The organism is Streptomyces sp. NPDC051136, assembly GCF_044455745.1.
Lineage (GTDB): Bacteria > Actinomycetota > Actinomycetes > Streptomycetales > Streptomycetaceae > Streptomyces.
Window position 1 is genome coordinate 1 of sequence record NZ_JBITFE010000006.1, and the last position, 56,774, is coordinate 56,774.

Annotated in this window: 50 protein-coding genes (1 of these 50 running past the window's edge); 27 read left to right on the plus strand and 23 right to left on the minus strand. The window is 71.8% G+C overall.

The genetic code is table 11. The features are described from left to right. From treS to glgB, 3 genes are all read left to right on the plus strand, one after another. Positions 1–1,345 (plus strand): maltose alpha-D-glucosyltransferase (gene treS / locus ACIBCJ_RS17935; protein WP_365979907.1); only part of this gene is annotated, 1,345 nt, incomplete at its 5' end. 96 nt (positions 1,346–1,441) lie between these two features. Then, complete coding sequence (locus ACIBCJ_RS17940; RefSeq protein ID WP_362512521.1) at positions 1,442–2,836, plus strand: maltokinase; 1,395 nt, start codon at positions 1,442–1,444, stop codon at positions 2,834–2,836. 40 nt (positions 2,837–2,876) lie between these two features. Further along, positions 2,877–5,441, plus strand: coding sequence for a 1,4-alpha-glucan branching enzyme (glgB, locus tag ACIBCJ_RS17945; protein WP_365979908.1), 2,565 nt, complete (start codon positions 2,877–2,879; stop codon positions 5,439–5,441). Positions 5,442–5,444: 3 nt separating this feature from the next. On the opposite strand, the gene ACIBCJ_RS17950 is transcribed toward glgB, so the two are convergent. From ACIBCJ_RS17950 to ACIBCJ_RS17965, 4 genes are all read right to left on the minus strand, one after another. Beyond that, positions 5,445–7,712, minus strand: a complete 2,268-nt coding sequence (locus ACIBCJ_RS17950; RefSeq protein WP_362102978.1) for an ATP-dependent DNA helicase — start codon at positions 7,710–7,712, stop codon at positions 5,445–5,447. Between the two features lie 157 nt (positions 7,713–7,869). Next, on the minus strand, positions 7,870–8,184 hold the full coding sequence (locus ACIBCJ_RS17955) for a thioredoxin (RefSeq protein WP_365980089.1): 315 nt from the start codon (positions 8,182–8,184) through the stop codon (positions 7,870–7,872). Positions 8,185–8,195: 11 nt separating this feature from the next. Next, positions 8,196–8,594, minus strand: a complete 399-nt coding sequence (locus ACIBCJ_RS17960) for a MerR family transcriptional regulator (protein ID WP_362512515.1) — start codon at positions 8,592–8,594, stop codon at positions 8,196–8,198. Positions 8,595–8,771: 177 nt separating this feature from the next. Beyond that, a complete protein-coding gene (locus tag ACIBCJ_RS17965; protein ID WP_362102974.1) occupies positions 8,772–10,166 on the minus strand; it encodes a cation:dicarboxylate symporter family transporter in 1,395 nt (464 codons plus the stop codon). Between the two features lie 154 nt (positions 10,167–10,320). On the opposite strand from ACIBCJ_RS17965, the gene ACIBCJ_RS17970 reads away from it, so the two are divergent. Further along, positions 10,321–11,991: a sensor histidine kinase gene (locus ACIBCJ_RS17970; protein ID WP_365979909.1), complete on the plus strand. Its 1,671-nt coding sequence runs from the start codon at positions 10,321–10,323 to the stop codon at positions 11,989–11,991. Next, entirely contained in the window at positions 11,988–12,680 is a 693-nt protein-coding gene (locus ACIBCJ_RS17975; protein ID WP_365979910.1) for a response regulator, read from the plus strand. The genes ACIBCJ_RS17970 and ACIBCJ_RS17975 overlap by 4 nt, the downstream gene beginning before the upstream one ends. A gap of 16 nt (positions 12,681–12,696) precedes the next feature. On the opposite strand, the gene ACIBCJ_RS17980 is transcribed toward ACIBCJ_RS17975, so the two are convergent. After that, positions 12,697–13,236 carry a hypothetical protein gene (locus ACIBCJ_RS17980; RefSeq protein ID WP_362512512.1) on the minus strand — a complete coding sequence of 180 codons (540 nt, stop codon included), beginning with the start codon at positions 13,234–13,236 and terminating at the stop codon, positions 12,697–12,699. A gap of 167 nt (positions 13,237–13,403) precedes the next feature. Between ACIBCJ_RS17980 and ACIBCJ_RS17985 the strand changes: the two genes are divergently transcribed. From ACIBCJ_RS17985 to ACIBCJ_RS18000, 4 genes are all read left to right on the plus strand, one after another. After that, the gene (locus ACIBCJ_RS17985; protein ID WP_399282733.1) at positions 13,404–14,780 is read left to right on the plus strand and encodes an extracellular solute-binding protein; all 1,377 of its coding nucleotides are present in this window, start codon (positions 13,404–13,406) and stop codon (positions 14,778–14,780) included. Next, positions 14,777–15,721 carry a sugar ABC transporter permease gene (locus ACIBCJ_RS17990; protein WP_365979911.1) on the plus strand — a complete coding sequence of 315 codons (945 nt, stop codon included), beginning with the start codon at positions 14,777–14,779 and terminating at the stop codon, positions 15,719–15,721. The genes ACIBCJ_RS17985 and ACIBCJ_RS17990 overlap by 4 nt, the downstream gene beginning before the upstream one ends. 1 nt (position 15,722) lies before the next feature. Further along, positions 15,723–16,604 carry a carbohydrate ABC transporter permease gene (locus tag ACIBCJ_RS17995; protein WP_365979912.1) on the plus strand — a complete coding sequence of 294 codons (882 nt, stop codon included), beginning with the start codon at positions 15,723–15,725 and terminating at the stop codon, positions 16,602–16,604. A 104-nt stretch (positions 16,605–16,708) separates the two neighbouring features. Beyond that, a complete protein-coding gene (locus tag ACIBCJ_RS18000; protein WP_362102960.1) occupies positions 16,709–17,422 on the plus strand; it encodes an XRE family transcriptional regulator in 714 nt (237 codons plus the stop codon). A gap of 73 nt (positions 17,423–17,495) precedes the next feature. Here ACIBCJ_RS18000 and ACIBCJ_RS18005 read toward each other — a convergent pair whose 3' ends face one another. Further along, positions 17,496–18,521: an ATP-dependent 6-phosphofructokinase gene (locus ACIBCJ_RS18005; RefSeq protein ID WP_030187401.1), complete on the minus strand. Its 1,026-nt coding sequence runs from the start codon at positions 18,519–18,521 to the stop codon at positions 17,496–17,498. Positions 18,522–18,752: 231 nt separating this feature from the next. On the opposite strand from ACIBCJ_RS18005, the gene pta reads away from it, so the two are divergent. The 3 genes from pta (at position 18,753) to pyk (ending at position 23,568) form a co-directional block, all read left to right on the plus strand. Further along, positions 18,753–20,846, plus strand: a complete 2,094-nt coding sequence (pta, locus tag ACIBCJ_RS18010) for a phosphate acetyltransferase (RefSeq protein WP_362102958.1) — start codon at positions 18,753–18,755, stop codon at positions 20,844–20,846. Then, positions 20,843–22,063, plus strand: coding sequence for an acetate kinase (locus ACIBCJ_RS18015; protein ID WP_365979913.1), 1,221 nt, complete (start codon positions 20,843–20,845; stop codon positions 22,061–22,063). The genes pta and ACIBCJ_RS18015 overlap by 4 nt, the downstream gene beginning before the upstream one ends. Before the next feature lie 74 nt (positions 22,064–22,137). After that, on the plus strand, positions 22,138–23,568 hold the full coding sequence (pyk, locus tag ACIBCJ_RS18020; protein ID WP_362102954.1) for a pyruvate kinase: 1,431 nt from the start codon (positions 22,138–22,140) through the stop codon (positions 23,566–23,568). A gap of 102 nt (positions 23,569–23,670) precedes the next feature. Here pyk and ACIBCJ_RS18025 read toward each other — a convergent pair whose 3' ends face one another. The 4 genes from ACIBCJ_RS18025 to ACIBCJ_RS18040 form a co-directional block, all read right to left on the minus strand. Continuing rightward, positions 23,671–25,065 (minus strand): hypothetical protein, encoded by a 1,395-nt coding sequence (locus ACIBCJ_RS18025; RefSeq protein WP_365979914.1) that lies wholly within the window; start codon positions 25,063–25,065, stop codon positions 23,671–23,673. Next, complete coding sequence (locus ACIBCJ_RS18030) at positions 25,055–25,708, minus strand: DUF6114 domain-containing protein (RefSeq protein ID WP_362102950.1); 654 nt, start codon at positions 25,706–25,708, stop codon at positions 25,055–25,057. Before ACIBCJ_RS18030 ends, ACIBCJ_RS18025 begins: the two co-directional genes overlap by 11 nt. A 117-nt stretch (positions 25,709–25,825) precedes the next feature. Beyond that, positions 25,826–26,458, minus strand: coding sequence for a DUF6230 family protein (locus ACIBCJ_RS18035; RefSeq protein WP_362102947.1), 633 nt, complete (start codon positions 26,456–26,458; stop codon positions 25,826–25,828). A 651-nt stretch (positions 26,459–27,109) separates the two neighbouring features. Beyond that, positions 27,110–28,087 carry a tetratricopeptide repeat protein gene (locus tag ACIBCJ_RS18040; protein ID WP_365979915.1) on the minus strand — a complete coding sequence of 326 codons (978 nt, stop codon included), beginning with the start codon at positions 28,085–28,087 and terminating at the stop codon, positions 27,110–27,112. A gap of 252 nt (positions 28,088–28,339) precedes the next feature. Between ACIBCJ_RS18040 and ACIBCJ_RS18045 the strand changes: the two genes are divergently transcribed. Further along, the gene (locus ACIBCJ_RS18045) at positions 28,340–28,981 is read left to right on the plus strand and encodes a TetR/AcrR family transcriptional regulator (RefSeq protein ID WP_365979916.1); all 642 of its coding nucleotides are present in this window, start codon (positions 28,340–28,342) and stop codon (positions 28,979–28,981) included. A 137-nt stretch (positions 28,982–29,118) separates the two neighbouring features. On the opposite strand, the gene ACIBCJ_RS18050 is transcribed toward ACIBCJ_RS18045, so the two are convergent. From ACIBCJ_RS18050 to ACIBCJ_RS18070, 5 genes are all read right to left on the minus strand, one after another. After that, complete coding sequence (locus ACIBCJ_RS18050) at positions 29,119–30,819, minus strand: methylmalonyl-CoA mutase family protein (protein ID WP_362505401.1); 1,701 nt, start codon at positions 30,817–30,819, stop codon at positions 29,119–29,121. A gap of 93 nt (positions 30,820–30,912) precedes the next feature. Then, positions 30,913–31,254, minus strand: a complete 342-nt coding sequence (locus tag ACIBCJ_RS18055) for a DUF3817 domain-containing protein (RefSeq protein ID WP_362102939.1) — start codon at positions 31,252–31,254, stop codon at positions 30,913–30,915. Between the two features lie 87 nt (positions 31,255–31,341). Further along, positions 31,342–31,851: a MarR family transcriptional regulator gene (locus tag ACIBCJ_RS18060; RefSeq protein WP_362102937.1), complete on the minus strand. Its 510-nt coding sequence runs from the start codon at positions 31,849–31,851 to the stop codon at positions 31,342–31,344. A gap of 77 nt (positions 31,852–31,928) precedes the next feature. Then, entirely contained in the window at positions 31,929–32,222 is a 294-nt protein-coding gene (locus ACIBCJ_RS18065; protein WP_362102935.1) for an MTH1187 family thiamine-binding protein, read from the minus strand. After that, the gene (locus ACIBCJ_RS18070) at positions 32,219–32,563 is read right to left on the minus strand and encodes a DUF3817 domain-containing protein (protein ID WP_362102933.1); all 345 of its coding nucleotides are present in this window, start codon (positions 32,561–32,563) and stop codon (positions 32,219–32,221) included. The genes ACIBCJ_RS18065 and ACIBCJ_RS18070 overlap by 4 nt, the downstream gene beginning before the upstream one ends. Positions 32,564–32,747: 184 nt before the next feature. Here ACIBCJ_RS18070 and ACIBCJ_RS18075 point away from each other — a divergent pair, with 184 nt between their 5' ends. The 4 genes from ACIBCJ_RS18075 to ACIBCJ_RS18090 all read left to right on the plus strand — a co-directional run bounded on the left by ACIBCJ_RS18075 (position 32,748) and on the right by ACIBCJ_RS18090 (position 35,383). Beyond that, complete coding sequence (locus tag ACIBCJ_RS18075) at positions 32,748–33,380, plus strand: AIM24 family protein (protein WP_362102931.1); 633 nt, start codon at positions 32,748–32,750, stop codon at positions 33,378–33,380. A gap of 1 nt (position 33,381) precedes the next feature. Further along, entirely contained in the window at positions 33,382–34,032 is a 651-nt protein-coding gene (locus ACIBCJ_RS18080; RefSeq protein WP_133887482.1) for an AIM24 family protein, read from the plus strand. Continuing rightward, the gene (locus ACIBCJ_RS18085; protein WP_362102929.1) at positions 34,029–34,805 is read left to right on the plus strand and encodes an AIM24 family protein; all 777 of its coding nucleotides are present in this window, start codon (positions 34,029–34,031) and stop codon (positions 34,803–34,805) included. The genes ACIBCJ_RS18080 and ACIBCJ_RS18085 overlap by 4 nt, the downstream gene beginning before the upstream one ends. 101 nt (positions 34,806–34,906) lie before the next feature. Further along, complete coding sequence (locus ACIBCJ_RS18090; protein WP_133887418.1) at positions 34,907–35,383, plus strand: MarR family winged helix-turn-helix transcriptional regulator; 477 nt, start codon at positions 34,907–34,909, stop codon at positions 35,381–35,383. A gap of 49 nt (positions 35,384–35,432) precedes the next feature. Here ACIBCJ_RS18090 and ACIBCJ_RS18095 read toward each other — a convergent pair whose 3' ends face one another. Further along, the gene (locus ACIBCJ_RS18095) at positions 35,433–36,842 is read right to left on the minus strand and encodes an ATP-binding protein (protein WP_365979917.1); all 1,410 of its coding nucleotides are present in this window, start codon (positions 36,840–36,842) and stop codon (positions 35,433–35,435) included. Continuing rightward, entirely contained in the window at positions 36,839–37,504 is a 666-nt protein-coding gene (locus tag ACIBCJ_RS18100; RefSeq protein ID WP_362102923.1) for a response regulator transcription factor, read from the minus strand. The genes ACIBCJ_RS18095 and ACIBCJ_RS18100 overlap by 4 nt, the downstream gene beginning before the upstream one ends. A gap of 123 nt (positions 37,505–37,627) precedes the next feature. Between ACIBCJ_RS18100 and ACIBCJ_RS18105 the strand changes: the two genes are divergently transcribed. Next, a complete protein-coding gene (locus ACIBCJ_RS18105) occupies positions 37,628–38,311 on the plus strand; it encodes a PepSY domain-containing protein (RefSeq protein WP_365979918.1) in 684 nt (227 codons plus the stop codon). Here ACIBCJ_RS18105 and ACIBCJ_RS18110 read toward each other — a convergent pair. From ACIBCJ_RS18110 to ACIBCJ_RS18120, 3 genes are all read right to left on the minus strand, one after another. After that, entirely contained in the window at positions 38,245–39,537 is a 1,293-nt protein-coding gene (locus ACIBCJ_RS18110) for an MFS transporter (RefSeq protein WP_365979919.1), read from the minus strand. The two genes, ACIBCJ_RS18105 and ACIBCJ_RS18110, sit on opposite strands and share 67 nt — an antisense overlap. 371 nt (positions 39,538–39,908) lie before the next feature. Continuing rightward, positions 39,909–40,865: a methylmalonyl Co-A mutase-associated GTPase MeaB gene (gene meaB / locus ACIBCJ_RS18115; protein WP_362505385.1), complete on the minus strand. Its 957-nt coding sequence runs from the start codon at positions 40,863–40,865 to the stop codon at positions 39,909–39,911. A gap of 60 nt (positions 40,866–40,925) precedes the next feature. Continuing rightward, the gene (locus ACIBCJ_RS18120) at positions 40,926–42,158 is read right to left on the minus strand and encodes an acetyl-CoA C-acetyltransferase (RefSeq protein ID WP_362102915.1); all 1,233 of its coding nucleotides are present in this window, start codon (positions 42,156–42,158) and stop codon (positions 40,926–40,928) included. A gap of 149 nt (positions 42,159–42,307) precedes the next feature. Between ACIBCJ_RS18120 and mce the strand changes: the two genes are divergently transcribed. The 7 genes from mce (at position 42,308) to ACIBCJ_RS18155 (ending at position 52,295) form a co-directional block, all read left to right on the plus strand. Beyond that, entirely contained in the window at positions 42,308–42,748 is a 441-nt protein-coding gene (gene mce, locus ACIBCJ_RS18125; RefSeq protein ID WP_102932132.1) for a methylmalonyl-CoA epimerase, read from the plus strand. A gap of 234 nt (positions 42,749–42,982) precedes the next feature. Beyond that, positions 42,983–46,963, plus strand: coding sequence for a polarized growth protein Scy (gene scy / locus ACIBCJ_RS18130; RefSeq protein WP_365979920.1), 3,981 nt, complete (start codon positions 42,983–42,985; stop codon positions 46,961–46,963). 207 nt (positions 46,964–47,170) lie between these two features. Then, a complete protein-coding gene (locus tag ACIBCJ_RS18135) occupies positions 47,171–48,103 on the plus strand; it encodes a cellulose-binding protein (protein ID WP_133887409.1) in 933 nt (310 codons plus the stop codon). A 124-nt stretch (positions 48,104–48,227) separates the two neighbouring features. Further along, positions 48,228–49,220, plus strand: coding sequence for an ABC transporter ATP-binding protein (locus tag ACIBCJ_RS18140; protein WP_166661808.1), 993 nt, complete (start codon positions 48,228–48,230; stop codon positions 49,218–49,220). Between the two features lie 2 nt (positions 49,221–49,222). Next, complete coding sequence (locus ACIBCJ_RS18145) at positions 49,223–49,993, plus strand: ABC transporter permease (protein WP_365979921.1); 771 nt, start codon at positions 49,223–49,225, stop codon at positions 49,991–49,993. 164 nt (positions 49,994–50,157) lie between these two features. Then, positions 50,158–51,429, plus strand: coding sequence for an ABC transporter ATP-binding protein (locus tag ACIBCJ_RS18150; protein ID WP_365979922.1), 1,272 nt, complete (start codon positions 50,158–50,160; stop codon positions 51,427–51,429). Then, a complete protein-coding gene (locus tag ACIBCJ_RS18155) occupies positions 51,426–52,295 on the plus strand; it encodes an ABC transporter permease subunit (RefSeq protein ID WP_362102906.1) in 870 nt (289 codons plus the stop codon). Before ACIBCJ_RS18150 ends, ACIBCJ_RS18155 begins: the two co-directional genes overlap by 4 nt. Positions 52,296–52,328: 33 nt before the next feature. On the opposite strand, the gene ACIBCJ_RS18160 is transcribed toward ACIBCJ_RS18155, so the two are convergent. Next, complete coding sequence (locus ACIBCJ_RS18160; protein WP_133887405.1) at positions 52,329–52,658, minus strand: ATP/GTP-binding protein; 330 nt, start codon at positions 52,656–52,658, stop codon at positions 52,329–52,331. A 254-nt stretch (positions 52,659–52,912) separates the two neighbouring features. Between ACIBCJ_RS18160 and ACIBCJ_RS18165 the strand changes: the two genes are divergently transcribed. Next, entirely contained in the window at positions 52,913–53,941 is a 1,029-nt protein-coding gene (locus tag ACIBCJ_RS18165; protein ID WP_362102904.1) for an LLM class flavin-dependent oxidoreductase, read from the plus strand. Positions 53,942–54,023: 82 nt separating this feature from the next. Here ACIBCJ_RS18165 and ACIBCJ_RS18170 read toward each other — a convergent pair whose 3' ends face one another. Beyond that, positions 54,024–54,416 carry an SCO5389 family protein gene (locus tag ACIBCJ_RS18170; RefSeq protein WP_362102902.1) on the minus strand — a complete coding sequence of 131 codons (393 nt, stop codon included), beginning with the start codon at positions 54,414–54,416 and terminating at the stop codon, positions 54,024–54,026. 290 nt (positions 54,417–54,706) lie between these two features. Between ACIBCJ_RS18170 and nucS the strand changes: the two genes are divergently transcribed. Further along, positions 54,707–55,378 (plus strand): endonuclease NucS, encoded by a 672-nt coding sequence (gene nucS, locus ACIBCJ_RS18175; protein WP_059301477.1) that lies wholly within the window; start codon positions 54,707–54,709, stop codon positions 55,376–55,378. A gap of 88 nt (positions 55,379–55,466) precedes the next feature. On the opposite strand, the gene ACIBCJ_RS18180 is transcribed toward nucS, so the two are convergent. Beyond that, a protein-coding gene (locus tag ACIBCJ_RS18180; RefSeq protein ID WP_365979923.1) for an ATP-binding protein crosses the window boundary here: on the minus strand, positions 55,467–56,774 show its 3' end. 1,332 nt of this gene lie beyond the right edge of the window; only the last 1,308 of its 2,640 coding nucleotides appear in the window; its start codon lies beyond the right edge, outside the window; its stop codon occupies positions 55,467–55,469.

Genomic DNA, 56,774 nt, shown 5'->3' on the forward strand with positions numbered 1-56,774 from the left:
GAACCACACCAGCGACCAGCACCCGTGGTTCCAGGAGTCCCGCAAGAACCCGGACGGCCCCTACGGCGACTACTACGTCTGGGCCGACGACGACAAGCAGTTCCAGGACGCGCGGATCATCTTCGTCGACACCGAGGCGTCCAACTGGACCTACGACCCGGTGCGCAAGCAGTACTTCTGGCACCGCTTCTTCTCCCACCAGCCGGACCTCAACTACGAGAACCCGGCCGTGCAGGAGGAGATGATCTCCGCGCTGAAGTTCTGGCTGGACCTGGGCATCGACGGGTTCCGTCTGGACGCGGTGCCGTACCTCTACCAGGAGGAGGGCACCAACTGCGAGAACCTGCCGCGCACCCACGACTTCCTGAAGCGGGTGCGCAAGGAGATCGACGCGCAGTATCCGGACACGGTCGTGCTGGCGGAGGCCAACCAGTGGCCGGAGGACGTCGTCGACTACTTCGGCGACTACGCGGCCGGCGGCGACGAGTGCCACATGGCCTTCCACTTCCCGGTCATGCCCCGCATCTTCATGGCGGTCAGAAGGGAGTCGCGCTACCCGGTCTCCGAGATCCTCGCCAAGACCCCGGCCATCCCGTCCGGCTGCCAGTGGGGCATCTTCCTGCGCAACCACGACGAGCTGACCCTGGAAATGGTCACCGACGAGGAACGCGACTACATGTACGCGGAGTACGCCAAGGACCCGCGCATGCGCGCCAACATCGGCATCCGCCGGCGCCTGGCCCCGCTCCTCGACAACGACCGCAACCAGATCGAGCTGTTCACCGCGCTGCTGCTCTCCCTGCCCGGCTCGCCGATCCTCTACTACGGCGACGAGATCGGCATGGGCGACAACATCTGGCTCGGCGACCGCGACGCCGTGCGCACCCCGATGCAGTGGACGCCCGACCGCAACGCGGGCTTCTCGTCGTCCGACCCGGGGCGCCTGTTCCTGCCCACGATCATGGACCCGGTCTACGGCTTCCAGGTGACGAACGTCGAGGCGTCCATGGCCTCTCCCTCGTCCCTGCTGCACTGGACCCGGCGCATGATCGAGATCCGCAAGCAGAACCCCGCCTTCGGCCTGGGCACGTACACCGAGCTGCCGTCGTCGAACCCGGCGGTGCTGGCCTTCCTGCGGGAGTACGGGGACGACCTGGTGCTGTGCGTCCACAACTTCTCCCGGTTCGCGCAGCCCACGGAGCTCGACCTCAGCGCCTTCGGCGGACGCCATCCGGTCGAGCTGTTCGGCGGGGTCCGCTTCCCGGCCGTCGGCGACCTGCCGTACCTGCTGACCCTGGGCGGTCACGGCTTCTACTGGTTCCGGCTTCGCGGGGAACCCGTCTAGACACCGGCCCCGTCCCCGGGCGGGCCGGTTTCCACCGCCCCGCCCGGGGCACGCATCAGTAACCACCCCGACGATCCGGGGAAAGGACGCGACGCCATGTCGGAAGCCGTCATACGCACCGATACGAGCCCCCGGGGCCTCCTTGCGTCACTCGATCCACTCCTGCGGGAGTGGCTGCCGCGGCAGCGCTGGTTCGCCGGCAAGGGCCGCCCGGTCACCGGTTTCTCGCTGGTCGCCGCCACCGAACTGCTCCCCGCGGACTCCCGCCTCGGCCTGCACCACGTCCTGGTGCGCGCCCATCAGCAGCACGCACCGGCAGCGGGAGCGGCCGAGGAGCCCGGCGACTGCTACCAGCTCCTGGTCGGCACGCGCGAGGCGCTGCCGCCCCGGCTCGCACCCGCGCTGATCGGCCATGTCACCGAGGGCCCGGAGGCCGGACGCACCGCGTACGACGCCCTGCACGACCCCCGCTCCGCCGAGGTGCTGCTGGAGGCGCTGCGCACCGGCGCCCGTGTCGGGGGGCTGCGCTTCGAGCGGGCACCGGAGCAGGAGATACGCACGGGGCTGGTCCCGCGGCTGATGACCGCCGAGCAGTCCAACTCGTCGGTCGTGTACGGAGATACGTTTATTCTCAAGTTGCTGCGCCGCATCGTGCCCGGCGTCAACCCCGATCTGGAGCTGCCGCTGGCCCTGGCCCGCGAGGGCTGCCCCCGGGTACCGGCGCCCGCGGGATGGATGCTGGCGGACCTGGCCGACCGGTCCTGGGTACTGGGCGTGCTCCAGCCCTACCTCCAGGGCGCGACCGACGGCTGGGAGCTGGCGCTGCGCGAGCTGGCCAAGGGCGAGGACTTCGCCGCCGAGGCGCGGGCGCTCGGACGGGCCACCGCCGAGGTGCACACGGCACTGGCCCGCGCGCTGCCGACCGTCACCCTCGGCCACGCCCAGGCACGGCAGCTCGCCGACGGCATGATCGGACGCCTGGAGGAGGCCGCGCGGGCCGTGCCCCTGTTGCGGTCGTACGCGCCCGCGCTGCGGACGGCGTTCACCGCGCTGGCGGACCTGGCCGCCGAGGGCCGTGCCTGGACGGCTCAGCGCGTCCACGGCGACCTGCACCTCGGCCAGTGCCTGCGCTCACCCGGCGGGGAGTGGTCGCTGATCGACTTCGAGGGGGAGCCGGCGAAACCGCTGGCCGAGCGCCGCCTGCCGCAGCCGGCGGTGCGGGACGTCGCGGGGATGCTGCGCTCCTTCGACTACGCCGCGCACTCGGCCGGGGTGCGCGTGCCGGGCTGGGCCGATTCCTGCCGGGCCGCGTACTGCACCGGGTACGCGGAGGCGGGCGGCCACGATCCGCGCACCGATCCGGTGCTGCTGCGCGCCTACGAGACGGACAAGGCGGTCTACGAGGTGCTGTACGAGGCCCGGCACCGTCCCGACTGGCTTCCGGTACCGCTGGCCGCGGTGCGCCGCCTGTCCGCACCCGAACCGGCATGACGCCCCAGCTCCCTCCCACTTCGCCCAGGAGGCCCCGCCCGTGACCCCCCGCCCCCCGTCCAGCGGCCCCGATCCGAAGCAGACGACCGGGAAGAAGACGGCCCAGGCCAAGAAGACAGCCGGGAAGAAGACGGCCGAAGCCGAGAAGACGGCCGAAGCCAAGGCGACGGCTGCGAAGAGGACAGCCGAGGCCGAGAAGACGGTCCCAGCCAAGAAGACGGCCGGGGCCAAGAAGACAGCCCCAGCCAAGAAGACCGTCGAGGCCAAGAAGACGGTCAAGGCCGAGAAGACGGTCGCGGCCGGAAAGACCTCCGTCGGCAAGGCGGCCGAGGCCCGGAAGGCCGCACGAAAAGCCGCCGTGCCCTCCCCGCCGGCCGGTGCCGAGGCTCCCTCGGCGGCCGAGGCCGCCGAGGCGGCCGTCTCCCCCGCACTGGGTGCCGGCGACCGGGAGCGGCTGCTCGCCGGCACGCACCACGACCCCCACGCGGTGCTCGGCGCCCACCGGGTGCCCGGCGGGGTCGCGTTCCGGGTGTTCCGGCCGCACGCCCGGGCGGTGACCGTGCTGTCCACGGGGCTGCGGGTCGAACTGCACGACGACGGGGACGGCTTCTTCTCCGCTCTCGCGCCGCTCGACGAGGTCCCGGTCCACCGGCTCCTGGTGGCGTACGAGGAGACGGTCCTGGAGGCCGAGGACCCGTACCGCTTCCTGCCCACCCTGGGCGAGCTGGACCTGCACCTGATCGGTGAGGGCCGGCACGAGGAGCTGTGGCGGGCGCTCGGCGCGCACCCGACGACCCGGGACGGGGTGGCGGGCACCCGGTTCGCGGTGTGGGCGCCCAACGCCCGCGGAGTCCGGGTGGCCGGCGGCTTCAACTTCTGGGACGGCACCGCTCACCCGATGCGCTCCCTCGGCTCGACCGGCGTGTGGGAGCTGTTCCTGCCCGGCATCGGCGCCGGCGAGCTGTACAAGTACGAGATCACCCGCCCCGACGGTTCGCGCACCTTCCGCGCCGACCCGCTGGCCCGGCGTACGGAGGTCCCGCCGGCCACCTCCTCCGTCGTGCACGCCTCGGACTACACCTGGGGCGACGGGGAGTGGCTGGCCCGCCGCGCGGACGCGCCCGCGCACGAGGCGCCGATGTCCGTGTACGAGGTCCACCTGCCGTCCTGGCGCCCCGGCCTGACCTACCGCGACCTGGCGGAGCAACTCCCGGCGTACGTCGCCGACCTGGGCTTCACGCACGTCGAGCTGATGCCGGTCGCCGAGCACCCCTTCGGCGGCTCGTGGGGCTACCAGGTCACCGGTTTCTACGCCCCGACCGCGCGCCTGGGCGACCCCGACGACTTCAAGTACCTGGTCGACCGGCTGCACCAGGCCGGGATCGGCGTGATCATGGACTGGGTGCCCGCGCACTTCCCGCGCGACGACTGGGCCCTGGCCGAGTTCGACGGGCGGCCGCTGTACGAGCACTCCGACCCGCTGCGGGCCGCCCATCCGGACTGGGGGACGCTGGAGTTCGACTTCGGCCGCCGGGAGGTGCGCAACTTCCTGGTCGCCAACGCCGTGTACTGGTGCGAGGAGTTCCACATCGACGGGCTGCGCGTGGACGCGGTCGCCTCGATGCTCTACCTGGACTACTCGCGCGAGCCGGGCCAGTGGACGCCCAACGAGCACGGAGGCCGGGAGAACCTGGACGCGGTGGCGTTCCTCCAGGAGATGAACGCGACGGTCTACCGGCGAGTGCCGGGTGTCGTGACCGTGGCCGAGGAGTCGACGGCGTGGGACGGGGTCACACGGGCCACGCACCACAAGGGGCCGAGCGGCTTCGGCGGGCTCGGGTTCGGGCTGAAGTGGAACATGGGCTGGATGCACGACTCGCTCGCGTACATGAGCCACGAGCCGGTGCACCGCACGTACCACCACGGCGAGCTGACCTTCTCCATGGTGTACGCGTACAGCGAGAACTACGTGCTGCCGATATCCCACGACGAGGTGGTGCACGGCAAGAAGTCCCTGGTGTCGAAGATGCCGGGCGACTGGTGGCAGCAGCGCGCCAACGAGCGGGCGTACCTGGGCTACATGTGGGCCCACCCCGGCAAGCAGCTGCTCTTCATGGGGCAGGAGTTCGCGCAGGGCGCCGAGTGGTCGGAGGCGCACGGCCCCGACTGGTGGCTGCTCGACCCGGAGTACGGCGCGTCGGCGGACCACCGGGGCGTGCGCGACCTGGTGCGGGACCTGAACACGGTCTACCGGGACACGCCCGCGCTGTGGCGGCGCGACACCCACCCCTCCGGGTTCGCGTGGGTGGTCGGCGACGCCGCCGAGGACGACGTACTGGCGTTCCTGCGGCTGGACGCCGACGGCACCCCGTTGCTCGCGGTCTCCCACTTCGCCCCGGTGGTCCGCTCCGACTACCGTCTCGGCGTCCCCGACGACGTCCCGGCCTGGCACGAGGTGCTGAACACCGACGCCGCCCGGTACGGCGGCGGCGACGTGGTCAACCCGGACCCGGTCAAGCCGGAGCCGCAGGGGTGGCACGGCCGTCCGGCGAGCATCCGGCTGACCCTGCCGCCCCTGGCGACGGTGTGGCTGCGCCCGGCCTGACCGTCACCCGGCGTCCGCGAGTCCCTCCGGCAGCGGCTCGCTGTGCAGGACGCCGAGGTGCTGGGTGGCGCGGGTGAGGGCGACGTACAGGTCACTGGTGCCGTAGCGGCCGGGCTCGACGACCAGGACGGAGTCGAACTCCAGCCCCTTGGACTGGCGGGGGTCGAGCAGGACCGTCCGGTGCGTCAGGTCCGGCTCGGCGTCCGCCGTCACGCCGTCGAGCCGGGCCGCCAGGGAGCGGTGCAGCTCACGCGGCGCGATGACGGCGAGACGCCCCTCCTCGGGGGTCAGCTCCCGGACGGCCCCGGCGACGGCGGCCGGGAGGTCGTCGGTGGCGCGGATCCAGGGGCGCACGCCCGTGGAGCGCACCGAGCTCGGCGGTGTGAACTCCGGGTCGCCGGCGCGGACGACGGCGGCCGCCAGGTCCATGATCTCGGCCGGGGTGCGGTAGTTGACCCCGAGCCGGGTGTGCTCCCAGCGGTCCTCGACGTACGGGGCGAGGATCTTCGACCAGGAGCCGACACCGGCCGCCTCCGCGGTCTGCGCCGGGTCCCCGACCAGCGTCATCGAGCGGGTCGGGCAGCGCCGCATCAGCAGTCGCCAGGCCATCGGGGACAGCTCCTGCGCCTCGTCCACGATGATGTGCCCGAAGGCCCAGGTGCGGTCCGCCGCGGCGCGTTCGGCGGCACTGCGGTGGTCGTCCTCCTCCTGGCGCTCGGCGAAGCGCTCGGCGTCGATGATGTCGTGCGCGGACAGGACCTCGGCGTCGTCCTCGTCCTTGTCCTCGAACTCGTAGGTCCGGGACGCGTACGACACGTCCAGCACGCCCTGTGCGTAGGCGATCTGCTCCTCGCGCTCGCGCTCGGCCCGGGAGCGGGCCACCCGGTCGTCCACGCCGAGCAGTTCGGCGGCCTCGTCCAGCAGCGGCACGTCGGCGACGGTCCAGCGCCGGGTGACCGGGCGGCGGACGGCGGCGGCGTCCTCGGCGGGGAGGAACGCCTCGGGGGCGGCGAGGAAGTCGGCGACCAGGCGCTGCGGGGTGAGCCGGGGCCACAGCCGGTCGATGGCGGACCAGACTTCGGGGTTCTCGGCGAGTTCGTCGCGGATCTGGGTGATGTCGCTGGGGTCGAGGAGGTTGCTGCCGTCGTAGGGGTCGGTGCCGATGCGCTCGGCGACCATGTCGGTGAGGGTGTTGAGGATGTGGCCCTCGAAGTGCTCGCGGGCCGCGTTGTGCGGCAGCTTCGCGCCCCGGGTGCGTTCGCGGGCGACGTTGACCAGGTCGTCGTCGAGCATGAGGACGTCACGGTCGTGCTCGATCGTGATCACCGGGTCGGGCAGCGCCTGCCGGTCGCGGACCACCTCGGCGAGCACGTCGGCCATGTCGGCCCGGCCCTTCACGGCCGCCGCCTCGGGGGTGTCCGCCGCGGTGGCCTTCACGCCGGGGAACAGCTCGCCGACGGTGGCGAGGAGCACGCCGGTCTCGCCCAGCGAGGGCAGCACCTCGCCGATGTAGCCGAGGAAGGCCGGGTTGGGGCCGACGATGAGGACGGCGCGCTTGGCGAGCAGTTCGCGGTGCTCGTAGAGCAGGTAGGCGGCGCGGTGCAGGGCGACGGCGGTCTTGCCGGTGCCGGGGCCGCCCTCGACGACCAGCACGCCGCGGTGCGGAGCGCGGATGATGCGGTCCTGGTCGGCCTGGATGGTCTGCACGATGTCGCCCATGCGGCCGGTGCGCGCGGAGTTCAGCGCGGCCAGCAGTACGGCGTCGCCGGACGGGTCCTCGTGGCCGGTGCGGGTCTCGTCGCCGAGGTCGAGGATCTCGTCGTGCAGCGCGGTGACGGTGCGGCCCTCGCTGGTGATGTGCCGGCGCCGGCGCAGTCCCATCGGGGTGTGTCCGGTGGCCAGGTAGAAGGGGCGGGCGACACCGGCCCGCCAGTCGACGAGGACGGGGGTGCGTTCGGCGTCGTCGGCGCGCAGTCCGATGCGGCCGATGTGGTGGGCGTCCCCGGAAGTGAGGTCGATCCGGCCGAAGCAGAGGGAGCCGTCCACCGCGTTGAGCGCGGCGAGCAGCCCGGAGCGCTCGGCGACCAGGATGTCCCGCTCCAGGCGTGCCTGCTGGGGGGTGTTGCCCTGCGCGAGGGCCTCGGTGACGGAGACCTCGGCGTCGCCGCGCAGCGCGTCCACGCGCGCGTACAGTCCGTCGATGAATTCCTGCTCGTGCAGCAATTCATCGTCCGGAAATTCGGTGTTTGACAATTCCACTCCCGGCCGCATATACTGTGCCTACTGAACTTCCTCGCGATTCCATTATCCTGAAGTCGCGAATCAACAAATATACGCAGAGAAATCCCCCGAGCGCAATTGCTCGGGGGATTTCTTGTGTGCCGGACGGGCCAGGCCGATGACCGGCCAGGGTCCGGTTCCGGGCCGGTCAGACGACGTCGGCCAGTTCCTCCAGGAGCCGCCGCTTGGGCCGGGAGCCGACCATCGACTTCACCGGCTCGCCCCCGCGGAACACCATGAACGTCGGCATCGACAGCACCTTGTACGCGTTCGTGGTCGCCGGGTTCCGGTCGACGTTCAGCTGCACCACCCGCAGCCGGTCGCCCTCCTCCTCGGCCAGGGCACTGAGCACCGGCGCCATCTGCCGGCACGGCGGGCACCAGTCGGCGGTGAACTCCACCAGCACGGGCAGGTCCGACCCGATCACCTCCGCCGCGAAGTCCGCGTCCGTCACCTCGGGCACCCCGTTGCTCGTCATGCGTGTCCTCCCAGTTCGCACTTGGGCTCCGGACCCCCCGAAGCCGCCGCCTCGGCCCGCGTCAGCTGCGCGGCGACCTGGGCGCGCACCGACGTGAGCTGCTCGATCAGCGTGTCCAGCTCCGCCAGCTTGCGTCGGTAGACCATCAGGGACGCGGGGCAGGAGTCGCCCTCGGGATGCCCGGCGCGCAGGCACTCCACGAAGGGGCGGGTCTCCTCCAGGTCGAACCCGAAGTCCTGGAGGGTCCTGATCTGCCGCAGCAGTCTCAGGTCCTCCTCGTCGTAGGTCCGGTATCCGTTGTCGCCCCGCCGGGCGGGCAGCAGCCCCCGCGACTCGTAGTACCGCAGCGTCCGCGTGGTGGTCCCGGCCCGTGCGGCCAGCTCGCCGATTCGCATGCGGACGAACGTAAGCCTTGACCCGGACGTCAAGGCAAGCGTGCGAGCGGGCGGCGGGAACCCCGAAGCCCCGCGCCGGGGGACGCGGGGCTTCTCCGTGGGGGGACCGGGCGGCCGAGCAACGGGGGGAGCCCTCGGCCGTCCGGGGTGTGCGGGCGCCGGGGCGCCGCGGGGCCGTCAGGCCTTCGCCAGCTCCTTCTCGCCGCCCTGCTCGGGCAGGTCGGGGGTGCTGTCCTGGCCGCCGTCGCCGTGGCCGTCGTCCAGGAGCGTCTTCTCGTCGAACGGGACCCGGCCGGCGAGCACCTCGTTGACCCGGTCCCTGTCGATCTCCTTGGTCCAGGTGCCGATCAGCACGGTGGCCACCGCGTTGCCGCCGAAGTTGGTCAGCGCGCGGGCCTCGCTCATGAAGCGGTCGATGCCGACGATCAGACCGATGCCGTCCACCAGGGCGGGCTTGTGCGACTGGAGGCCGCCGGCCAGCGTGGCGAGCCCGGCGCCGGAGACACCGGCGGCGCCCTTGGAGGCCACCAGCAGGAAGAGCAGCAGCGGGATCTGCTCACCGATGGACATCGGCGTGCCCATGGCGTCGGAGATGAACAGCGAGGCCATGGTCATGTAGATCATGGTGCCGTCGAGGTTGAACGAGTAGCCGGTCGGGACGGTGATGCCGACCACCGGCTTGCTGACGCCCAGGTGCTCCATCTTCGCGATGAGGCGCGGCAGCGCCGACTCCGAGGAGGAGGTGGACAGGATCAGCAGGAACTCGCGGCCCAGGTACTTGAAGAGCGAGAAGACGTTGACCCCGGAGACGACGCGCAGCACCGTGCCGAGGACCAGGAAGAGGAAGAGGGCACAGGTCACGTAGAAACCGAGCATCAGCACGGCCAGGCTCTTGAGGGCGTCGACGCCCGCCGAGCCGGTGACGGCGGCGATGGCACCGAAGGCACCGATCGGGGCGGCCCACATGATCATCGCCAGGACGCGGAAGACCAGCCGCTGGATGTGCTCGATGCCGCGCAGCACCGGCTGGCCCGCGCCGCCCATGGCCTGCAGCGCGAAGCCGCAGAGCAGGGCGATCAGCAGGGTCTGCAGGACCTCGCCCGCGGTGAACGCCGAGACGATCGTGGTCGGGATGATGCCCAGCAGGAACTCGGTGGTGCCCTTGGCCTCGGCGTCGACCTGCGCCTGGCCGGTCTCCTTGACGGCGTCGGTGACCGCGAGGCCCGTGCCCGGGTCGAGGATGTTGCCGACGATCAGGCCGATGGCGAGCGCCACCAGCGACATCACGAAGAAGTAGACCAGGGCGATGCCGCCGACGGCGCCCACCTTGGCGGCCTTGCGGACGGAGCCGATGCCCAGCACGATCGTGCAGAAGATGATCGGCGAGATCATCATCTTGATCAGGTTCACGAAGCCGGTGCCGAGCGGCTTCAGCTCGGTCGCGAAGTCCGGGGCGATCAGACCGACCGCGATACCGAGGGCGACCGCGATGATCACGGCGATGTAGAGATAGTGCGTGCGGTCGCGCTTGGCTGGGGGTGCGGCAGGTGCCGTAGCGGCTTTGCTGGTCACGGCGGCCCTCCTTGACGACGTCGTCGGCATCACCGGCGTGCGGCTCACGTCCGGGGGTGTGGTTCGGGGACTGGGTGACTATCTCCCGGCGTGTGAGCGCGGTCACCCTTGCGTTCATTTAGTTCACAATCAAGCCACGAGGGAGACTGGCGGCATGCACCTCCGCATCCCCCGGCCCCGCAGTCTGGCCGGGCAGCTCTTCGCCATGCAGGCCGTACTGATAGCGGTCGTCGTGGTCGGGTACGCGGTGTTCACCTACCTCAGCGACCGGGGGCAGGCGCAGGACGCCGCCGGGCGTCAGGCCAGGTCGGTGTCGCTGGCGATCGCCGACTCGCCGTCCGTGGCGGAGGCGGTCCGCACCCCGGACCCGACGGTGCGCCTCCAGCCGTACGCGGAGCGGGTGATGCGGGACACGGACGTGGACTTCGTGACGATCATGAGTCCCGAGGGCATCCGCTGGACCCACCCCGACCCGGAGCAGATCGGCCATCCCTTCCAGGGCCACATCGAGCGCGCGCAGCGGGGTGAGACCTTCACCGAGACCTACACGGGCACGCTCGGCCCCTCGGTCCGGGCGGTCACACCGATCGTGGACGACGGCCGGATCGTCGGTCTGGTCAGTGCCGGGATCAAGGTCGAGGAGATCAGCAAGCGGGCGCAGGAGCAGCTCACGGCGCTGACGGGGGTGGCGGCCGGGGCGCTGCTGCTCGGCGCGGTCGGAACGTACGTGATCAACGCGCGGCTGCGCCGGCACACGCACGGCATGAACGCGGACCAGCTGAGCCGGATGCACGACTACCATCAGGCGGCGCTGCACGCGGTGCGGGAGGGGCTGCTGATGCTGGACGGGCAGTACCGCGTCGCGCTGATCAACGACGGCGGACGGGAGCTGCTCGGCGTGCACGGTGACGTGGTCGGTGCCTCGGTCGCGGAGCTGGGGCTGCCGTCGCGGCTGACGGGGGCGCTGCTGGCGTCGGAGCCGCGGGTGGACGAGGTGCACCTGGCGGCGGAGCGGGTGCTGGTGGTCAACACCTCGCCGGTCTCCGGCGGTGAGCGCCGGGGCACGGTGGTGACGCTGCGGGACGTGACGGAGCTGCAGTCGCTGACGGGTGAGCTGGACTCGGAGCGCGGTTTCACGCAGGCGTTGCGCTCGCAGGCGCACGAGGCGGCGAACCGGCTGCACACGGTCGTCTCGCTGATCGAGCTGGGGCGGGCGGAGGAGGCCGTGGAGTTCGCGACGGCGGAGCTGGAGCTGGCGCAGGCGCTCACCGACCAGGTGGTGGCGGCGGTGAGCGAGCCGGTGCTGGCGGCACTGCTGCTGGGCAAGACGGCGCAGGCCAACGAGCGGGGAGTGGAGCTGGTGGTGTCGCAGGACAGCCGACTGGACGACGGACTGCTGCCGCCGTCACTGCCCGCCCGGGACCTGGTGACGATCCTGGGCAACCTGGTGGACAACGCGGTGGACGCGGCCCAGGGCTCGGTGCCGTCGCGGGTGACGGTGGCGGCGTACACGGAGGATTCCCCGGCCGACGGCTCCGAGCTGGTGCTGCGGGTGTCGGACACCGGAGCCGGGGTCGATCCCGCCCGTGCCGACCTGGTCTTCCAGCGGGGCTACTCGACCAAGCCGGCCGGTGAGGGCGGCCGCGGTCTGGGCCTGGCCCTGGTCCGGCAGGCGGTGCGGCGGCACGGCGGCGCCCTGACCGTGACGGAGGCGGAGGGCGGCGGCGCCCGCTTCGAGGCCCGGCTGCCGCTGGGCGACGGCGGGGGCGGCGGGACGGCGCCGGTCTCCGCGGCGGACAGACCGGGCGCCGGAGGTGCGGTGTGAGCACCGCCGACGCGCAGCCCATCCGGGTCCTGGTCGTCGAGGACGACCCGGTGGCCGCCGACGCGCACGTGCTGTACGTCGGGCGGGTGCCGGGCTTCGTCGCGGTCGGCAAGGCGCACACGGCCGCGGAGGCGCGACGCCTGCTGGACCGTACGCCGGTGGACCTGCTCCTGCTCGACCTGCACCTGCCGGACGGGCACGGCCTCCAGCTGGCCCGCTCGCTGCGGGCGACGGGGCACCACACCGACGTGATAGCGGTGACGTCGGCGCGGGACCTGACGGTGGTACGGGAAGGGGTGTCGCTGGGCGTCGTGCAGTACGTGCTGAAGCCGTTCACCTTCGCCACCCTGCGCGACCGGCTGGTGCGCTACGCGGAGTTCCGGGGCACCGCCGGGGAGGCGAGCGGCCAGGACGAGGTGGACCGCGCCCTGGCCACCCTGCGCGCCCCCGGCCCCGCGGCCCTGCCCAAGGGCCTGAGCGGCCCGACCCTGGAACGCGTCACCAGCACGCTGCGCGACGCGGCCGAGGGTCTCACCGCGGCCGGGGTGGCGGAGGCGGTGGGCATCTCCCGCATCACGGCCCGCCGCTACCTGGAACACCTGGTGGACGCGGGCCGGGCGGGACGCAGCCCGCAGTACGGGCAGGTGGGGCGGCCGGAGTTGGTGTACCGGTGGGTGCCGGGGCGGTGAGCCCGGCGGGGGACGCTCACGCGGCCCTCGCGTACCACACGAACTGCGAGGCGAGCCCGGCCACGGCGAGCGCTTCCAGCACGGAGAGCCCGAGGAGCAGTCCGCCGGCGCCGCCGTTCGACCAGAAGACGATCAGCGCCGCGAGCGGTACCGCGCAGAACGCCGTCAGGTCGATCACGGTCTGGATCGCCTTGCGGGACCGGCGCCGGGTGTCGGTCCGGTGGTACGCCTCCCACCCGAAGGTCGTGAAGCCGTGCCCGTGCGCGGCGAGTCCGGCCAGCCTGGGGCCGAGGTCGTCCCGCACGTAGAGCCCGATCGCCGAGATCTTCTGGTCGTTGACGAGATACGTCCAGCCGAGGACGAGGCACACCGGCGGCAGCGCCAGCAGCATCGAAGGCCGCTCCGACTGGGCCGCGGCGGCGATGACGGCGGCCACGACGGCCAGCGTCACGTACAGCAGGTTGTCCCGGAACCCGATCCTCGCCCGCTGCTCGCCCTTCACGCTCTCGTACTCGGCGAGCAGCAACTGCCCCACCGTGACGTCCTGTTCCGGCACGCGATCTCCTTCTCCCCGTTGTCGGCCCCACGGTGCGGGAGTGCTGGTCACCCGTCCTCGGGCTCCCCCGAATCACCACTCGCAGGGGCATTGACCTGACTAGACCACTCCTCTTACGTTCGCCACGCAGCCGTCCAGGCCACAGTGTCGTGTGCCCGTAGGAGGTCATGCCCGTGCGTCCCACCGTCCGGTTCACCGCCCTGTTCACCCTTACCGCGCTCGCCTCCACCTCACTCGCCGCCTGCGGGAGCGGCTCCGGCAGTGATCCGGACACGGTGAAGGTCTCCTTCAAGCAGTCGACGGACAACTCCATCAAGGTGATGGACACCTACCTCGGCGACATCAAGAAGCAGTTCGAGAAGGCCAACCCGGGCAAGAAGGTCGAGCTGGTGCCGATCAAGGCGCCGGACTCCGAGTACTACACCAAGCTCCAGCAGATGCTCCGCTCCCCCAAGACCGCTCCCGACCTGGTCTACGAGGACACGTTCCTCATCAACTCCGACATCACCAGCGGGTACTTGAAGCCGCTCGACGACTACCTGGCCGACTGGAAGGACTGGAACCGGTTCATCGGCACGGCGAAGGCGGCCGCCAAGGGCGAGGACGGCAAGACGTACGGCGTGCCGGACGGCACGGACACGCGCGGGCTGTGGTTCAGCAAGGACGTGTTCGCCAAGGCGGGGCTGCCCGCCGACTGGCAGCCGAAGACCTGGGACGAGGTCCTCGACGCCGCCCGCGCCGTCAAGGAGAAGGTGCCGGGCGTCACGCCGCTCAACGTCTACACCGGCAAGCCCGCCGGCGAGGCCGCCACCATGCAGGGCTTCGAGATGCTGCTGTACGGCACGGGGGACGGCGGCGCGGACCCGCTGTACGACAAGGACGGCAAGAAGTGGATCACGGCGGGGCAGGGGTTCGAGGACTCCCTCCGCTTCGTCGAGACGGTGTACAAGGAGAAGCTCGGTCCTGAGGTCTCCGACGCGCTCGACCCCAACTTCGGCACGAAGGTGCGCGGTGAGCTGCTGCCGCAGGGCAAGCTCGGGATCGCGCTCGACGGTTCCTGGCTGCCGCAGGACTGGCTGGAGGGCAGCGGGCACGAGTGGCCCGAGTGGTCGAAGGAGCTGGGGCTCGCCGCCATGCCCACGCAGCACGGGCAGGCTCCGGGACGGGTGAGCATGTCCGGCGGGTGGACCTGGTCGATCCCGGCCAAGGCGGCCAACCCCGACCTGGCCTTCGAGTTCGTCAAGACGATGCAGACCAAGGCCAACGCCCAGAAGTGGTACATCGCCAACTCCGGCATCGCGGTCCGCGAGGACGTGGCGAAGGACCCCGCCTACGTCGCGGCCCAGCCCGGCATCAAGTTCTTCACCGACCTCGTCGCCGACACCCACTACCGGCCGGCCTACCCGGCGTATCCGAAGGTGTCCGTCGCCGTCCAGGAGGCGATGGAGGGGGTCACCACCGGCGACAAGTCGGTCGAGGAGGCGGCGCGCGACTACGACGAGGCGCTTAAGGAGGCCACCGACAACCAGGTGGTGAGCAGGTGACGGCGACCGCGCCGGAGCACGCGGGACCGGAGGTCCGCAAGACCCCCGCCTCGCCGGGCGCCCCCGGCGGGCGGTCCGGCACCGTCCGCCGCTCCCTCTTCCGCGCCCTGCCCCTCTCCCCCGCCGTCGTCCTGCTGCTGCTCTTCCTGGCCGGCCCGATCGTCTACTGCGTGGTCATCGCCTTCACCGACCTCCAGCTCACCGGGCAGGCCGAGGAGTCCTTCGTCGGCTTCGACAACTTCACCCGCGCCTTCCGGGACGAGGCGTTCCTCAACGCCGTATGGCTCACGCTGGTGTTCACCGTGCTGTCCTCGCTGATCGGGCAGAACACCCTGGGGCTCGCGCTCGCCTCCCTGATGCAGCGGGCCTCGAAGCCGGTCCGCACGCTCACCGGTGGCATCGTTGTCACGGCCTGGGTGCTGCCGGAGGTGGTGGCGGGCTTCCTGCTCTACGCGTTCTTCCGGCGCGAGGGCACCCTCAACGCCATCCTGGACCAGCTCCATCTGCCCTCCCAGAACTGGCTGTTCACGCTGCCGATCCTCGCGGTGTCCTTCGCCAACGTGTGGCGGGGCACGGCGTTCTCGATGCTGGTGTACTCGGCCGCGCTGAACGAGATCCCCAAGGAGGTCACCGAGGCCGCCGAGGTGGACGGCGCCAGCGGCTGGCGCCGGATGTGGCACATCACGCTGCCGATGATCCGGCGCTCCATCGGCACCAACCTCATGCTCAACACGCTCCAGACCCTGTCGGTGTTCGGGCTGATCTGGGTGATGACGCGGGGCGGGCCGAGCGGCAGGAGCCAGACACTGCCGCTGTTCATGTACGAGCAGGCCTTCCAGAACAGCCTGATCGGGTACGGCACGGCGGTGGCGCTGCTGCTGTTGCTGATCGGCTCGCTGTTCTCGGTCGTGTACCTGCGCCTGCTGCGGACGGAGGTCTGAGATGACGGGCCCGCTCACATCCCGTCCGACGTCCCGGACAGCCCGCCGCACCACCCCCGCCGCCCGGCGCAACCGGCGCCGGACGGCCGCCGACGCCGGGCTGCTGGTGGCGGCGGCGGCCTTCGTGTTGCCGCTGGCCTGGGTGGTGCTGTCCGCCCTCGACCCGCACGCGAGCCTCAGGGTCAAGGTCCCCGAGGGAGTGACGCTGGAGAACTTCGACGCGGTCCTCACCCCCGAGATCACCTTCACGCCGCTGCTCAACAGCCTGATCCTGTGCGGCGGGGCGACCCTGCTGACGGTGGTGTGCGCGGCGCTCGCGGCGTACCCGCTCTCCCGTTTCCGCTCGCGGCTCAACCGGCCGTTCCTGCTCACGATCCTCTTCGCGACCAGCCTCCCGATCACCGCGATCATGGTGCCGGTGTACGCCCTGTTCGTCCGGGTGAACATGATCGACACCATGCAGGGGACGATCTTCTTCTTCGCCGCCTCGCAGCTGCCCTTCGCCATCTGGCTGATGAAGAACTTCATGGACGGCGTGCCCAAGGAGCTGGAGGAGGCGGCGTGGACGGACGGGGCGTCGTCGTTCCAGTCGCTGCTGCGGATCGTGCTGCCGCTGATGGGGCCCGGGGTCGCGGTGGTGACGGTGTTCTCGTTCGTGATGATGTGGGGGAACTTCTTCGTCCCCTTCATGCTGCTGCTCTCCCCGGACCAGATGCCCGCCTCGGTCAGCATCAACGACTTCTTCGGCAACCGGGGCATGGTGGCGTACGGGCAGCTGGCGGCGTTCTCGATCGTCTACTCGACGCCGGTCGTACTGCTCTACGTGCTGATCTCCCGGCGGCTGGGCGGCGGGTTCGCGCTGGGCGGGGCGGTCAAGGGGTGAGAACTCCGGGCGGGGCGCGCGGAAGACGGGACGCGCCCGTACGTTCCTACAATCCGTATCGCTGGCCGAACAGCCCGTAGTCAGCGTGGCCCCGGACCCCTACGGTGTGGCGCGTGCGCCGACCCTCATCCGGCCCGAGCCAGTCGGGTCCTCCGTTCAACGCCCTCGCCGCCCGCCGGCTGCGTGCCGCCCTCAACATGAGGCCCGAGCACGTCGCCCACGGCATACGGGTCTCCTACGGCCTGCCGTACGTCACCCCCGACCTCGTCATCGCCTGGGAGCGGGGCGCGTCCGCCCCCGAGGGCCCGGAGCTGACCGCGCTCGCGGGGGTGCTGTGGTGCTCGCCCGGTGAGCTGATCGGGCGTCCGCAGTCCCTGCGCGAACACCGCGTCGCCCGCGGTCTGGCGCCGGAGGACGTGGCGCGTGCGGTCGGGCTCGGGCTGCCCGCCTATCAGCGGATGGAGGAGGCGGACGACTGGCGCGGCACCGACCGGCAGTCGGCCCAGCTCGCCGAGGTGCTCGGCCTCACGCTGCCCGACTTCGTGACCGTCACCGGGCGCGAGGAGAAGCTGGCCGAACTGCTGACGAGCGCGGTGACCACGCGCTGGCAGGGCTGTGTCCGCCCGATCGCCAAGCTGGCGCCGCTGGACCGGCGGGTCCTGGAGAACGTCCTCCAGGTGCTGCACCAGGACTACCAGGGGCGGATGACCGCCACCCTCAGCTGGGGCGGCGGCGCCGCCGACTCCAGCGCCGGGGGCCGGGACTTCCTGGACCGGATCGTGGACCACTTCTGGACGGCGGTCGAGAAGCATCCCTAGCCGCGACCGGGAAAGCGGTCCCCAGCCCGGCCGGGAAGGCGGCCAGGCAGCCGACCGGGAAGGCAGCGGGCCTCTAGAAGACCGACTCCGCCTCGTCCATCCGGTCCTTCGGCACCGTCTTCAGCTCGGTGACGGCCTCCGCCAGCGGCACCATCACGACGTCCGTGCCGCGCAGCGCCGTCATCCGGCCGAAGTCGCCCCGGTGCGCGGCCTCCACCGCGTGCCAGCCGAAGCGGGTGGCGAGCACCCTGTCGTACGCGGTGGGCACGCCGCCGCGCTGGACGTGGCCGAGGATGACCGGCTTGGCCTCCTTGCCGAGCCTGCGCTCCAGCTCGAAGGCGAGCGCGGTGCCGATGCCCTGGAAGCGCTCGTGACCGAACTTGTCGATGGCGCCCTTGCCGTAGTCCATGGAGCCCTCCGCGGGGTGGGCGCCCTCGGCGACGCAGACGACGGCGAACTTCTTGCCGCGCGCGAAGCGCTCCTCGACCATCTTCACCAGGTCGGCGGGGTCGAAGGGCCGCTCGGGCAGGCAGATGCCGTGGGCGCCGGCGGCCATGCCGGACTCCAGGGCGATCCAGCCGGCGTGCCGGCCCATGACCTCGACCACCATCACGCGCTGGTGGGACTCGGCGGTGGTCTTGAGGCGGTCCATCGCCTCCGTGGCGACGCCGACGGCGGTGTCGAAGCCGAAGGTGCGGTCGGTGGAGGAGATGTCGTTGTCGATGGTCTTCGGCACACCGACGACCGGGAGACCCGCGTCGGACAGCATCCGGGCGGCCGTGAGGGTGCCCTCGCCGCCGATCGGGATCAGGGCGTCGATGCCGAAGTTCTGGATCATGTCGCCGGCGTTCTCGCAGGCCTCGCGGAGCCGGTCGCGCTCCAGGCGGGAGGAGCCGAGGATGGTGCCGCCGCGGGCGAGGATGCCGCTGACCGCGTTGAGGTCGAGGGTGCGGTACCGGCCGTCCAGCAGTCCGGCGTAGCCGTCCTCGAAGCCGATGACCTCGTCGCCGTAGTTGTCGACCGCTCGGTGCACGACCGACCGGATCACTGCGTTCAGGCCGGGGCAGTCGCCGCCTGCGGTGAGAACTCCGATACGCATCGTGCTGTGTCTCCTGCTCGCTGTTGACACCGGTGAGCCGGTCCAATTGTTCCACGGCCCGGACGGCGGTGGACGACGTCGGACGTTGACGGGCGCCTTATCCGCGGCCGGAGGTACTGTCAAGAGGGTTCCGCACCCCCGACAAAACGCCCACCCGACGACCGCCCGCACCGACGGAACCCACCCCGACAGACGCTCAGCACGACGGACCGAACGAAACGGAGAGCACGCGTGACGCGCAGCGTGTACGTGACCGGTATCGACCGCGGCGACGGCCGCCAGGTCGTCGAGCTGGGGGTGATGGAACTCCTGACCCGGCAGGTCGACCGGGTCGGCGTCTTCCGCCCCCTGGTCCACGACGGGCCCGACCGGCTCTTCGAGCTGCTGCGCGCCCGCTACCGGCTCTCGCAGGACCCGGCGACGCTCTACGGCATGGACTACCAGGAGGCCTCCCTGCTCCAGGCCGAGCAGGGCGTGGACGAGCTGGTCTCCGCGCTGGTCGACCGGTTCCACCTGGTGGCGCGGGACTACGACGTCGTCCTCGTCCTGGGCACCGACTACGCCGACACCCAGTTCCCGGACGAGCTGTCGCTGAACGCGCGGCTGGCCAACGAGTTCGGTGCCTCGGTCCTGCCCGTGGTCGGGGGCCGCAGGCAGAGTGCCGAGTCGGTACTGGCCGAGACGCACAACGCCTTCCGCGCCTACGACGGCCTGGGCTGCGACGTCCTCGCCATGGTGACCAACCGGGTCGCGCGCGAGGACCGGGACGAGATCGCCGAGCGGCTCGCGCACCGGCTGCCGGTGCCGTGCTGGGTGGTGCCGGACGAGCCCGCCCTGTCCGCGCCGACGGTCTCGCAGATCGCGCACGCCCTGGGCGCCGAGATCGTCCTCGGCGACGACTCCGGGCTGGCCCGCGACGCGCTGGACTTCGTCTTCGGCGGGGCCATGCTCCCCAACCTGCTGGCCGCGCTGACCCCGGGCTGCCTGGTCATCACGCCCGGCGACCGTGCCGACCTGGTGATCGGCACGCTGGCCGCGCACAGCGCCGGGACCCCGCCGATAGCGGGTGTGCTGCTGACCCTGAACGAGGTGCCGGGCGAGGGCATCCTCAAGCTCGCCGACCGGCTGGCCCCCGGCACGCCGGTGCTCTCGGTGACCGGCAACAGCTTCCCCACCGCCGAGCGCCTGTTCTCCCTGGAGGGCAAGCTGGGTGCGGCCACCCCGCGCAAGGCGGAGACGGCCCTCGGCCTCTTCGAGCGGTACGTGGACACCGCCGAGCTGAACCAGCGGGTCTCGGCGCCCAGCAGCGACCGTGTCACGCCGATGATGTTCGAGCACAAGCTCCTCGAACAGGCCCGCTCCGACCTGCGCCGGGTGGTCCTGCCGGAGGGCACCGAGGAGCGGGTGCTGCACGCCGCGGAGGTACTGCTGCGCCGCGGCGTGTGCGAGCTGACGCTGCTGGGCCCGGCCGAGCAGATCCGCAAGAAGGCCGCCGACCTGGGCATCGACCTCGCCGGCGCCGAGCTGATCGACCCGGCGGCGAGCGAGCTGCGCGACACCTTCGCGGAGAAGTACGCCGCCCTGCGCGCCCACAAGGGCGTGACCGTGGAACTGGCGTACGACGTGGTCAGCGACGTGAACTACTTCGGCACGCTGATGGTGCAGGAGGGGTTCGCCGACGGCATGGTCTCGGGGTCCGTGCACTCCACGGCGGCGACCATCCGGCCCGCCTTCGAGATCATCAAGACCAAGCCGGACGCGGCCATCGTCTCCTCCGTCTTCTTCATGTGCCTGGCCGACAAGGTGCTGGTCTACGGCGACTGCGCGGTCAACCCGGACCCGGACGCGGAGCAGCTCGCCGACATCGCGACCCAGTCGGCGGCGACGGCGGCGCGCTTCGGCGTGGAGCCGCGGATCGCGATGCTGTCGTACTCGACCGGCACCTCCGGCTCCGGCGCGGACGTCGACAAGGTGCGCGAGGCGACCGAGCTGGTCCGCTCGCGCCGCCCGGACCTCAGCATCGAGGGGCCGATCCAGTACGACGCGGCGGTCGAACCGTCGGTCGCCGCCACCAAGCTGCCGGGCTCGGCGGTCGCCGGACAGGCCAGCGTGCTGATCTTCCCCGACCTGAACACCGGCAACAACACCTACAAGGCGGTGCAGCGCTCGGCGGGCGCCATCGCGGTGGGCCCGGTGCTCCAGGGTCTGCGCAAGCCGGTCAACGACCTGTCCCGGGGCGCGCTCGTGCAGGACATCGTCAACACCGTCGCCATCACGGCGATTCAGGCCCAGCAGTCCCCCAGCGAAAAGGCGTCCGACCTGTGAGCGGCACCCGTGTCCTCGTCCTGAACTCCGGCTCCTCGTCGGTGAAGTACCAGCTGATCGACATGCACGACGGGGAACGCCTCGCCGTGGGCCTCGTCGAACGGATCGGCGAGGAGGCCGCGCGCCTGAAGCACACCCCGGCCGGCGGCGAGAGCCGCGAGTGGAACGGGGCCGTGCCCGATCACGAGGCGGCGCTGAAGGCCGTGGCGGCCGAGCTGGCCAAGGACGGCCTCGGCCTGGACTCCGCCGAGCTGGCCGCCATCGGTCACCGGGTGGTGCACGGCGGGAAGCACTTCACCGAGCCGACGGTGATCGACGACGCCGTGCTCGCCGAGATCGAGCGGCTCATCCCGGTCGCCCCGCTGCACAACCCGGCCAACCTCACCGGCATCCGCACCGCGCAGGAGCTGCGCCCGGACCTGCCGCAGGTCGCCGTGTTCGACACCGCCTTCCACACGACGATGCCGGAGTCCGCGGCCCGCTACGCGATCGACGTCGAGACCGCCGACGCCCACCGCATCCGGCGCTACGGCTTCCACGGCACCTCGCACGCGTACGTCTCCCGCGAGACCGCCCGGCTGCTGGGCCGGGCGCCCGAGGACGTCAACGTGATCGTGCTGCACCTGGGCAACGGGGCGTCCGCCTCGGCGGTGCGGGGCGGCCGGTGCGTGGACACCTCCATGGGGCTGACGCCTTTGGAGGGGCTCGTGATGGGTACGCGCTCGGGAGACATGGACCCGGCCGTCATCTTCCATTTGATGCGCGTTGGTGAAATGTCCGCCGACGAGATCGACACTCTCCTCAACAAGAGGAGCGGTCTGATCGGACTGTGCGGCGACAACGACATGCGGGAGATCCGCCGCCGGGTCGACTCCGGTGACGAGCGGGCGCGGCTGGCCTTCGACATCTACATTCACCGGCTCAAGAAGTACATCGGCGCCTATTACGCCGTTCTCGGGCGGGTGGACGCCGTGGCGTTCACGGCCGGGGTCGGGGAGAACTCGGCACCGGTGCGCGAGGCGGCCGTGGCGGGGCTGGAGGGGCTCGGCCTGGCGGTCGACGGCGCGCTGAACGCCGTACGCGGCGACGGGGCCAGGATGATCTCGCCCGCGGACGCGCGGGTGGCGGTGGCGGTGGTGCCCACGGACGAGGAAATGGAGATCGCCGCGCAGAGTTACGCACTGGTAATTGATTCCGGGAATCCCGATCTCACCTGAGCGGCGTCCCGCCCTTTTGTATTTTCCGCCAGACGGAATATTCCGCGCCGAAACAAACCGATAGGATGGCACCCATGCGCCGTTCCAAAATCGTCTGTACTCTCGGCCCCGCGGTCGACTCCCACGAGCAGCTCGTCTCGCTGATCGAAGCCGGCATGAACGTGGCCCGCTTCAACTTCAGCCACGGCACCCACGCCGAGCACCAGGGTCGTTACGACCGGGTGCGGGCCGCCGCCAAGGAGACCGGCCGGGCCATCGGTGTCCTCGCCGACCTGCAGGGCCCGAAGATCCGCCTGGAGACCTTCGCGGAGGGCCCCGTCGAGCTGGTGCGCGGTGACGAGTTCACCATCACCACCGAGGACGTCCCGGGCGACAGGACGATCTGCGGCACGACGTACAAGGGCCTGCCCGGTGACGTCACCAAGGGCGACCAGGTGCTCATCAACGACGGCAACGTCGAGCTGAAGGTCACCGAGGTCGAGGGCCCCCGGGTGAAGACGATCGTCATCGAGGGCGGCGTCATCTCCGACCACAAGGGCATCAACCTGCCCGGCGCGGCGGTCAACGTGCCCGCGCTGAGCGAGAAGGACGTCGAGGACCTGCGGTTCGCGCTGCGGATGGGCTGCGACCTGGTCGCCCTCTCCTTCGTGCGGGACGCCAAGGACGTGGCCGACGTCCACCGCGTGATGGACGAGGAGGGCCGCCGGGTCCCCGTCGTCGCCAAGGTGGAGAAGCCGCAGGCGGTGGAGAACATGGAGGACGTCGTCGCGGCCTTCGACGCCGTCATGGTCGCCCGCGGCGACCTGGCCGTCGAGTATCCGCTCGAGAAGGTCCCCATGGTGCAGAAGCGCCTGATCGAGCTGTGCCGGCGCAACGCCAAGCCGGTGATCGTGGCGACCCAGATGATGGAGTCGATGATCACCAACTCCCGTCCGACCCGCGCCGAGGCCTCCGACGTGGCCAACGCGATCCTGGACGGCGCCGACGCGGTCATGCTGTCGGCGGAGTCGAGCGTGGGCGCGTACCCGATCGAGACCGTCAAGACGATGTCGAAGATCGTCACCGCGGCCGAGCAGGAGCTGCTGGCCAAGGGCCTGCAGCCGCTGGTGCCGGGCAAGAAGCCGCGCACGCAGGGCGGTTCGGTGGCCCGCGCCGCCGCCGAGATCGCCGACTTCCTGGGCGGCAAGGGCCTGGTCGCCTTCACCCAGTCCGGCGACACCGCCCGCAGGCTCTCCCGCTACCGCGCGGCCCAGCCGATCCTCGCCTTCACCACCGACGAGTCGACCCGCAACCAGCTGGCGCTCAGCTGGGGCGTGGAGCCGCACGTGGTGCCGTTCGTGAACTCCACCGACGAGATGGTGGACCTGGTGGACCAGGAGACGGCCCGCCTCGGCCGGTTCAACGACGGCGACATCGTGGTGATCACCGCCGGTTCGCCTCCCGGCGTGCCCGGCACCACCAACATGGTGCGGGTGCTCCACCTGGGCGAGACCCGGCGCGACTGACCCCACCGGCCCGCAGGGCCTCCGTACGGCGCCGAGGGCGCCCCCTGTGTCGCAGGGGGCGCCCTCGGGCGTTGCGCGGGCTCCCGGCCGGGGACGGACGCGTCAGTCCGTCGTGTACTGGTGCAGCCCCGGGATGTGGAGCGTGCCGCCGAACTGTCCGGCCTGGACGACCGTCACCTTGGTGAAGTAGATCAGCGGGATGTCCAGCGGCGGCGGGTTCTCCGGGTCGAAGGTGATCGGGATCAGCCCGAGCAGGTTGCCCGAGATGCTCTCGGTGTACATCACCGTCTCACCGTCGCGGATCGTGGACGTGGAGCCCTCGGCCGCCTGCACGTGGTACGTCTTGCCGGCCTGCTTGTCCTTCACCGTCTGGTGCAGGTCGCCGATGTCGGTGCCGTTGGATATGACGTACTTCAGCACCTTCTTGGTGGTGCCGTTGGCCGTCTTCACCTCGACGACGCCCTTGTAGGAGGCGCCCTTCAGCGTCAGCGAGCTGGCGTTGAGGTACCAGGGGTCGTCGGGCAGCGGCACCTTGTTGTCGACGCCGCCCTCGTCGTCGGTGGCGACCGGGCAGCCGTCGGCGTCCTTGCCGGCCTCGTCGGCGCTCTCGGAGGCGCTGGGGCTCGGCGTGGCGGTGGCCTCGTCCGTCGCCTTCGCCGCGTCCTCCTCGGCCTTCTCGGCCGCCTCCCTGGCCGCCTCGTCCACCGTCTCGCCGGTGTCCTCGGCCGCCTTCGACGCCGCGTCGGTCGCGCCCTCGACGGTGTCCTCGACGGTGCCGGTGACCTTGTCGGCCGTGTCCTTCACCGCGCCGGCCGCGTCGTCCGCACCCTCGGACGCCGAGGGGGTCGGCGTCGGGCTCGGGCTGTCCTCGGCCTTCTTGCCGCCGGTGAAGATGCCCTCGATGGCGTCGCCGAGGCCGTCCAGCAACCCGCCCTTCTCCTCGGACTCGGAGGGGGACGGCGTCGCGGTCGAGCCGGAAGGCTCCTGGCTCTGCGAGGCGGAGGGGCTCGGGGCGGGGGCGTCCTGCTCGTCCTTGGCGCCCTTGTCGTCGGAACCTGAATCCGACGAAGAGGAGTCGTCCTGGTCCGTGCCGGCGTCCTCGCCCGCGTCCCCGGTGGAGGCCGAGGGGTCGGGCTCCTTCGCGTCGTCCTTGCCCTCGTCGTCCTTGCCGGCCTCGTCGGTCGCCGAGGGCGACGGGGTGGGCGACTCGGACGGGTCCTTCTCGGCGTCCTCCAGGGCCGCCACGCAGTCCTTGTACTCGTCGGCCGTCAGGCTGTTGGAGGGCGGCGCCGTGTCGTTGCCGTCGGCGAGGGCGAGCGTCGGCGTGAACCCCATTCCCATGAGGACGGCCGTGGGCATCGCCGCGATGGCTATCGCCTTGCCGGCCGGCATGTGGAACCTGGTGAACAACGGCTTCTTGGGTGCCGCGTGGCGCGGCCCGGTTCTCACACGGGACGACTCCACGTCAGTCCCGCGGGTCACCTCGTCAGCCGGCACTGTGCCTCCCGTTCGCCCCGTTGGCCGGGCTCGTTCCTGACAGATCGTGCGCCCCCGGAGCCATGAAGGCCTGGGAGGGCTTCCCGTCGTCCACCCCGCCGCGCGGCCCCGGCACCGTGGGGTCGGCCGCATGCTTCCCGGACCCCGGGAAGCCGGGGAACGCGGTGTCGTCGGCAGCGGCGCGGGGGACCACGCCCTGGGGCGCGTCGTCCGCCCCCTTGCCCTCCAGCGGCGGCTCGGTCCGCGGCGGTTCGCCCGGCACCCAGGAGACCGCCATGGCCCCGCCGACCAGCGCGAGCAGGAAGCCGATGAGGAAGCCGCCGAGGTTGGACACGGGGATGGACACCAGCGCCAGCAGGATCGCCGCGACGCCCGCGAACACCCGGACGTGCTTCTGGAACCACAGGCTGATGCCCAGGACGACCAGCAGCACGCCGATGATCAGGGACCCGGCGCCCGCGGTGGTGGACATCGCCAGCGTCAGGTGACCGATCTGGAGGTTCGCGTACGGGAAGTAGGCGATGGGGAGTCCGCCGAGCGCGACGAACAGGCCGGCCCAGAACGGCCGCGCGCCTCGCCAGGCGCGGAACTGCAGCCTGCGGCGGGTGAACTGGCCGGCGGCGGCAGGAGTCTCGGCGCTCATGGAAAACAGCTCCCTGGTACGGCTTTGCTGTGGTGGAGATGTGGGCCGGGCGTGAAGGCGCGGCCGGAGAGGGGACGGGCGGGGGCGCCGTCGGCTCCCCCGCCCGTCAAGGAGTGCTTAGTAGCACTCCTTGACACCCTTGGACAGCGACATCTTCAGACCGCTGAGCTTGAAGGTTCCGGCGGTGGTGGCCCACGCCGTCTGCTTCACGTTCTTCAGCGTGGCCGAGTCGGCCTGCTGCGAGAACCCGTACGGGTTGGTGGTGTCGCCCTTCTTGATGCCGGGACCCTTGTCGGCGTCCTTGGCGGCCACACCGATGTCGATGCCGCGGAACGTGGCATCGGCCGAGAGGTCCTCGACGTCGATGTACAGGTTGTCGGCCTCGACCGGCTTGTCGCCGCCGCCCGCCTTCAGCATGAGGCTGACGGAGCCGATCAGCGGGATGTCCGGGGTGACCACGGACTGGCACATGTTCTGGATCGACGCGGACTTGAACGCCGAGACCGCGACGGGGTGAGCCGTCTTCTCGCCCTTCAGCGTGTAACCCGAGTCGATCGCGCCGTACTGCATAAAGCCGGTGCCGTCGAGCTGGTCAGCCGTCACCTTGAACGACTGGCCCGACACGCTGAACGACGCGGCGAGAGCGCCCTGCGCGAGCGCGACGCCTATCGCAGCCGTGGCGGCCACGCTGGGCACCATCACCACGGCGAACCGCTTCCATCTGGTCCCGCCACGCACCTGGGACTCCATATTTCCTCCTTCTCGGACGTACATCTCCTGGCCTCGGCCGGCCGCCGGTTCGGCGGCCCGGTCTGGCAGGGATGGGAGAAGTGCTACGTCCTCGGGAAGGAGAGCGCCCGCACTCGGCGGCACGTACAACGCGCCCGAATAACCGGCGATCACCCCCGAGCGACAACCACTGGTCGCGCCTGACACGCATCACGCACAACCCTGCTGGACAGGCTTCGCCGATGAGCGAAGACCCCCCTGCCCAAAGGCCGGCATCACTGCCGCCGGCCCTGCTCGGTGGGGACCCAGGAACCCCCGCGACCCGACCGGATGTCGGGGTACGGGAATGGACCGAGCGTCGCCGATCGTGGTGCATTCTCGCCGTCGGCACAAGGGGGTTCGTTACTCGCTAGTAGCGCCCGCGCGATCGGGGGGCGACCCATCGAACCCGAACGGCGACGCTGGGTATGCCACATGCGCGGAACAAAACTATTGATCGATGGACAGAGTCCGACAGATCGGCGCTGCTGACTTACTGGCAGTAACAGCGGCCGCGATTACCAAGTTTTGGTAAAGCGCGGCCGCAGTGACGCCTCTGAGACAGCTCCTTCACAGGTGCCACACGCCGGTGGCGTTTGAAGGGTCGGCCGGTACGCCGACTTGGGACGCCGGCTAGAACAGGGCGCGGGCGAGCGCCCGGCGTGCCGCGGTCACCCGCGAGTCCTCGGCTCCGACCACCTCGAACAGCTCCAGGAGCCGCAGCCGCACGGCGTCCCGGTCGTCGCCCGCCGTGACGCGGACCGTGTCGATGAGACGTCCGAAGGCGTCCTCCACGTGACCGCCCACCAGGTCCAGGTCGGCGGCGGCGATCTGCGCCCGGGCGTCGCCCGGGTTGTCGGCCGCCTCCTGACGGACCTTCTGCGGATCGGCGGTCTGCACCCGCTGGAGCAACTCGGCCTGGGCCAGACCCAGTTTGGCCTCGGTGTTGCCCGGCTCCTCGGCCAGCACGTTCTTGTACGCCTGGACGGCACCGCCCAGGTCGCCCGCGTCCAGCGCCCGCACGGCGGCCTCGAGCGCCGCGTCGTGCGGCCCGGCCGGGCGCTCGGGGGCGGCGGCCTGCGCGGCACCCGGCTCGGCCTCCGGGTCGACGACGAGGCCGGTCAACCCGAAGCGCTCCTCGCCGACCTGCACCAGCTGGTCCAGGGTCTGGCGGATCTGCGCCTCGCCCGCGGCCCCCTGGAAGAGGGGCAGCGCCTGTCCGGCGACGACCGCGAACACGGCCGGGATCCCCTGGACGCCGAACTGCTGCATCAGCATCTGGTTGGCGTCGACGTCGATCTTGGCGAGGAGGAAGCGCCCGTTGTACTCGACGGCGAGCCGCTCCAGGACCGGGCTCAACTGCTTGCAGGGCTCGCACCACTCGGCCCAGAAGTCGATGACGACCGGGACCTCGGTGGACCGCTGCAGGACGTCGCTCTCGAAGCCGGCCTCGTCGACGTCGATGACGAGGTCGGCCGGGGAGACGGCTCCCGCGCCCCCGTGGCGGGCCGCCTCGGCGCGCGCCTGCTCCGCCTTCGCCTTGGCCTCCTGGGCCTGCTTCACCGCGGCGAGGTCGACGACCCCGCTCATGGACATGTTCCGTGGCTGCATGGGTCTATCCTCCCCCGTACGGCGCGCGCGTGTGAAAAGCGGGTCGAAAGCCCGCCCGGATGTGTGCTGTTCGGCGTGTGTGCTGTTCGGCGCCGGGTCCCCACCCCACGCCCGTGGTCGTCGCTGGGCGCGGACGGTCCCGCGCTTTCGCTACGCGTCGTAGCGTAATACCAGGAGGGCTCCTCGCGACACCCCGCCCCGGTGATCTGTCTCACGAAGGACCGCGTGTTACCCGCCGGTTAGGGTCGGGGCATGCAGAGCAGCAGCCCCGCCGGCCGTGCCGGACGCCCGCGCAGTGCCGCGGCGGACACCGCGATCCTGGCCGCGACGCGGGCCGCCCTGGTCGACCTCGGCTGGTCGAAGCTCACCCTGGGAGACGTCGCCACCCGGGCCGGGGTTGCCAAGACGACGCTCTACCGCCGCTGGGCGGGCAAGAACGAACTGGTCGTGGACGCGGTGGCGGAGCTCTTCGACGAGCTGGAGCTGCCCGACCGCGGCTCGCTCGCCGCCGACATCGAGGGCGTGGTGCTCCAGTTCGCGGCGATCCTGGCCCGTCCGGAGGCCCGGAGCGGCCTGATGGCGGTGGTCGCGGAGTCCACCCGCGACGAGGCGCTGCGCGAGCGCATCCGCACCTCGATCGTCGAGCGCCAGAAGCGCCTGGTGCTGGAAGGCAGGGCGCGGGCCCAGGCCCGGGGGGAGCTGCCGCCGGAGCCGGACGCCGCGGAGGCGGCCCGCACCGCGGACCTGATCTTCGACATGGTCGCGGGGGCGGTGGTGCACCGCACCCTGGTCAGCGCGGAGGTCGCGAACGGGGACTGGGTGCGCAGCTTCACCCAGGTCTTGCTGTGGGGGCTCACCTCCCGCCCGGCCGAGTCGGCCGAGGGTGACGGGTGACGTCGCGACCGGCCGAGTCGGGCGGCTGTGACGGGTGATCTCCCGGCCGCCCGAGCCGGGTGGTGGGTGGGCACGACAGGCCCGGGGGTCCAGGGGGCGGAGCCCCCTGGAGACACCCACGAGGGCACGCGGCGCGCTCAGAACCCCGCCGGCTCCGTGTACACCCCCCACTCGTCGCGGAGCACTCCGCAGATCTCTCCCAGCGTCGCCTCCGCCCGCACCGCGTCCAGCATCGGCTCGATCATGTTGCCGCCGGAGCGGGCCGCGGCCAGCATGGCGTCCAGGGCGCCGCGTACGGCCGCGTCGTCGCGGGCGGCCTTGCGCTCGCCCACGACCCGCACCTGCTCGCGCTCCACCTCGTGGCTGACCCGCAGGATCTCCAGGTCGCCGGTGACGGAGCCGGTGTGGACGTTGACGCCGACCACCCTCTTGTCGTCCTTCTCCAGGGCCTGCTGGTAGCGGAAGGCGGACTCGGCGATCTCACCGGTGAACCAGCCGTCCTCGATGCCGCGCAGGATGCCCGAGGTGACCGGGCCGATGGGGTGCTGCCCGTCCGGGTGGGCGCGCAGTCCGCGCTCCTTGATCTGGTCGAAGATCTTCTCGGCGTCGGCCTCGATGCGGTCCGTCAGCTGCTCGATGAACCAGGAACCGCCCAGCGGGTCGGCGACGTTGGCGACGCCGGTCTCCTCCATCAGCACCTGCTGGGTGCGCAGCGCGATCTCCGCGGCCTGCTCGCTGGGCAGCGCGAGGGTCTCGTCGAGCGCGTTGGTGTGCAGGGAGTTGGTGCCGCCGAGCACCGCGGCGAGCGCCTCCACGGCCGTACGGACCACGTTGTTGTACGGCTGCTGCGCGGTCAGCGAGACACCGGCGGTCTGGGTGTGGAAGCGCAGCCACTGCGCCTTGTCGGTCTTCGCGCCGTACACGTCCCGCATCCAGCGGGCCCAGATGCGCCGGGCCGCGCGGAACTTGGCGATCTCCTCGAAGAAGTCGAGGTGCGCGTCGAAGAAGAAGGAGAGGCCGGGCGCGAAGACGTCCACGTCCAGTCCGCGGGACAGGCCCAGCTCCACGTACCCGAAGCCGTCGGCGAGCGTGTACGCCAGCTCCTGCGCGGCCGTCGCCCCGGCCTCGCGGATGTGGTAGCCGGAGACCGAGAGCGGCTTGTAGGCGGGGATGCCGGCCGCGCAGTACTCCATGAGGTCGCCGATGAGCCGCAGGTGGGGCTCGGGCTGGAAGAGCCACTCCTTCTGGGCGATGTACTCCTTGAAGATGTCGGTCTGCAGCGTGCCGTTGAGCACGGACGCGTCGACGCCCTGGCGTTCGGCCGCGACCAGGTACATGCAGAACACGGGCACCGCGGGCCCGCTGATCGTCATGGAGGTCGTCACGTCGCCGAGCGGGATGTCCTTGAAGAGGACCTCCATGTCGGCGGCCGAGTCGATGGCCACCCCGCAGTGCCCGACCTCGCCCAGCGAGCGCGGGTCGTCGGAGTCGCGGCCCATCAGGGTCGGCATGTCGAAGGCGACCGAGAGCCCGCCGCCGCCGTTGCGGAGGATCATCTTGTAGCGCTCGTTGGTCTGCTCGGCGTTGCCGAACCCGGCGAACTGCCGGATGGTCCACGTACGCCCTCGGTACCCGGTCGGATGCAGGCCGCGGGTGAAGGGGTACTCGCCCGGCCAGCCGATCCGCTCGAAGCCCTCGTACTCGTCCCCCGGCCGGGGCCCGTACACCGGCTCCACGGGGTCTCCGGAGAGCGTGGTGAAGTCCGCGTCGCGCTTGCGCGCCGCGTCGTACCGGGCCTGCCAGCGGAGGCGGCCCTCTTCTATGGCGTGAGCGTCCATACCCACGAATTTACTAGGACGTCCAAGTAAATGTCGATGGGCTACCGCCGTACGGGTGTACGCACGGCGGTGGGGCGGCTCCCGAGGGGGCCTTTACGCCTTGACGGCGGCGGGTGCCCCGGTCGCGGCGGCCTTGGCGTCCAGCTCGCGGCTGATGCGTCGCTCCACGAAGAAGGCGGCCGTCGGAACGGTCCCGGCGAGCAGCACCCACAGCTGCTTCTTCACCGGCCATTTCGCCTTGGAGCCCAGATCGAAGGCGAAGACGAGGTAGATCACGTACAGCCAGCCGTGGGCGATGCTGACGACCTGGGTGTAGTCGGCGGCGCCGTCCATGTCCAGGGCGTACTTGGCGATCATGCCAAGGCACAGCGCGATCAGCAGCACACCGGTGACGTACGCCATGACCCGGTAGCGGGTCAGCACGCTCTTTTTCATGGCTCCGAGCGTAGCCGTCCGTTTCGCGCGATCTTCGACCGGGTCGGGCGACTCGCCGGGTTGCGCGGCCCGCCCGGCCGCCCCTGCTCAGTCCTCCTTGAAGTCGCCCGCGGCGACCCGCAGCGGCCTGAGCATCGCGAAGATCTCGCCGCACTCCTCGGCGTCGTACGCGCTCAGGCCGAAGTCCATCGCCATCAGCTCGCGGGTGGCCGCCTCGACGACCTCGCGGCCCTTGTCGGTGATGGTGGCCAGCGTGCCGCGGCCGTCGTTCGGGTTGGGGCGCTTGGCCACCAGGCCGGACCGCACCAGCCGGTCGACGGTGTTCGTCACGGAGGTGGGGTGCACCATGAGGCGCTCGCCGATCTTGGACATCGGCAGTTCGCCCGACTTGGAGAAGGTGAGCAGCACCAGCGCCTCGTACCGCGCGAACGTCAGCCCGTACGGCTTGACCACGGCGTCCAGCTCGGCGAGCAGGATCTGCTGGGCCCGCATGACGGAGGTGATCGCGGCCATGGAGGGCACACCGCCCCAGCGCTGCGTCCAGAGTTCGTCGGCTCGGGCGATGGGATCGAAGGAGAGACTGAGGGGCTTCGGCACGGCAACAGACCTTACCGGCCGGTCACATGCCGGTCAGCCCCGTCTCGCCTTTCGATACCGCCGCCCCGCCCGGCGGCTCATCCGGCGAGGTGCCGCTCGACGGTGTCGACCTTCGACGTGAGGCCGTCCGTCACGCCGGGGCGGATGTCCGCCTTCAGGACCAGGGAGACCCGCGGTGCGCGCGCCTCGACGGCGGCGACGGCCCGCCGGACGACGTCCATGACCTCGTCCCACTCGCCCTCGACCGACGTGAACATGGCGTCGGTGCGGTTCGGCAGTCCGGAATCGCGGACCACCCGGACCGCGTCGGCGACGTACTCCCCCACGTCCTCGCCGACGCCGAGCGGTGTCACGGAGAAGGCGACGATCATGCGTTGACGATCCCTTCCTGGCGGGCGCGGGTGGCGATGACCGCGTTCTCGGCCTCGCGCTTGAGCTTGCGCTCGGCGAAGAAGCCGCCGGTGGGCAGCACCGAGAGGACGAAGTAGAGGGCGGCCGTCCTCAGCGGCCACTTGGCGCGGTTCCAGGCGTCCGCCCAGAAGATCACGTACAGCACGAAGAGGACGCCGTGGATCATGCCCATCGCCGGCACCGCGTTGAAGTCGGTGGTCCGCTTCAGCACGGAGCAGACGAGCAGGAGGAGGAACGAGATCGCCTCGGGGGCCGAGACCAGGCGGAGTCGGCGGAGGGCGCTGGCGGTCTTGAGGTCCACGGGTCACCTTCGAGAGGGAGAGAGTCGCTGACGGCGCGGGCGGCGTGCGCTCCGCCTTGTGAACGGAAGCACAATCGTCAGCCCATTGTGGCAAACGGTGCCCTCAGGGGTGGACTCAGGGTCGTTCTCCACCCGTGGGCCCTGTTCCGTCCACCCGCGGCGGGGCTACTTTCACAAGGTGGCGATGTTCCGACTCCAAGGCAGCAAGGTCCTCGCCGTCGACATGACCCGGGACGCCGTGAAGGCGAAGAACGGCTCGATGGTCGCGTACGACGGGGAGATGACCTTCAAGAAGCTGAGCGGTGGCGGTGAGGGCATCCGGGGCATGGTGACCCGGCGGCTCACCGGCGAGCAGATGACGGTGATGGAGGTGAGGGGGCAGGGGACCTGCTGGTTCGCGGACCGGGCCTCGGAGATCACTTTGGTGGAGCTCCGGGGCGACAAGCTGTACGTCGAGTCGAGCAACTTCCTGGCGGCCGACGCCGGGCTGCGCACCGGCACCAGTTTCACGGGCACGCGCGGCGCGTCGCAGGGCAACGGTCTGTTCACCACGACCGTCGAGGGGCACGGGCAGGCCGCGATCATGTCGGACGGCCCCGCGGTGGTGCTCCGGGTCAGCGCGCAGTACCCCCTGACCGTCGACCCGGGGGCGTACGTCGCGCACCAGGGGAACCTGCGGCAGTCCTTCCAGTCGGGTGTGACCTTCCGCACCCTCTTCGGGGAGGGCGGCGGGGAGGCCTTCCAGATCCGCTTCGAGGGCGACGGACTGGTGTACGTGCAGCCGAGCGAGCGGAACACGATCGCGGGGGATGTGTGAGATGGCCTTCGAGGAGATCAATTCCAAGATGGTCCGGGCGACCGTCGCGCCGGGGCAGCGGCTGTTCAGCCAGCGCGGGGCGATGCTCGCCTACCAGGGCGAGGTGTCCTTCACCCCGAACCTGCGGGGCGGCCAGGGCGGCATCGTGTCGATGATCGGCCGCCGGGTGGCGAACGAGGACACGCCGCTGATGACCGTAGAGGGCAGTGGCACCGTGTTCTTCGGGCACGGCGGCCACCACGTCCAGGTGATCAGCCTCGCGGGCGACACCCTGTACGTGGAGGCGGACCGTCTCCTCGCCTTCGAGGGCACCCTGGAGCAGAGCACCGTGTTCCTCGGCTCGCAGGGCGGGGTCATGGGCATGGTGCGGGGCCAGGTGAGCGGGCAGGGGCTGTTCACCACGTCCCTCAAGGGCCACGGCTCGGTGGCGGTGATGGCCCACGGCGGCGTCTTCGAGGTGCCCGTCACCCCGCAGCGGCCGGTGCGCGTCGACCCGCAGGCCTACGTCGCCCACTACGGCGACGTGCGCAACAAGCTGTCCACCGCCGTGGGCTGGCGGGACATGGTGGGACGCGGCTCCGGCGAGGCGTTCCAGCTGGAGCTGAGCGGCAGCGGCACGGTGTTCGTCCAGGCCTCGGAGGAGAAGCTGTGAGCACGGTCCACCACGACCCGGCGACGCTGCCGGCCGACGACAACGTCAACGCGTACACCTTCTGCGTGGAGCTCAAGGGCAGCCAGTGGTTCCTGCAGAAGGGGAAGATGATCGCCTACTACGGGACGATCGATTTCAACGGGATCGGGCACGGCCGGCTGGACCGTCTGATGCGCACCTCGTTCCATTCGCCTCTGCACGCGAGCGACTGGGTCGTGGCGGAGGGCTCGGGCAAGATGCTCCTCGCCGACCGGGCCTTCGACGTGAATTCGTACGACCTCGAAGACGGCAATCTGACCATTCGCTCGGGCAACTTGCTCGCTTTTCAGCCAAGCCTCGCACTCAAGCAGTCGATCGTGCCGGGCTTTCTGACCCTGATCGGAACCGGAAAGTTCGTGGCCGCGTCGAACGGTCCGGTGGTGTTCATGGAACCGCCGATCCGGGTCGACCCCCAGGCCCTGGTCGGCTGGGCGGACTGCCCGTCCCCGTGCCACCACTACGACCATGGGTACATGACCGGCCTCCTGGGCGGTCTACGTGCGATGACGGGGCTCGGCGGGGCCTCCGGGGAGGAGCACCAGTTCGAGTTCGTGGGCGCGGGGACGGTGCTGCTGCAGTCCAGCGAGGCACTGATGCCGGAGCAGGCCGCGGGGGCTCCTCCGCAGCAGGCGGGGGTGCCCGGCGGCGGGGCTCCCGGAGCGCCGGCGGGCCGCTCCGGGGTACCGGGGCTTCCCGGACAGCTGGGGGACCTCCAACGCCGCTTCGGGCTGTGAGCGGTAACCTGCGGAGTGTGACATCGAACGCGTGCGCACCGTCACCGTCACGGCAAACCCCTCACTAGTTCGCCTTTCAACATTTTAGGTAGACTTCATTCATGGAGACCGAGACGGCCACTCGCTGGCTGACCGATACGGAGCAGTGTGCCTGGCGCACCCACCTGGAGGTCAACAGGCTGTTGACGCACCAGCTCGAGAAGGACCTGCAGCCGTTCGGCCTGACAATGAACGACTACGAGATCCTGGTGAACCTCTCCGAGTCGGAGGGCGAGAGAATGCGGATGAGCGACCTGGCCACGGCCACGATGCAGTCCAAGAGCCGCCTCTCCCACCAGATCACCCGCATGGAGAACGCGAACCTGGTCCGGCGTGAGAACTGCGAGTCCGACCGCCGCGGGCTCTTCGCCGTGCTGACCGAGCACGGCATGGCGACGATGCGGAAGGTCGCGCCGCACCACGTGGCCTCCGTGCGCAGGCACTTCATCGACCTGCTGGCCCCGGAGGACCTGACGGAGCTGGACAAGGCGCTCAGGCCCATCGCGGAGCACCTGCGCACCCAGCGGGGACGTTCCTGATCACGCCCCTGGGGGGCGCGGAGCCCCGGGGACCTTCCAGACCTTCCCTCTAGGCACTCGGCAGGCGGAGCTCGAAGCGGGCGCCGCCTGCCGGTGCGTCGTGCACCGTGAGCGTGCCGCCGTGCCGTACGGCCACGTCGCGGGCGATGGCCAGCCCGAGACCGGCCCCGCCGTCGTCCCGGCTGCGGGCGGCGTCGAGCCGTACGAACCGCTCGAAGATCCGCTCCCGGTCGGCCGCCGGCACGCCCTCGCCGTCGTCGGCCACGGCGACCACCGCCGCCGTCCCGTCCCGCCGCACGGACACCTCCACCGCACGGCGGGCGTGCCGCTGGGCGTTGTCCAGCAGATTGGCCAGCACCCGCGCCAGCTGTCCCCGCGACCCGGCCACCTCCACCGCGGCCTCGCCCCGCACCCTCACCCCGCTGCGGCCCTCGGCGGCCTCCCGCGCGAGCGCCGTGAGGTCGACCCGGCCGTCGGCGGGCCGCTCCCCCGCGTCCAGCCTGGCCAGCAGCAGCAGGTCTGCGGCGAGCCGCTGGAGCCGGACGGTGTCCTCCACGGCGCCGTCGAGGTCCAGCAGCTCGGGGTGGGCGGCGGCCACCTCCAGCTGGGTGCGCAGCGAGGCGATCGGGCTGCGCAGCTCGTGCGAGGCGTCCGCGACGAACCGGCGCTGCCGCTCCACCGAGGACTCCAGCGCGGCGAGCGTCTCGTTGGTGGTCGAGGCGAGCCTCGCCACCTCGTCGTGGGTGCCCGGCACCGGGACGCGGCGGGCCAGGTCCTCGCTGGCGGTGATCGCGGCCATCTCGCGCCGGATGCCCTCCACCGGGCGCAGCGCACGCCGGGTGACCAGCCAGGTCACCCACGCCACGACCGCGAGCAGCAGCGGGAAGCCGATCAGCATCACGGTCAGCGCGGTGTTCACGGCGCCGTGTTCGGCGGACAGCGGGGCGCCGGCGTAGACGGTGAGCCGGCCCCGGTCGTCGGTCTCCACCGGGACGGCGGCGAAGCGGTAGTCCTCCGTGTCCCCGTCGACGGTCGCCGAGCCGTCGCTGACGGTGATCCGGTCGCCGATCTCACCGGGGTCGAGGGACTCGCCGGAGTCGTCGTCGGCGTCGTCGTCCCCCGCGCTCGGGGCGGCGGCGGGCCGCGGCTTCACCGCGCCGGTGCCGGTGCCGCTGATCCGCTCCAGGTCCTCGCTGGCGGCGACCAGCACGCCGTCTTCGTCGACGACCTGCACGGGCCGGTCGTCCACGTCCAGCGACAGGTCCGCGTACGGCGTCCCGACGGCCAGCTCCGTCGCCACCTCCCGCGCCGAGCGCTCCGCCTGGGTGCCCGCCTCGCCGAGCAGGTTGGAGCGCAGGGACAGCAGTACGGCGGTGCCGGCCGCGACGAGGGCGACGGCGACCACGAGGGTCGCGGCGAGCGTGGCACGCGCCCGGACCGAGCCGAAGAGGCGGCTCACCGCCCGGTCTCCAGCCGGTAGCCGGCGCCGCGCACGGTGCGGATCAGCTCGGCGCGCAGCTTGCGTCGCAGCGCGCTGACGTACACCTCGACGATGTTGGGGTCGCCGTCGTAGGCGAAGTCCCAGACGTGCTCCAGGATCTCCGCCTTGGACACCACCTGCCCGGCCCGCAGCACGAGCTGCTCCAGGACGGCGAACTCCTTGGCGGTGAGCGTGACCTCGTCCTCGCCGAGGAAGACCCGGCGGGCGGCGGTGTCGACCTTGAGGTCGCCGTGGACGTGCACGGGCGGGGACCCGGCGCCCGGCCCCCGCCGCAGCAGGGCCTTCACCCGGGCGACGAGGACGACGTAGGAGAAGGGCTTGGTGAGGTAGTCGTCGGCGCCCGTGTCCAGGCCCTCGGCCTCGTCGTACTCGCCGTCCTTGGCGGTGAGCATCAGGATCGGCACGTCGTGCCCGGCGGCGCGCAGGGCCGCGCAGACCCGGTAGCCGTTGAGGCCGGGCAGCATGATGTCGAGGACGACGAGGTCGTACACCCCCTCGCCCGCCCGGTGCAGTCCCTCCAGGCCGTCGTGGACGACGTCCACGGCATACCCCTCCGCGGTGAGGCCCTTGGCGAGCGACACGGCGAGACGCTTCTCGTCCTCCACGATCAGGATGCGCATGGCTAAAGAGTGGCAAAGCCCGGCTGAAGATCCCTTCAGGCGGCTTCAGCCGGGCCTCAGCGTCGGTCCACGACAGTGAAGGCACCGGAACCGCTGGACTCTGGACGACTCGGAGGAAACCGCATGAAGCGCAACATCGTGATCGCCGCCGTCACCGCCGCCGCCCTGATCGGAGGCGGTACGGCGACGGCGCTGGCTACGACGGGGGACGACGACCGGCGCGAGGCGCCGGTGGACTCCGGGGCCGCCGCAGCGAAGGTGACGGCCGCCGAGGCCGTCGACTCCGCCCTCAAGGACACCCCGGGCACCGCCGTCGCCGCCGAGCTGGACGACGAGGACGGCGCCTCGGACGACGACGACGGCGACGACGGCCGGGAGCGCGCGGCCTGGGAGGTCGACGTCCTCTCCGGCGACGGCACCTGGCACAGCGTCCGCGTCGACCCGGCCACCGGCAAGGTCCTCGGCTCGGAGCGGGACGACGACGAGGACGACACGGCCGAGGTGCGGGCCGCGCTGAAGGGCACCTCCGTCGACGCCGCCGAGGCCGCGAAGGCGGCGGCCGGCCACGGAACCGTCCTCTCCGTCGAGCTGGACGAGGACGGCCACCACGGCGACGGCAAGCCCGCCTGGGAGGTCGAGACGCGGGCCGCCGGCAAGGACGGGCAGGACGGGCGGGACTGGCGGGTCGACCCGGGGACCGGCAAGGTCACGGCCGACCGCGCACAGGACGCCCAGGGCTCTCAGGACTCGGACGACGCGGACGACGCGGACGACGCCGACGACTCCGGCACCTCCGACGACGACTGAGCGGCCCCTGTGCCGGACCGGGCCGGACCGCGGCGCCGCCCCGGCACCAGTGCCGCCGCCGCGGCGACCGCGCCGGACACCGCGAAGCACACCGGCAGGGGCAGCCGTTCCACCAGCAGGCCCACGGCGGCGGCCCCGGCGGAACCCCCGGCGTTCACGGCGGTGTTGCACCAGGCACCCGCCCGGACCCGGAACCCGGGTTCCACGCTCTCGTCGGCGATCAGGTACGCCGTGGTCAGCGCCGGGGCCACGAACAGCCCCGCGCACATGACGGCCAGGAGCAGCGTGCCGAGTCCGGGCGTGAGGCCCGCGGCCGCCAGGCAGACACCGAGACCGGCCGCGAAGAACGGGAGCCTGGTCCGGGTGGAGGAACTCCAGGCGACGGCGCCGTTGACGAGACCGCCGACCGCGCTGCCCACCGACAGCGCCGCGAGCACCCAGGCGACGGCGCCGTCCCCGAGGTCGCGCTCGCCCGCGTAGGCGACGACGAGGAGGTCGACGGCGCTCACCGAGACGCCGACGGCCGCGGCGACGACGACGGGCTGGAGCAGGGACCGAGCCTGTCCGGTGCCGCCCGGGGTCGCGGGGGCGGTGTCCTTCCGCCGTGGCGCCGGACGCAGCGCGGCGGCCGCCGGTGAGGTGACGAAGGCGAGGGTGCCGACCGCCACCAGCACCGCGCTCAGCACGACCCCGACGGTCGGCGGGGCGACGGCGACGACACCGCCGACCAGGAGCGGGCCGGAGACGAAGAGCAGTTCCTCGGCGACGCCGTCCAGGCTGTAGGCGCGCTGCAGCAGGGCGCGGTCGGGCAGCAGTTCCGCCCACAGCGCCCGCATCGTGGGGCCGAGGGGCGGCGTGCAGGCTCCGGCGCAGGCGGCGGTCACCGCGAGGACGGCCTCGGGCGTGCCCGGTTGCCGGCAGGCCGCCGCCAGCGCGCAGAGCAGGACGGCGTACAGCAGCGCCATGGGCAGCAGGGCCCGGCGCGGACCGAGCCGGTCGACGAGGGAGGCGCGGTAGGGGGACAGGAAGACGCTCGTCGCGCCGAACAGCGCCATGACCAGGCCGGCCACGGCGTACGACCCGGTGGACCGGGTCAGGGAGAGCATCAGGGCGAGGGAGACCGTGCCGTACGACAGCCGGCCGACGAGGGCGGCGGCGAAGGTACGGCGGGCATGGGGGACACGGAGCACGGCGGCATACGAGGGCCGCGGCGAGGGCGTGGGCACGGAAGGGTTCCTCGGAAGAAGGCAACAAGGGGACGCCGAAGCGCGCGACGGCCGGATGCGGCGGTCGCGTGCGGGGCGGGCCCTATGCCAAGAGGAGGAACATGCGGGTCAATGTACAGCGCGGCCCGCTCGACGACACGGCTTTTTCCAGCCCGCGCGAAGCCCCCCGAGCCGCCTGGGCCTCTCCAGCCGACCGAGGCTCCCCAGCCCGCCCGAAGCGTCCCAGCCCGTCCGAGGCTCCGCAGCCCGTCCGGCGTCTGAGGACGGGGCCGTTCAGGCCGAAGGGGGGTCTGGGGGCACGGCCCCCAGGGACGGGAAGGGAAGGGGCGGCGGGGGCGGAGAAGTCCCCGCGGACCGCAGCCCCGCCCCGCTCACCCCTCCGTCAGCCCCGCCACCAGCTCGTCCGCCGCCGCGTAGGGATCCAGCTCACCGCCGACGATCCGCTCCGCCAGCGCCCCGAGCCGCCGGTCGCCGTGCAGGTCGCCGATGCGCTCGCGCAGCGTGGTGACGGCGATCGTCTCGACCTCGCGGGCGGCGCGGGCGCGGCGGCGCTCGGCGAGGACGTCCCGCTCCTCCATCCACGCCCGGTGCTTCTCCAGCGCCTCCACGACCTCGTCGACGCCCTCGCCGCGCGCGGCGACCGTCTTGACGATGGGCGGGCGCCAGTCACCGGCGGCGCGGGCCTCGCCGAGGCCCAGCATGTGGTTCAGCTCCCGGGCGGTGGCGTCGGCGCCGTCCCGGTCGGCCTTGTTGACGACGTAGACGTCGCCGATCTCCAGGATTCCGGCCTTGGCGGCCTGGATGCCGTCGCCCATGCCGGGGGCGAGGAGGACGACCGAGGTGTCGGCCTGGGAGGCGATCTCCACCTCCGACTGGCCCACGCCCACCGTCTCGACGAGGACCACGTCGCAGCCGGCCGCGTCGAGCACCCGGATCGCCTGCGGCGCAGCCCAGGCGAGGCCGCCCAGGTGGCCCCGGGTCGCCATGGAGCGGATGTAGACGCCGGGGTCGGAGGCGTGCTCCGACATCCGGACCCGGTCGCCGAGCAGCGCGCCGCCGGAGAAGGGGGAGGACGGGTCGACGGCGAGGACCCCGACCCGCTTGCCCTGCTTGCGGTACGCCGTCACCAGCGCCGAGGTGGACGTCGACTTGCCGACGCCCGGGGAGCCGGTCAGACCGACCACGTAGGCCCCGCCGGTCAGCGGTGCGAGGGCCTCCATGACCTCCCTGAGCTGCGGGGACGCCCCCTCCACCAGGGAGATCAGCCGGGCAACGGCCCGCGGCCGGCCTTCCCGGGCCTGGGCCACCAGTGAGGAGACGTCCTGCATCACAGCTCCGTTCAGCTCCGCTCAGCTCTGTTTCGCTACGTTCTCAGGCCTGCCGCGCCCTCAGGCGCCGGGGACCCGCACGATCAGCGCGTCGCCCTGGCCGCCGCCGCCGCACAGCGCCGCCGCGCCGACGCCGCCGCCGCGCCGCTTCAGTTCCAGCGCCAGGTGCAGCACCAGGCGGGCGCCGGACATGCCGATCGGGTGCCCCAGGGCGATGGCGCCACCGTTGACGTTCACCTTTTCGGTGGATACGCCGAGGTCCTTCATTGACTGGACGGCGACGGCCGCGAACGCCTCGTTGATCTCGATGAGGTCGAGGTCGCCGACCTCCAGGCCCTCCTTCTTCAGGGCGTGCTGGATGGCGTTCGACGGCTGCGACTGCAAAGAGTTGTCCGGGCCCGCGACGTTGCCGTGGGCGCCGATCTCCGCGATCCACTCCAGGCCCAGTTCCTCGGCCTTGGCCCGGCTCATCACGACCACGGCGGCCGCACCGTCGGAGATCTGCGAGGAGGAGCCCGCCGTGATGGTGCCGTCCTTGGCGAAGGCCGGGCGGAGCTTGCCCAGCGACTCGGCGGTGGTGTCGCCGCGGATGCCCTCGTCCTTGCCGAACAGCACCGGGTCGCCCTTGCGCTGCGGGATCTCGACCGGCGTGATCTCCGCGTCGAAGACGCCGTTCTTCTGAGCGGCGGCGGCACGCTGGTGGGACAGGGCGGCGATCTCGTCCTGGGCGGCGCGGTCGATGCCGAGCCGGGTGTTGTGCTTCTCCGTGGACTCGCCCATGGCGACGTTCTCGAAGGAGTCGGTCAGGCCGTCGTAGGCCATGGCGTCGATCATCTGGACGGCGCCGTACTTGTAGCCCTCGCGGGACTTGGGGAGCAGGTGCGGGGCGTTGGTCATGGACTCCTGACCGCCGGCGACGATCACGTCGAATTCACCCGCGCGAATGAGCTGGTCGGCGAGCGCGATGGCGTCGAGGCCGGAGAGGCAGACCTTGTTGATCGTGAGGGCCGGGACGTTCATGGGGATGCCGGCCTTGACGGCGGCCTGGCGCGCGGGGATCTGCCCGGCACCGGCCTGGAGCACCTGCCCCATGATCACGTACTGGACCTGGTCGCCGCCGATCCCCGCGCGGTCGAGGGCGGCCTTGATCGCGAAGCCGCCGAGGTCGGCCCCGGAGAAGGACTTCAGGGAGCCGAGCAGCCGCCCCATCGGGGTGCGGGCACCCGCGACGATGACGGACGTGGTGCCGTTCGTACCAGAGGTTCCGGACGTTCCAGAAGCTGCAGAAGACATGGGCTGCGATCCCCTTTTCCGGCCCGCACAGGCCGCGGAGTGAACGAGGGTTTACTCGAATGTACTGAGCGGTATGCCGCCCGTCACCCGGCGGTCGGTGTGATCGCGCGCACGTTGCGTAACCACCTCCGGGGCGCTGCACTGAATCCATGCTGACGCGAATCGACCACATCGGAATCGCCTGCCACGACCTCGACACGACCGTCGAGTTCTACCGTGCCACTTACGGCTTCGAGGTGTTCCACACCGAGGTCAACGAGGAGCAGGGTGTCCGGGAGGCCATGCTCAAGATCAACGAGACCTCGGACGGCGGCGCCTCGTACCTCCAGCTCCTCGAACCGACCCGCGAGGACTCCGCGGTCGGCAAGTGGCTCGCGAAGAACGGCGAGGGTGTCCACCACATCGCCTTCGGCACGGCGGACGTGGACGCCGACGCCGCGGACATCCGCGGGAAGGGCGTACGCGTTCTGTACGACGAGCCCCGGCGCGGTTCGATGGGGTCGCGGATCACCTTCCTGCACCCCAAGGACTGCCATGGCGTACTGACAGAACTCGTCACATCGGCGGCTGTTGAGTCACCTGAGCACTGACCCTCGTACATATGGGCCGGTAGGGTTGGGTGCGGTCGCCGCTCAGTCCAGGGTGACCCGGTCCTGTCATCGTGCGACGACGGGACCGCCGGGGTCGTGTTTCGGGGGGTCGGCGACGGGGCAGCAGCACATGCTCCGCCGTTGATCTGACACCATTCCCCGGGGGCACCGTCCGGCGTACGGACGGAGCTCGTTCGGGAAGATTTGCGACCAGGGGACGGATGGGACCGCGCAGTGCGGGGCTACGAGAGCCAGGAGCGAGAGCCGGCGGCTGACGTCGACCACCTCTCTCGGTTCGAGGCCGAGATGAAGCGGCTGAAGACCGAGCGGGAAAAGGCGATCCAGCACGCCGAGGACCTCGGCTACCAGGTCGAGGTGCTGCGCGCCAAGCTGCACGAGGCGCGGCGCACCATCATGTCCCGGCCCGCCTTCGACGGCGGCGACATCGGGTACCAGGCCGAGCAGTTGCTGCGCAACGCGCAGACCCAGGCCGACCAGCTGCGCGCCGACGCGGAGCGGGAGCTGAGCCAGGCCCGGGCGCAGACCCAGCGCATCCTCCAGGAGCACGCCGAGCAGGCCGCCCGGCTCCAGGCGGAGCTGCACCAGGAGGCGGTGACCCGCCGCCAGCAGCTGGACCAGGAGCTGGCCGAGCGCCGGCAGACCGTCGAGTCGCACGTCAACGAAAACGTGGCCTGGGCGGAGCAGCTGCGCGCCCGCACCGAGCAGCAGGCCCGCCGGCTCCTCGACGAGTCCCGCGCGGAGGCCGAGCAGGCCCTGAGCGCGGCCCGCGCGGAGGCGGAGCGGCTGACCTCCGAGGCCCGTCAGCGGCTGCGCAGCGACGCGGAGAGCGCCCGCGCGGAGGCCGAGCAGATCCTGCGCCGGGCCCGCACCGACGCCGAGCGGCTGCTGAACGCCGCTTCCACGCAGGCGCAGGAGGCCACCGACCACGCGGAGCGGCTCCGCAGTTCCACCGCCACCGAGTCGGAGTCCGCCCGCCGCGAGGCCCAGGAGCTGAGCCGGGCCGCCGAGCAGCGCATGTCCGAGGCCGAGGAGGCGCTGCGCAAGGCGCAGGCCGAGGCCGAGAAGGTGGTCGCCGAGGCCGAGGAGGCCGCGTCCAAGGCGCTGTCGAGCGCCGAGGCGACCAACGAGCAGCGCACCCGTACCGCCAAGGAACAGGTCGCCCGGCTGGTCGGCGAGGCCACCAAGGACGCCGAGAGCACCAGGTCCGAGGCCGAGCAGGTGGTCGCGGACGCCCGCGCCGAGGCCGAACGGATCGTCGCGGAGGCCGCCGAGAAGGCCCGCACGATCACCGCCGAGGAGTCGGCCACCCAGCTGTCCAAGGCGGCCAAGACCGCCGAGGACGTGCTGAACAAGGCGGCCGAGGAAGCCAAGCGGACCACGAAGGCCGCCACCGAGGAGGCCGAGCGGATCCGCACCGAGGCCGAGGCCGAGGCGGACCGGCTGCGCGGCGAGGCGCACGACATCGCCGAGCAGCTCAAGGGCGCGGCGAAGGACGACACCAAGGAGTACCGCGCCAAGACGGTCGAGTTGCAGGAGGAGGCGCGCCGGCTGCGCGGCGAGGCCGAGCAGCTGCGGGCCGACGCGGTCGAAGAGGGCGAGAAGATCCGCGCCGAGGCCCGCAAGGAGGCCGTGGCGCAGATCGAGGAGGCGGCGAAAACCGCCGAGGAACTGCTCGCCAAGGCCAAGGCGGACGCCGACGAGCTGCGCCAGAGCGCGACGGCGGACAGCGAGAAGGTCCGCACCGAGGCCATCGAGCGGGCGACGACCCTGCGCCGGCAGGCCGAGGAGACCCTGGAGCGCACCCGTGCGGAGGCCGAGCGGCACCGCGCGGAGGCCGCCGAGCGGGTGGAGGAGCTCCAGGCGGAGGCCGAGCGCGCCGCCCGTGAGCTGCGCGAGGAGACCGAGCGCGCCGTCGAGGCCCGGCAGGCGGAGGCCGCCGAGGAGCTGACGCGGCTGCACACCGAGGCCGAGGAGCGCCGCACCGCCGCCGAGGAGGCGCTGAGCGAGGCCCGCGAGGAGGGCGAGCGGATCCGCCGCGAGGCCGCCGAGGAGAGCGAGCGGCTGCGCACCGAGGCCGCGGAGCGGATCCGTACCCTCCAGCAGCAGGCCGAGACGGAGGCCGAGCGGCTGCGCACCGAGGCCGCCGCCGACGCGTCCGCCTCCCGCGCGGAGGGCGAGAACGTCGCCGTGCGGCTGCGCACCGAGGCCGCGAGCGAGGCGGAGCGGCTGAGGTCGGAGGCGCAGGAGAGCGCCGACCGGGTGCGGGCGGAGGCGCAGTCCGCCGCCGAGCGCATCGCGGCCGAGGCGTCCGAGGCGCTGGCCGCCGCGCAGGAGGAGGCCGCCCGGCGCCGCCGCGAGGCGGAGGAGCTGCTCGGCTCCGCCCGGCAGGAGGCCGACCAGGAGCGCGAGCGGGCCCGCGAGCAGAGCGAGGAGCTGCTGGCCTCGGCGCGCAACCGCGTGGAGGAGGCGCAGGCCGAGGCGGTACGGCTGGTCGAGGAGGCCGACCGGCGCGCCACCGAGATGGTGTCGGCCGCCGAGCAACACGCGGCGCAGGTGCGCGAGTCGGTCGCCGGGCTGCACGAGCAGGCCCAGGAGGAGATCACCGGCCTGCGCAGCGCCGCCGAACACGCCGCCGAGCGCACTCGGCACGAGGCCCAGGAGGAGGCGGACCGGGTCCGCGCCGACGCCTACGCCGAGCGGGAGCGGGCGAGCGAGGACGCCGGACGCCTCAGGCGCGAGGCGCAGGAGGAGACCGAGGCCGCCAAGTCGCTGGCCGAGCGCACGGTGTCCGAGGCCATCACGGAGGCCGACCGGATCCGCGCGGACGTCTCCGAGCACGCCCAGCGGGTGCGCACCGAGGCCTCCGACGCCATCGCCGAGGCCGAGCAGTCCGCGGCGCGCACCCGGGCCGACGCCCGTGAGGACGCCAACCGCATCAGGTCCGACGCGGCGACGCAGGCGGACACCCTGATCACCGAGGCGCGTTCCGAGGCCGAGCGGCTCACCACCGAGACGGCGGCCGAGACCGACCGGATCCGGACGGAGACGCTCGCGGAGGCCGAGCGGGTCACCGCCGAGGCGGCGAGCGAGTCCGAGCGGGTCAGGACCGAGGCGGCCACCGAGGCGGAGCGGCTGCGCACCGAGACGATCGCCGAGGCCGAGCGGGTACGGGCCGAGGCGAGCGCCCGGGCCGACCAGCTGGTCTCGGACGCCACCGGGGAGGCGGAGCGGCTGCGGGCCGAGGCCGCCGACACGGTCGGCTCGGCCCAGCAGCACGCGGAGCGCCTGCGCACCGAGGCGGACCGGGTGCGGACCGAGGCGGCGGCGGAGGCCGAGCGGGTCACCACGGCCGCCCGCGAGGAGGCCGAGCGCACCCTGGACGAGGCCCGCAAGGACGCCAACAAGCGGCGTTCGGAGGCGGCCGAGCAGGTCGACAAGCTCATCACGGAGACCGCGGCGGAGGCCGACAAGCTGCTCTCCGAGGCGCAGCAGCAGGCCCAGAAGACCACCGCGGACGCCGAGTCGCAGGCCGACACGATGGTCGGCGCGGCCCGCGCGGAGGCCGACCGGATCGTCTCGGAGGCGACCGTCGAGGGCAACACCCGGGTGGAGAAGGCCCGTACGGACGCCGACGAGCTGCTGGTGGGTGCCCGCCGGGACGCGACCGCCATAAGGGAGCGCGCGGAGGAGCTGCGCGAGCGCCTCACCTCCGAGATCGAGGAGCTGCACGAGCGGGCCCGCCGCGAGGCCGCCGAGACGATGAAGTCGGCCGGCGACCGCTGCGACGCGCTCGTGAAGGCCGCCGAGGAGCAGCTCGCCAAGGCGGAGGCCAAGGCCAAGGAGCTGGTGTCGGAGGCCAACTCCGAGGCCGGCAAGGTGCGCATCGCCGCCGTCAAGAAGGCCGAGGGGCTGCTCAAGGAGGCCGAGCAGAAGAAGGCCACGCTGGTCCGCGAGGCCGAGGAGCTGAAGGCCGAGGCGGTCCGCGAGGCCCGGCGCACGGTCGACGAGGGCAAGCGCGAGCTGGAGGTCCTGGTGAGGCGCCGCGAGGACATCAACGCGGAGATCTCCCGGGTGCAGGACGTGCTGGAGGCACTGGAGTCCTTCGAGGCGCCCGGGGGCGCGAAGGACAACGGGGTGAAGGCCGGAGCGACGGTGGGCGCCCCACGTTCGGGTGGCAAGTCGTCAGAGAGCTAGCGTCCGGCCGGGATTCGGTGTCTGCTGGAGATCTTTGGCCGGGTCACGGCGGGCTCTTCCGCGCCGGCTTTGGCAAGCCATCCACGGGTGAGCCACCCAAAAGAGGTGTCATTCTCCGTATCAAACGCGCATCCGCTCGATGACACACCGCATCGGCGCCTAGGATTCCCTCTATCACCTCACCCGGTCTCTTTCGACAGGAACCCCATGAGCGACACTTCCCCCTACGGCTTCGAGCTTGTGCGGCGTGGGTACGACCGCGCTCAGGTGGACGAACGCATCTCCAAGCTCGTCTCCGACCGTGACAGCGCTCTCACCCGCATCACCGCTCTGGAAAAGCGCATCGAGGAGCTCCACCTCGAGACTCAGAACGCCCAGGCCCAGGTCAACGACGCAGAGCCGTCGTACGCCGGTCTCGGTGCCCGGGTCGAGAAGATCCTGCGGCTCGCCGAGGAAGAGGCGAAGGACCTGCGCGAGGAGGCCCGGCGCGCGGCCGAGCAGCACCGCGAGCTGGCCGAGTCGGCCGCCCAGCAGGTGCGCAACGACGCGGAGTCGTACGCCGCCGAGCGCAAGGCCAAGGCCGAGGACGAGGGCGTCCGGATCGTCGAGAAGGCCAAGGGCGACGCCTCCCAGCTGCGCTCCGAGGCGCAGAAGGACGCGCAGTCCAAGCGGGACGAGGCCGACGCCCTCTTCGAGGAGACCCGCGCGAAGGCCGCGCAGGCCGCCGCCGACTTCGAGACGAACCTCGCCAAGCGCCGTGAGCAGTCCGAGCGCGACCTGGCCTCCCGTCAGGCCAAGGCCGAGAAGCGGCTCGCCGAGATCGAGCACCGCGCGGAGCAGCTGCGCCTGGAGGCGGAGAAGCTGCGCACGGACGCCGAGCGCCGGGCCCGCCAGACCGTGGAGACGGCGCAGCGCCAGTCCGAGGACATCGTGGCCGACGCCAACGCCAAGGCCGACCGGATCCGTTCGGAGTCGGAGCGCGAGCTGGCCGCCCTCACCAACCGCCGCGACTCCATCAACGCGCAGCTGACCAACGTGCGCGAGATGCTGGCGTCCCTCACGGGCGCCGCGGTGGCCGCCGCTCCGTCGGTCGAGGACGAGTCGGTCTCCCGCGGGGTGCCGGCCCAGCAGTCCCGCTGACGCCGTCCGGCCGGCACGTCGCGGCCGGCGCGGGGGCGTACGCCTGCTGAATATGTACGAACGAGGGCGAGGCCTTCTGTCACTGGGGTGGCAGCGGGCCTCGTCCCGTTCTAGCGTGGGCGCCATGATCGAGCTCGAGGGGCTGACCAAGCGGTACGGCGAGAAGGTGGCGGTCAACAATCTCTCCTTCACCGTCAGACCCGGCATCATCACGGGCTTCCTCGGCCCCAACGGTGCGGGCAAGTCGACCACCATGCGGATGGTGTTGGGCCTGGACCGGCCCACGGCCGGGGACGTGCGGATCGACGGCAAGCACTACGAACAGCTCAAGGACCCGCTGACGTACATCGGCGCGCTGCTCGAGGCCAAGGCGTGGCACGGCGGGCGCAGCGCCTACAACCACCTGCTGTGCCTCGCGCAGAGCAACGGCATACCGGCCGGGCGGGTGCGCGAGGTGCTGGACACCGTCGGGCTCTCCGCGGTCGCCCGGAAGAAGACCAAGGGTTTCTCCCTCGGCATGGGGCAGCGGCTCGGCATCGCCGCCGCGCTCCTCGGCGACCCGCGGATCCTGATGTTCGACGAGCCGGTCAACGGGCTCGACCCCGAGGGCATCCACTGGATCCGGAACCTGATGAAGACCCTGGCCTCGCAGGGCCGTACGGTCTTCGTCTCCTCGCACCTGATGAGCGAGATGGCGCTGACCGCCGACCACCTGGTGGTCATCGGCCAGGGCCGGCTGCTGGCGGACACCTCGATGGCCGAGTTCATCGCGGAGAACTCCCGCAGCTACGTCCGGATCCGCACCCCGCAGCGCGAGCAGCTGCTCGACGCGCTGCACGACGCCGGCGTCCCGGTCACCGAGGCGGCCGAGGGGGTGCTGGAGGTGGACGGCGACAAGTCGGAGGCCGTCGGGGAGCTGGCGGCGCGGCAGCAGATCGTGCTGCACGAGCTGAGCCCGCAGCGCGCCTCGCTGGAGGAGGCGTTCATGCAGCTGACGGCGGAGTCCGTGGAGTACCACGCGCACGACGGGCAGCCGCCCGGCGCGGTGCCGCAGCAGCACCAGCCACCGGGGCCGCCGCCGCGGCAGCAGTGGGGCAGCGACTGGAAGAGGGGTTGAGCATGGCGGCGACACAGGTCGTCCGGTCCGAGTGGACCAAGATCCGGTCGGTCGCGTCCACGGTGTGGACGCTGGGCCTCGCGGTGGTCGTCACGATCGCCCTCGGCATGCTGATCTCGGCCCTGTCGAAGAACGAGTTCGGCGACATGAGCCGACGGGACCAGCTCTCCTTCGACCCGACCTTCATCAGCTTCGCCGGCACCAGCCTCGGCCAGCTGGCGATGATCGTGTTCGGGGTCCTGGTGGTGGGCAACGAGTACAGCTCCGGCATGATCCGCACCTCGCTGGCCGCGGTGCCGCGGCGCGGCACCTTCCTGTTCAGCAAGATCGCGGTGGCCACCCTCCTCGCCCTGGTCGTGGCCATGATCACCAGCTTCGCCACGTTCTTCCTGGGGCAGACGATGCTCGGCGACCTCAAGGCGTCGATCGGCGACCCGGGCGTGCTGCGCGCGGTGTTCGGCGGCGGCCTCTACATGACCCTCATCGCGATGTTCTCGATGGGCGTCGCCGCGATGCTGCGCTCCCCGATGCTGTCGCTGGGCATCCTGATGCCGTTCTTCTTCCTGATCTCCAACATCCTGGGCAACGTCCCGGCGACGGAGAAGGTCGGCCGCTTCCTCCCCGACCAGGCCGGCAGCAAGATCATGCAGGTGGTCACGCCGATCGACGACGACGTCCCGTACGGGCCGTGGGGCGGCCTCGGCATCATGGCCCTGTGGGTGATCGCGGCGCTCGTCGGCGGATACGCGGTGCTGCGCAAGCGGGACGCGTAGGCCGGCGGACACGGAGCGCGCCGGGGCGGTCACGGGTCCCGGCGTCCTCCGTACGGCGTCGGACTTTGCCCGCGCTTGAACGGAACCGTCAGCTCCTGGATAAGCTCCTAACCCTTACGGGGGCGTGTGCCCTGCTGTCCTGAACCTTCCGATGGGTGCGGAGCATGATCGAGGCTGTCGGCCTGACCAAGCGATACGGCGACAAGACCGCCGTGCACGACCTCTCCTTCCAGGTGCGGCCCGGCGCCGTCACCGGCTTCCTGGGCCCCAACGGCTCCGGCAAGTCGACGACGATGCGCATGATCCTGGGCCTGGACAACCCCACCGCGGGTCACGTGACGATCGGCGGCCACCCGTACCGCAAGCTGCCGAACGCCGCCCGGCACGTCGGGGCGCTCCTGGACGCCAAGGCGGTGCACGGCGGCCGGGCCGCCCGCAACCACCTGCTGAGCCTCGCCCAGCTGTCGGGCATCCCGGCACGCCGGGTGGACGAGGTGCTCGGCGTGGTCGGCCTCCAGGACGTGGCCAAGCGGCGTTCCAAGGGCTTCTCCCTCGGCATGGGCCAGCGGCTCGGCATCGCCGCGGCGCTGCTCGGCGACCCCCAGGTGCTGCTCTTCGACGAGCCGGTCAACGGTCTCGACCCGGAGGGCATCCACTGGGTGCGCAACCTGATGAAGGCCCTCGCGGCCGAGGGGCGCACCGTGTTCGTCTCCTCGCACCTGATGAGCGAGATGGCGCTGACCGCCGACCACCTGATCGTCATCGGGCGCGGCCAACTGCTCGCCGACATGAGCGTGACGGCCTTCATCTCGGCCAACTCCGCCGACTTCGCGCGGGTGCGGACGCCGGACACCGAGCCGCAGCTGCGCGAGAAGCTGACCTCGGCGCTGACCGAGGCCGGCGGCCACGTGCTGCCCGAGCAGGACGGCGCGCTGCGCGTGACCGGCCTCCCCCTCCCCAGGATCAGCGACATCGCGCACGACACCGACGTGCGGCTGTGGGAGCTGTCGCCGCACCAGGCGTCGCTGGAGGAGGCGTACATGCGCATGACGCAGGGCGCCGTGGACTACCGGTCGACCGTCGACCAGAAGGCGGGGCTCCAGCAGCCCCTGCCGCCCGGCGCGCAGCCGCCGATGCCGGTGCCCGGGCAGGGCCAGGCCGGCTGGTACGCCCCGCCGCCGCCCCAGCAGGGCGGTCAGCCCTTCGCCGCGCCGGGCCTGGCTCCGGCGGGCCCGTACGGCTCTCCGGCGGCGCCCGGCGCCGTCCCGGGCGGGCAGCCGGCCAACCCGTACGCGGCGCAGCAGGCCCCGCAGGCGCCCCCGCCGCCCGCCGCGGCCCCCGCGCCTCCCGGGGCCGCCCCCGCGCCGCCCACCGCCGCCCCGGCGCCCGCCTCCGCGCCCGTCACCGACCCGACCAAGCCCGAGGACGCCCGATGAGCACGCCCCAGCCCCCGACGCAGCACCCCGCGCCCGAGTGGCACGCGGCGCCCGGTTCGCCGTACCCCACCTACACGTCGCCGATCCCTGTGGTGCGCACCAACCTGGTGCACGCGCTGGCCTCCGAGTGGACGAAGATCAAGTCGGTGCGTTCGACGATGTGGACGCTGGGCGTGTTCGTCCTGCTGGTCCTCGGCATCGGGATGCTGACCGGCGCGGTGGTGGCCGGCTCGGAATCCGACCTGGCCGGTGAGAGCGCGCTGAGCCTCGGCTTCTTCGGGCTGCTGCTCGGCAGCATGTGCGTGATCACGCTCGGCGTGCTGACCACCGCGTCCGAGTACGGCACGGGCATGATCCGCACCACCATGACCGCCTGCCCCAGCCGCGGCCGGGTGCTGGCGGCCAAGGGCATCGTGTTCTTCCTGGTCGCCTTCGTGGTGACGCTGGTGTCCGCGACGCTGGTGGGGCTGGCCCACGTGACCATGCTGGAGGGCAACGGCGCCGTCGACCCCACCGGTTCGGAGTGGCTGAAGGGCACCGTCGGCGTCTCGCTCTACGTGGCGCTGCTCGGGCTGCTCTCGCTGGCCGTGGGCTCGATCATCCGGCACTCGGCGGGCGCGATCACCATCATGGTCGGCGTCCTGCTCGCCCCGCTGGTGATCGCGCTGTTCATGTTCTCGGAGTCGCTCAAGGACGTGCAGCAGGCCCTGTTCGAGTACTCGATCCCGAACCAGATGAGCATCTTCTACGCCAACTCGCTCTCCGAGTCAGGACCCTCGGGCTGGGACCCGCTGTGGATCCTGCTGGGCGTGACCGCCGCCGCGCTCGCCGCCGCCTTCGTCCTGCTGGAGCAGCGGGACGTGTGAGGCCGCACGGCCGGGAACCCGCGGGCGGGATCCTCAGAACCTCGGCGCGTTACGGGACCGCTGCACCCGCGTGGTGCGGCGGTCCTTCGCGTTCCAGCACGCCTTGTGCCAGTGCCGCCGGTCGTCGACGCCCGCGTGGGCCGGCCAGGCCACCACGTGCGGGACACCGTCCGGGATGAGCTGGTCGCACCCGGGGCAGCGGTAGGACTTCCCCTGCGCGCTGGCGCCCGCCACGTGCCGTACGCTCCACTCCTCGCCCTGCCAGCTCTCCGAGGACTGCCAGCCGCCGTAGCGCCCGGAGCCGTCCTCGGCGCTCGGGCCGGACGGACCGGCTCCCTTGGGTCGGTTGCGACGCGGGGACACGGGACACCTCACGGAGCTATACAGGAAGCAGTGCGGCTTCCAGCCTACGCGGCACGGACACGGGTAGGCGTACGGCACCAAACACCGCAACTCCCCCGCGCGGAGTTGCCGTCCGGGCCCGTGTCCCGTTCCACAGCGGCCGATTCTGCAGACAATCCGCAAATCCCTCCGTCCGGCCGTGTCCTCGGCACGTGTCAGGCGGTTATGCCCTGCGGGGGAGCTCCACGTCGGGGCCGAGGAAGCAGGAAAAGGCAATGCGCGTAGGAAGTTTCGTGTTGGGTGCCCAGTTCCCGGGCCAGGGCCAGGGAGAGGCGCTGCACCGCGCGGTCCGCTCGGCCGAGGTCGCCGAGGAGGCCGGGCTCGACGCGGTCTGGCTGGCCGAGCACCACTTCGTGCCGTACGGCACGTGCCCGTCGGCCGTGACGCTGGCCGCGCTGCTGCTGGGCCGCACCCGGCGCATCCGGGTCGGCACCGCGGTCAGTGTGCTGCCCACCGTGCACCCCGTGGCACTCGGCGAGCAGGCCGCGCTGCTGCACGTCACGAGCGGCGGCCGGTTCTCGCTGGGCGTGGGCCGCGGCGGGCCGTGGGTGGACCTGGAGGTGTTCGGAGCGGGTCTGGAGGCGTACGAGAGCGGCTTTCCGGAGTCGCTGGATCTGCTGCTGCGCTGGCTGCGCGACCCGGCCGTCGGCGCCTCGGGGGACCGCTTCCGGTTCCGCGAGGTGCCCGTCGTGCCGCGGCCCTCGGAGTCCCTGGAGCAGGAGCCGGGCCCGGAGGTCGTGGTCGCCTGCACGTCGCCGTCGAGCGTGCGCAACGCGGCCGAGCGGGGGCTGCCGATGCTCCTCGGGATGCACGTCGGCGACGAGGAGAAGGCGGAGATGGTCGCCCTGTGGCGCCGCCACGCGCGCGAAGCCGGCCGGACCTCCGAGGAGATCCACGGCGCCGCGCACGTGTCCGCCGGGGTCTGCCAGATCGCGGACCGGCGCGCGGACGCGGCCGAGACCCTGCTCAAGGCGATGCCGGGCTGGCTGCGGCAGGGTCTCGGCGCCCATGTCACGGTGGACGGCCGGACCCGGCGGATGCGCGACCCGCACGAGTACACCGAACTGCTCTGCGGGCTGCACCCGGTGGGCACGCCCCGGCTGTGCGCGGACCGGCTCGCGGCGACCGGCGAGCGGACCGGCATCTCCCGCTTCGCCCTGCTCGTGGAGGGTTCGGGAGACCTGGCGGCGACCGAGGAGAACGTGCGGCGGCTCGGGGCCGAGGTGCTCCCCCGGCTCCGCTGAGCCCGCGGGCGGGGAGCTTGCCGCTCCGGTACAGAACTGCACCTCCCGCGTACGGAGCGGCAAGCGGGTTTCCCAAAAGACGTCAGCAGTCGCGCAGTTCGGGCGACTGGTTCAGCAACTGGCTGCGCACCGAGGTGAACTTGTTCAGCGTCTCGTCGACGGAGGAGTCCAACGGGAACACCGCCACCCGGTGGCAGTTCTGGAAGGCCAGCCGCACCCCGAAGTGCCGCTGCAGTGCACCGCGTATGGCGTCACTCGCGAGCGCACGCAGGAGCTGGCCGCGCGCCTGCTCGTCCGGCGGGGGCGTCTGGTTGTCGGCGAACGCTCCGCCGTCGACCTTCAGCTGTGCCACCAGGGAGCTGACCATCTCCCATGCGTAGGGCAGGGAGGTCCGGACGCAGTCGACGAAGTCTGCTTCGTCGACCTCGCCTCGCTCGGCCTGTTCGAGTAGGGCCGGTGAGACGTCGAGCGACATGGGTTCTCCTCTCGCACCCCCGATTGGCAGGGGTTGCCGGACAGTTGAGGGAGTTCGCGATTCCGAACACGCTGCGTACACGGTTCGCGACCTCCCGTTCAATACCGTAAGCAACCGATCGTGACGGCACCAGGAGAATGCCCAGATGGACACCATCCGGTAGGCCCACAATCGGCCAGTGCGCAAGACGGGTCCAATGGGAGAAGTGGGACAGCGTGCCGGGGGGTCGCGGGACGGCCGGGCATGGGCGAATCGCGTCGGACCGGGCGCGTCGAGTAGCGTTGCCGACCATGCGTCTCGTCATTGCCCGCTGTTCCGTCGACTACGCCGGACGGCTCACCGCCCACCTGCCCTCGGCCCCCCGGCTGATCCTGGTCAAGGCGGACGGCAGCGTCTCGATCCACGCCGACGACCGGGCCTACAAGCCCCTCAACTGGATGTCGCCGCCCTGCACCCTGAAGGAGGGCACGGGCGAGGAGGAGGGCGTCTGGACCGTCGTCAACAAGGCGGGCGAGAAGCTCATCATCACGATGGAGGAGATCCTCCACGACTCCTCGCACGAACTGGGCGTCGATCCCGGCCTGATCAAGGACGGCGTGGAAGCGCACCTCCAGGAGCTGCTCGCCGACCGCATCGACACCCTGGGCGAGGGCTACACCCTCATCCGCCGCGAGTACATGACCGCCATCGGCCCGGTCGACATCCTGTGCCGGGACGCCCAGGGCGGGACCGTCGCCGTCGAGATCAAGCGGCGCGGCGAGATCGACGGCGTGGAGCAGCTCACCCGCTACCTGGAGCTGCTGAACCGCGATCCGCACCTCGCCCCCGTGCGCGGTGTCTTCGCCGCCCAGGAGATCAAACCGCAGGCCCGCGTGCTGGCCACGGACCGCGGCATCGGCTGCCAGGTGCTGGACTACAACGCCCTGCGGGGCATCGAGGACGACAAGCTGCGGCTGTTCTGAGGGGACGTCACGCGGCAGGTACGGAGCAGGGCCGGGTCCGTGGGTCGGACCCGGCCCTTCCTCGTACGTCGCCGCCCGCACGGCGGGGTCAGATGATCTGACCGGTCTCCGTGTCCGAGCCGGCCGGTGTGCCCGTCGCGCTGCCGGTGCCGCTCTGCGCGGCGGTGGGGGCGTCGGCCGGAGAGCTGGCGGCGGTGGGGCTGACGGTGCCGTCGGCGCTGTTGGAGACGGGCGGCGTGGTGGTCGGCGAGTCGGGGTCGCTCGGGGAGGTGCCGGGGTCCGTGGGTTCCTCGCTGCCGGGGTCGGTCTCGGAGTCCGTGGGGTCCGGCGAGGACGTCGGGCCGGTCGGCTCGTCCGAGGTGGGCGGCTCGGGGGACGAGGGCGGGTCGTGCGGCGAGCCGGTGTCGTCCGGGCTCGCGTCGTCCCCGGGGTCACCGCCGCTCGTACTGCTCGGCCCGTTCGACGGCTCGCCCGACCGGGTCGGGGCCGGGTCGTCGGAGGTGCCGGGGGTGCCGTCGGGGCCCGAGTCGGTCGGTCCCGCGGACGTCTCCCGTCCCCCGCCGTCGTCGGAGGGCCGGTCGTCGTCCAGGTCGCCGTCGTCGAAGTTCTGGCTGACCGACGGATTGACGCCGACCTCGTCGGAGGGGTCGCCGGCGTCGTTCTCGGAGGTCGCCCCGAGGGTCACCACGGTGCCGAGCACGGCGACGAGCAGCGCGCCCGCTCCGGCGGCCACCAGGTTGCGCCGGGCGAAGCCCTTGATGCCGCCGGCGACCGTGCGCGCCGGCTCCTCGTCGGACCCGCGGCGGGTGACGAGGGTCGGGGACTGCGGGGGCGGTTGGAGCGGCGGGAAGGGCGCGGGGACTCCCGCGGACGGCGAGACCGACTCCTCGTTGCGGGCGTCGGGCACCTCCTCCGCCACGGTCGGGCCGAGGCCGGCGCCGGCGACACCCGTCCCGGCGGCTGCCCCGGGCACCGCGAACGCGCCCGCGCCGCCGCTCGGGCCGGGGGTGTCCCCGGTGCGGTCGGCGACCAGTGCGAGGGCGCGGCGGCCCGCCACGGCGCCGCGCTTGTCGGAGAGCGCGCCGCGCAGCCCGATGGAGGCCTCCAGCTCGGCGCGCGCCCGGTCCAGCCGGTCCTCGCACAGGGCGAGGACACCGAGTTCGTGGTGGAAGTAGGCCTGTTCGGCGACGTCCCCGGCGAGCCGGGACGCCTCGGTGCCGGAGCGCAGCGCCCGCTGCCAGGCGCTCCAGTGCAGTCCGGCGGCGAACGCGGGCGCCGCGGTGCGGGCCAGCTGCACGGCCGGGCTCTCCTGGTCGTCGGCGGTCCGCGTCGTCGCCGGGACCAGCACGGCCAGGGCGGCCAGGACCGCGTCGGCCTCCGCGCACACCCGCTCCGG

Bases quoted from the DNA above. Each gene is read 5' to 3' on its own strand.
- ACIBCJ_RS18045 (WP_365979916.1), top strand. From the start codon at position 28,340: ATGCAGAGCAGCAGCCCCGCCGGCCGTGCCGGACGCCCGCGCAGTGCC.
- ACIBCJ_RS18005 (WP_030187401.1), bottom strand. From the start codon at position 18,521: ATGCGTATCGGAGTTCTCACCGCAGGCGGCGACTGCCCCGGCCTGAAC.
- ACIBCJ_RS18140 (WP_166661808.1), top strand. From the start codon at position 48,228: ATGATCGAGCTCGAGGGGCTGACCAAGCGGTACGGCGAGAAGGTGGCG.
- ACIBCJ_RS17950 (WP_362102978.1), bottom strand. From the start codon at position 7,712: ATGCGGCCGGGAGTGGAATTGTCAAACACCGAATTTCCGGACGATGAA.
- ACIBCJ_RS18150 (WP_365979922.1), top strand. From the start codon at position 50,158: ATGATCGAGGCTGTCGGCCTGACCAAGCGATACGGCGACAAGACCGCC.
- meaB (WP_362505385.1), bottom strand. From the start codon at position 40,865: ATGCAGGACGTCTCCTCACTGGTGGCCCAGGCCCGGGAAGGCCGGCCG.
- ACIBCJ_RS17970 (WP_365979909.1), top strand. From the start codon at position 10,321: ATGCACCTCCGCATCCCCCGGCCCCGCAGTCTGGCCGGGCAGCTCTTC.
- ACIBCJ_RS18145 (WP_365979921.1), top strand. From the start codon at position 49,223: ATGGCGGCGACACAGGTCGTCCGGTCCGAGTGGACCAAGATCCGGTCG.
- ACIBCJ_RS18105 (WP_365979918.1), top strand. From the start codon at position 37,628: ATGAAGCGCAACATCGTGATCGCCGCCGTCACCGCCGCCGCCCTGATC.
- pyk (WP_362102954.1), top strand. From the start codon at position 22,138: ATGCGCCGTTCCAAAATCGTCTGTACTCTCGGCCCCGCGGTCGACTCC.
- ACIBCJ_RS18040 (WP_365979915.1), bottom strand. From the start codon at position 28,087: ATGCAGCCACGGAACATGTCCATGAGCGGGGTCGTCGACCTCGCCGCG.
- ACIBCJ_RS17940 (WP_362512521.1), top strand. From the start codon at position 1,442: ATGTCGGAAGCCGTCATACGCACCGATACGAGCCCCCGGGGCCTCCTT.
- ACIBCJ_RS18165 (WP_362102904.1), top strand. From the start codon at position 52,913: ATGCGCGTAGGAAGTTTCGTGTTGGGTGCCCAGTTCCCGGGCCAGGGC.
- ACIBCJ_RS18030 (WP_362102950.1), bottom strand. From the start codon at position 25,708: ATGAGCGCCGAGACTCCTGCCGCCGCCGGCCAGTTCACCCGCCGCAGG.
- mce (WP_102932132.1), top strand. From the start codon at position 42,308: ATGCTGACGCGAATCGACCACATCGGAATCGCCTGCCACGACCTCGAC.
- ACIBCJ_RS17985 (WP_399282733.1), top strand. From the start codon at position 13,404: ATGCCCGTGCGTCCCACCGTCCGGTTCACCGCCCTGTTCACCCTTACC.
- ACIBCJ_RS18170 (WP_362102902.1), bottom strand. From the start codon at position 54,416: ATGTCGCTCGACGTCTCACCGGCCCTACTCGAACAGGCCGAGCGAGGC.
- ACIBCJ_RS18155 (WP_362102906.1), top strand. From the start codon at position 51,426: ATGAGCACGCCCCAGCCCCCGACGCAGCACCCCGCGCCCGAGTGGCAC.
- nucS (WP_059301477.1), top strand. From the start codon at position 54,707: ATGCGTCTCGTCATTGCCCGCTGTTCCGTCGACTACGCCGGACGGCTC.
- ACIBCJ_RS18050 (WP_362505401.1), bottom strand. From the start codon at position 30,819: ATGGACGCTCACGCCATAGAAGAGGGCCGCCTCCGCTGGCAGGCCCGG.
- ACIBCJ_RS18035 (WP_362102947.1), bottom strand. From the start codon at position 26,458: ATGGAGTCCCAGGTGCGTGGCGGGACCAGATGGAAGCGGTTCGCCGTG.
- ACIBCJ_RS18100 (WP_362102923.1), bottom strand. From the start codon at position 37,504: ATGCGCATCCTGATCGTGGAGGACGAGAAGCGTCTCGCCGTGTCGCTC.
- ACIBCJ_RS18055 (WP_362102939.1), bottom strand. From the start codon at position 31,254: ATGAAAAAGAGCGTGCTGACCCGCTACCGGGTCATGGCGTACGTCACC.
- ACIBCJ_RS18075 (WP_362102931.1), top strand. From the start codon at position 32,748: ATGTTCCGACTCCAAGGCAGCAAGGTCCTCGCCGTCGACATGACCCGG.
- ACIBCJ_RS18065 (WP_362102935.1), bottom strand. From the start codon at position 32,222: ATGATCGTCGCCTTCTCCGTGACACCGCTCGGCGTCGGCGAGGACGTG.
- ACIBCJ_RS18090 (WP_133887418.1), top strand. From the start codon at position 34,907: ATGGAGACCGAGACGGCCACTCGCTGGCTGACCGATACGGAGCAGTGT.
- ACIBCJ_RS18120 (WP_362102915.1), bottom strand. From the start codon at position 42,158: ATGTCTTCTGCAGCTTCTGGAACGTCCGGAACCTCTGGTACGAACGGC.
- ACIBCJ_RS17960 (WP_362512515.1), bottom strand. From the start codon at position 8,594: ATGCGAATCGGCGAGCTGGCCGCACGGGCCGGGACCACCACGCGGACG.
- ACIBCJ_RS18135 (WP_133887409.1), top strand. From the start codon at position 47,171: ATGAGCGACACTTCCCCCTACGGCTTCGAGCTTGTGCGGCGTGGGTAC.
- ACIBCJ_RS18080 (WP_133887482.1), top strand. From the start codon at position 33,382: ATGGCCTTCGAGGAGATCAATTCCAAGATGGTCCGGGCGACCGTCGCG.
- ACIBCJ_RS17995 (WP_365979912.1), top strand. From the start codon at position 15,723: ATGACGGGCCCGCTCACATCCCGTCCGACGTCCCGGACAGCCCGCCGC.